Annotated in this window: 50 protein-coding genes, 15 tRNA genes, 2 rRNA genes, 3 pseudogenes and 1 riboswitch (1 of these 71 running past the window's edge); of the genes and pseudogenes, 4 read left to right on the top strand and 66 right to left on the bottom strand. The window is 39.5% G+C overall.

The annotated features are described in order from the left end of the window. Nucleotides 1-389: the final stretch of a PucR family transcriptional regulator gene (locus PZE06_RS11510; RefSeq protein ID WP_170943554.1), read on the top strand. It extends 1,243 nt beyond the left edge of the window; only the last 389 of its 1,632 coding nucleotides appear in the window; its start codon lies beyond the left edge, outside the window; the stop codon is at nucleotides 387-389. Between the two features lie 119 nt (nucleotides 390-508). Here PZE06_RS11510 and PZE06_RS11505 read toward each other — a convergent pair whose 3' ends face one another. From PZE06_RS11505 to PZE06_RS11300, 42 genes and pseudogenes are all read right to left on the bottom strand, one after another. After that, the gene (locus PZE06_RS11505) at nucleotides 509-2,011 is read right to left on the bottom strand and encodes an aldehyde dehydrogenase family protein (RefSeq protein ID WP_225310679.1); all 1,503 of its coding nucleotides are present in this window, start codon (nucleotides 2,009-2,011) and stop codon (nucleotides 509-511) included. Between the two features lie 6 nt (nucleotides 2,012-2,017). Continuing rightward, nucleotides 2,018-2,758, bottom strand: coding sequence for an SDR family NAD(P)-dependent oxidoreductase (locus PZE06_RS11500; protein WP_095309244.1), 741 nt, complete (start codon nucleotides 2,756-2,758; stop codon nucleotides 2,018-2,020). 60 nt (nucleotides 2,759-2,818) lie between these two features. After that, nucleotides 2,819-3,910 carry a tartrate dehydrogenase gene (locus PZE06_RS11495; RefSeq protein WP_150915779.1) on the bottom strand — a complete coding sequence of 364 codons (1,092 nt, stop codon included), beginning with the start codon at nucleotides 3,908-3,910 and terminating at the stop codon, nucleotides 2,819-2,821. 13 nt (nucleotides 3,911-3,923) lie between these two features. After that, on the bottom strand, nucleotides 3,924-5,159 hold the full coding sequence (locus PZE06_RS11490) for a M20 family metallopeptidase (RefSeq protein ID WP_150915778.1): 1,236 nt from the start codon (nucleotides 5,157-5,159) through the stop codon (nucleotides 3,924-3,926). A gap of 100 nt (nucleotides 5,160-5,259) precedes the next feature. Continuing rightward, entirely contained in the window at nucleotides 5,260-6,714 is a 1,455-nt protein-coding gene (gene panF / locus PZE06_RS11485) for a sodium/pantothenate symporter (protein WP_150915777.1), read from the bottom strand. Beyond that, a complete protein-coding gene (locus PZE06_RS11480) occupies nucleotides 6,711-6,995 on the bottom strand; it encodes a YhdT family protein (RefSeq protein WP_150915776.1) in 285 nt (94 codons plus the stop codon). Before PZE06_RS11480 ends, panF begins: the two co-directional genes overlap by 4 nt. 458 nt (nucleotides 6,996-7,453) lie before the next feature. Further along, nucleotides 7,454-7,561 (bottom strand): annotated as a pseudogene (locus PZE06_RS11475) (IS200/IS605 family transposase); the annotation flags it as partial. Nucleotides 7,562-7,805: 244 nt separating this feature from the next. Then, a complete protein-coding gene (locus PZE06_RS11470; RefSeq protein WP_150915775.1) occupies nucleotides 7,806-8,702 on the bottom strand; it encodes a class I SAM-dependent methyltransferase in 897 nt (298 codons plus the stop codon). A gap of 96 nt (nucleotides 8,703-8,798) precedes the next feature. Continuing rightward, entirely contained in the window at nucleotides 8,799-9,194 is a 396-nt protein-coding gene (locus PZE06_RS11465) for an Rrf2 family transcriptional regulator (protein WP_095309233.1), read from the bottom strand. A 494-nt stretch (nucleotides 9,195-9,688) separates the two neighbouring features. Then, entirely contained in the window at nucleotides 9,689-10,255 is a 567-nt protein-coding gene (gene lepB / locus PZE06_RS11460; RefSeq protein WP_150915774.1) for a signal peptidase I, read from the bottom strand. Nucleotides 10,256-10,570: 315 nt separating this feature from the next. Continuing rightward, nucleotides 10,571-11,956 (bottom strand): serine hydrolase domain-containing protein, encoded by a 1,386-nt coding sequence (locus PZE06_RS11455; RefSeq protein ID WP_137744623.1) that lies wholly within the window; start codon nucleotides 11,954-11,956, stop codon nucleotides 10,571-10,573. A 236-nt stretch (nucleotides 11,957-12,192) separates the two neighbouring features. After that, on the bottom strand, nucleotides 12,193-12,879 hold the full coding sequence (locus PZE06_RS11450; RefSeq protein WP_095309227.1) for a DUF6946 family protein: 687 nt from the start codon (nucleotides 12,877-12,879) through the stop codon (nucleotides 12,193-12,195). A 23-nt stretch (nucleotides 12,880-12,902) separates the two neighbouring features. Beyond that, nucleotides 12,903-14,081, bottom strand: coding sequence for an Nmad3 family putative nucleotide modification protein (locus tag PZE06_RS11445; protein WP_150915773.1), 1,179 nt, complete (start codon nucleotides 14,079-14,081; stop codon nucleotides 12,903-12,905). A gap of 245 nt (nucleotides 14,082-14,326) precedes the next feature. Then, nucleotides 14,327-14,785, bottom strand: coding sequence for a hypothetical protein (locus tag PZE06_RS11440; protein ID WP_150915772.1), 459 nt, complete (start codon nucleotides 14,783-14,785; stop codon nucleotides 14,327-14,329). A 481-nt stretch (nucleotides 14,786-15,266) separates the two neighbouring features. Continuing rightward, nucleotides 15,267-15,644 (bottom strand): VOC family protein, encoded by a 378-nt coding sequence (locus PZE06_RS11435; RefSeq protein ID WP_095309221.1) that lies wholly within the window; start codon nucleotides 15,642-15,644, stop codon nucleotides 15,267-15,269. Between the two features lie 131 nt (nucleotides 15,645-15,775). Beyond that, nucleotides 15,776-16,153, bottom strand: coding sequence for an iron chaperone (locus tag PZE06_RS11430; protein ID WP_150915771.1), 378 nt, complete (start codon nucleotides 16,151-16,153; stop codon nucleotides 15,776-15,778). Nucleotides 16,154-16,315: 162 nt separating this feature from the next. After that, nucleotides 16,316-16,759: a DUF488 domain-containing protein gene (locus PZE06_RS11425; protein ID WP_225310678.1), complete on the bottom strand. Its 444-nt coding sequence runs from the start codon at nucleotides 16,757-16,759 to the stop codon at nucleotides 16,316-16,318. Nucleotides 16,760-16,946: 187 nt separating this feature from the next. After that, nucleotides 16,947-17,747 (bottom strand): CPBP family intramembrane glutamic endopeptidase, encoded by an 801-nt coding sequence (locus PZE06_RS11420; protein WP_095309217.1) that lies wholly within the window; start codon nucleotides 17,745-17,747, stop codon nucleotides 16,947-16,949. A 933-nt stretch (nucleotides 17,748-18,680) separates the two neighbouring features. Continuing rightward, a complete protein-coding gene (locus PZE06_RS11415; RefSeq protein ID WP_095309212.1) occupies nucleotides 18,681-19,250 on the bottom strand; it encodes a YdeI/OmpD-associated family protein in 570 nt (189 codons plus the stop codon). A gap of 396 nt (nucleotides 19,251-19,646) precedes the next feature. After that, the gene (locus PZE06_RS11410; protein WP_150915770.1) at nucleotides 19,647-20,654 is read right to left on the bottom strand and encodes an NADP-dependent oxidoreductase; all 1,008 of its coding nucleotides are present in this window, start codon (nucleotides 20,652-20,654) and stop codon (nucleotides 19,647-19,649) included. A gap of 102 nt (nucleotides 20,655-20,756) precedes the next feature. Continuing rightward, complete coding sequence (locus PZE06_RS11405) at nucleotides 20,757-21,953, bottom strand: ABC transporter substrate-binding protein (protein WP_095309208.1); 1,197 nt, start codon at nucleotides 21,951-21,953, stop codon at nucleotides 20,757-20,759. 212 nt (nucleotides 21,954-22,165) lie between these two features. Then, nucleotides 22,166-22,873 (bottom strand): ABC transporter ATP-binding protein, encoded by a 708-nt coding sequence (locus tag PZE06_RS11400; protein WP_150915769.1) that lies wholly within the window; start codon nucleotides 22,871-22,873, stop codon nucleotides 22,166-22,168. Beyond that, nucleotides 22,866-23,633, bottom strand: a complete 768-nt coding sequence (locus PZE06_RS11395) for an ABC transporter ATP-binding protein (protein ID WP_095309204.1) — start codon at nucleotides 23,631-23,633, stop codon at nucleotides 22,866-22,868. Before PZE06_RS11395 ends, PZE06_RS11400 begins: the two co-directional genes overlap by 8 nt. A 2-nt stretch (nucleotides 23,634-23,635) precedes the next feature. Further along, nucleotides 23,636-24,625 (bottom strand): branched-chain amino acid ABC transporter permease, encoded by a 990-nt coding sequence (locus PZE06_RS11390; protein ID WP_150915768.1) that lies wholly within the window; start codon nucleotides 24,623-24,625, stop codon nucleotides 23,636-23,638. Then, the gene (locus tag PZE06_RS11385) at nucleotides 24,626-25,489 is read right to left on the bottom strand and encodes a branched-chain amino acid ABC transporter permease (protein WP_095309200.1); all 864 of its coding nucleotides are present in this window, start codon (nucleotides 25,487-25,489) and stop codon (nucleotides 24,626-24,628) included. Nucleotides 25,490-25,780: 291 nt separating this feature from the next. Then, nucleotides 25,781-26,569: an enoyl-CoA hydratase/isomerase family protein gene (locus tag PZE06_RS11380; protein WP_150915767.1), complete on the bottom strand. Its 789-nt coding sequence runs from the start codon at nucleotides 26,567-26,569 to the stop codon at nucleotides 25,781-25,783. Further along, nucleotides 26,566-27,315 (bottom strand): 2-phosphosulfolactate phosphatase, encoded by a 750-nt coding sequence (locus tag PZE06_RS11375; RefSeq protein WP_150915766.1) that lies wholly within the window; start codon nucleotides 27,313-27,315, stop codon nucleotides 26,566-26,568. The genes PZE06_RS11380 and PZE06_RS11375 overlap by 4 nt, the downstream gene beginning before the upstream one ends. A gap of 16 nt (nucleotides 27,316-27,331) precedes the next feature. Then, a complete protein-coding gene (locus PZE06_RS11370; RefSeq protein WP_150915765.1) occupies nucleotides 27,332-28,393 on the bottom strand; it encodes a phosphotransferase family protein in 1,062 nt (353 codons plus the stop codon). A gap of 64 nt (nucleotides 28,394-28,457) precedes the next feature. Next, the gene (locus PZE06_RS11365; RefSeq protein ID WP_150915800.1) at nucleotides 28,458-28,904 is read right to left on the bottom strand and encodes an acyl-CoA thioesterase; all 447 of its coding nucleotides are present in this window, start codon (nucleotides 28,902-28,904) and stop codon (nucleotides 28,458-28,460) included. Nucleotides 28,905-28,927: 23 nt separating this feature from the next. After that, the gene (locus PZE06_RS11360; RefSeq protein WP_095309192.1) at nucleotides 28,928-29,497 is read right to left on the bottom strand and encodes a TetR/AcrR family transcriptional regulator; all 570 of its coding nucleotides are present in this window, start codon (nucleotides 29,495-29,497) and stop codon (nucleotides 28,928-28,930) included. A gap of 143 nt (nucleotides 29,498-29,640) precedes the next feature. Then, nucleotides 29,641-30,810, bottom strand: coding sequence for a thiolase family protein (locus PZE06_RS11355; protein ID WP_150915764.1), 1,170 nt, complete (start codon nucleotides 30,808-30,810; stop codon nucleotides 29,641-29,643). A gap of 15 nt (nucleotides 30,811-30,825) precedes the next feature. Further along, the gene (locus tag PZE06_RS11350; RefSeq protein WP_137744636.1) at nucleotides 30,826-31,599 is read right to left on the bottom strand and encodes an SDR family oxidoreductase; all 774 of its coding nucleotides are present in this window, start codon (nucleotides 31,597-31,599) and stop codon (nucleotides 30,826-30,828) included. Beyond that, on the bottom strand, nucleotides 31,589-32,824 hold the full coding sequence (locus tag PZE06_RS11345) for an acyl-CoA dehydrogenase (protein WP_150915763.1): 1,236 nt from the start codon (nucleotides 32,822-32,824) through the stop codon (nucleotides 31,589-31,591). Before PZE06_RS11345 ends, PZE06_RS11350 begins: the two co-directional genes overlap by 11 nt. Before the next feature lie 18 nt (nucleotides 32,825-32,842). Continuing rightward, complete coding sequence (locus PZE06_RS11340; protein WP_095309185.1) at nucleotides 32,843-33,244, bottom strand: MaoC/PaaZ C-terminal domain-containing protein; 402 nt, start codon at nucleotides 33,242-33,244, stop codon at nucleotides 32,843-32,845. Beyond that, nucleotides 33,241-33,690 carry a MaoC family dehydratase N-terminal domain-containing protein gene (locus PZE06_RS11335; protein WP_095309184.1) on the bottom strand — a complete coding sequence of 150 codons (450 nt, stop codon included), beginning with the start codon at nucleotides 33,688-33,690 and terminating at the stop codon, nucleotides 33,241-33,243. The genes PZE06_RS11340 and PZE06_RS11335 overlap by 4 nt, the downstream gene beginning before the upstream one ends. A 90-nt stretch (nucleotides 33,691-33,780) precedes the next feature. After that, nucleotides 33,781-34,545 carry a beta-ketoacyl-ACP reductase gene (locus PZE06_RS11330; protein ID WP_095309182.1) on the bottom strand — a complete coding sequence of 255 codons (765 nt, stop codon included), beginning with the start codon at nucleotides 34,543-34,545 and terminating at the stop codon, nucleotides 33,781-33,783. A gap of 16 nt (nucleotides 34,546-34,561) precedes the next feature. Further along, nucleotides 34,562-35,741 (bottom strand): annotated as a pseudogene (locus PZE06_RS11325) (acyl-CoA dehydrogenase family protein). Nucleotides 35,742-36,009: 268 nt separating this feature from the next. Continuing rightward, nucleotides 36,010-37,593 (bottom strand): long-chain-fatty-acid--CoA ligase, encoded by a 1,584-nt coding sequence (locus tag PZE06_RS11320; protein ID WP_150915762.1) that lies wholly within the window; start codon nucleotides 37,591-37,593, stop codon nucleotides 36,010-36,012. A gap of 432 nt (nucleotides 37,594-38,025) precedes the next feature. After that, nucleotides 38,026-38,748, bottom strand: a complete 723-nt coding sequence (locus PZE06_RS11315) for a uracil-DNA glycosylase family protein (protein ID WP_191963220.1) — start codon at nucleotides 38,746-38,748, stop codon at nucleotides 38,026-38,028. 372 nt (nucleotides 38,749-39,120) lie between these two features. Further along, on the bottom strand, nucleotides 39,121-40,857 hold the full coding sequence (gene ade / locus PZE06_RS11310) for an adenine deaminase (protein WP_150915760.1): 1,737 nt from the start codon (nucleotides 40,855-40,857) through the stop codon (nucleotides 39,121-39,123). A 120-nt stretch (nucleotides 40,858-40,977) separates the two neighbouring features. Next, nucleotides 40,978-41,079, bottom strand: a riboswitch (purine riboswitch). A 249-nt stretch (nucleotides 41,080-41,328) separates the two neighbouring features. Continuing rightward, nucleotides 41,329-41,523 (bottom strand): hypothetical protein, encoded by a 195-nt coding sequence (locus PZE06_RS11305; protein WP_150915759.1) that lies wholly within the window; start codon nucleotides 41,521-41,523, stop codon nucleotides 41,329-41,331. Nucleotides 41,524-41,730: 207 nt separating this feature from the next. Beyond that, on the bottom strand, nucleotides 41,731-42,585 hold the full coding sequence (locus PZE06_RS11300) for an AAA family ATPase (RefSeq protein ID WP_150915758.1): 855 nt from the start codon (nucleotides 42,583-42,585) through the stop codon (nucleotides 41,731-41,733). Between the two features lie 808 nt (nucleotides 42,586-43,393). Here PZE06_RS11300 and PZE06_RS11295 point away from each other — a divergent pair. Continuing rightward, on the top strand, nucleotides 43,394-43,720 hold the full coding sequence (locus PZE06_RS11295) for an ArsR/SmtB family transcription factor (protein WP_150915757.1): 327 nt from the start codon (nucleotides 43,394-43,396) through the stop codon (nucleotides 43,718-43,720). 186 nt (nucleotides 43,721-43,906) lie between these two features. After that, a complete protein-coding gene (locus tag PZE06_RS11290; protein ID WP_306421183.1) occupies nucleotides 43,907-44,416 on the top strand; it encodes an SRPBCC domain-containing protein in 510 nt (169 codons plus the stop codon). A gap of 558 nt (nucleotides 44,417-44,974) precedes the next feature. Here the strand turns inward: PZE06_RS11290 and PZE06_RS11285 are convergent. Beyond that, nucleotides 44,975-45,478 (bottom strand): DNA topology modulation protein, encoded by a 504-nt coding sequence (locus PZE06_RS11285; protein WP_150915756.1) that lies wholly within the window; start codon nucleotides 45,476-45,478, stop codon nucleotides 44,975-44,977. 601 nt (nucleotides 45,479-46,079) lie between these two features. Between PZE06_RS11285 and PZE06_RS11280 the strand changes: the two genes are divergently transcribed. Continuing rightward, nucleotides 46,080-46,208, top strand: coding sequence for a hypothetical protein (locus PZE06_RS11280; RefSeq protein ID WP_263641559.1), 129 nt, complete (start codon nucleotides 46,080-46,082; stop codon nucleotides 46,206-46,208). 664 nt (nucleotides 46,209-46,872) lie between these two features. Here the strand turns inward: PZE06_RS11280 and PZE06_RS11275 are convergent. The 23 genes and pseudogenes from PZE06_RS11275 to PZE06_RS11165 form a co-directional block, all read right to left on the bottom strand. Continuing rightward, nucleotides 46,873-46,954: transfer RNA gene (locus PZE06_RS11275), tRNA-Leu, on the bottom strand. A gap of 380 nt (nucleotides 46,955-47,334) precedes the next feature. Continuing rightward, nucleotides 47,335-47,568 (bottom strand): hypothetical protein, encoded by a 234-nt coding sequence (locus PZE06_RS11270; RefSeq protein ID WP_150915755.1) that lies wholly within the window; start codon nucleotides 47,566-47,568, stop codon nucleotides 47,335-47,337. A 25-nt stretch (nucleotides 47,569-47,593) separates the two neighbouring features. After that, nucleotides 47,594-48,751, bottom strand: a complete 1,158-nt coding sequence (locus PZE06_RS11265; RefSeq protein WP_150915754.1) for a Ger(x)C family spore germination protein — start codon at nucleotides 48,749-48,751, stop codon at nucleotides 47,594-47,596. After that, nucleotides 48,748-49,863 carry a GerAB/ArcD/ProY family transporter gene (locus tag PZE06_RS11260; protein WP_150915753.1) on the bottom strand — a complete coding sequence of 372 codons (1,116 nt, stop codon included), beginning with the start codon at nucleotides 49,861-49,863 and terminating at the stop codon, nucleotides 48,748-48,750. Before PZE06_RS11260 ends, PZE06_RS11265 begins: the two co-directional genes overlap by 4 nt. Before the next feature lie 16 nt (nucleotides 49,864-49,879). Further along, nucleotides 49,880-51,443: pseudogene (locus PZE06_RS11255) on the bottom strand (spore germination protein). 415 nt (nucleotides 51,444-51,858) lie between these two features. Beyond that, nucleotides 51,859-52,416, bottom strand: a complete 558-nt coding sequence (locus PZE06_RS11250; RefSeq protein ID WP_150915752.1) for a GNAT family N-acetyltransferase — start codon at nucleotides 52,414-52,416, stop codon at nucleotides 51,859-51,861. Nucleotides 52,417-52,435: 19 nt separating this feature from the next. Beyond that, nucleotides 52,436-53,005 carry a GNAT family N-acetyltransferase gene (locus PZE06_RS11245; RefSeq protein ID WP_150915751.1) on the bottom strand — a complete coding sequence of 190 codons (570 nt, stop codon included), beginning with the start codon at nucleotides 53,003-53,005 and terminating at the stop codon, nucleotides 52,436-52,438. Nucleotides 53,006-53,150: 145 nt separating this feature from the next. Further along, a tRNA-Leu gene (locus PZE06_RS11240) sits at nucleotides 53,151-53,239 on the bottom strand. Between the two features lie 33 nt (nucleotides 53,240-53,272). Further along, nucleotides 53,273-53,347, bottom strand: a tRNA-Cys gene (locus PZE06_RS11235). A gap of 9 nt (nucleotides 53,348-53,356) precedes the next feature. Then, a tRNA-Gly gene (locus PZE06_RS11230) sits at nucleotides 53,357-53,431 on the bottom strand. A 3-nt stretch (nucleotides 53,432-53,434) separates the two neighbouring features. Next, a tRNA-Gln gene (locus PZE06_RS11225) sits at nucleotides 53,435-53,509 on the bottom strand. 34 nt (nucleotides 53,510-53,543) lie between these two features. Then, nucleotides 53,544-53,619 (bottom strand) — tRNA-His (locus tag PZE06_RS11220). 11 nt (nucleotides 53,620-53,630) lie between these two features. Further along, nucleotides 53,631-53,704: transfer RNA gene (locus tag PZE06_RS11215), tRNA-Trp, on the bottom strand. A 112-nt stretch (nucleotides 53,705-53,816) separates the two neighbouring features. After that, nucleotides 53,817-53,900 (bottom strand) — tRNA-Tyr (locus tag PZE06_RS11210). Nucleotides 53,901-53,960: 60 nt separating this feature from the next. Beyond that, nucleotides 53,961-54,036: transfer RNA gene (locus PZE06_RS11205), tRNA-Phe, on the bottom strand. 17 nt (nucleotides 54,037-54,053) lie between these two features. After that, a tRNA-Asp gene (locus PZE06_RS11200) sits at nucleotides 54,054-54,130 on the bottom strand. A gap of 172 nt (nucleotides 54,131-54,302) precedes the next feature. Then, nucleotides 54,303-54,376: transfer RNA gene (locus PZE06_RS11195), tRNA-Met, on the bottom strand. Nucleotides 54,377-54,596: 220 nt separating this feature from the next. Beyond that, nucleotides 54,597-54,672, bottom strand: a tRNA-Val gene (locus PZE06_RS11190). Nucleotides 54,673-54,701: 29 nt separating this feature from the next. After that, a tRNA-Glu gene (locus PZE06_RS11185) sits at nucleotides 54,702-54,773 on the bottom strand. 11 nt (nucleotides 54,774-54,784) lie between these two features. Then, a tRNA-Ser gene (locus PZE06_RS11180) sits at nucleotides 54,785-54,877 on the bottom strand. A gap of 3 nt (nucleotides 54,878-54,880) precedes the next feature. Next, nucleotides 54,881-54,955: transfer RNA gene (locus tag PZE06_RS11175), tRNA-Asn, on the bottom strand. 167 nt (nucleotides 54,956-55,122) lie between these two features. Continuing rightward, nucleotides 55,123-55,239 (bottom strand): 5S ribosomal RNA (gene rrf, locus PZE06_RS11170). A 195-nt stretch (nucleotides 55,240-55,434) separates the two neighbouring features. Beyond that, nucleotides 55,435-57,671: ribosomal RNA gene (locus PZE06_RS11165) — 23S ribosomal RNA — on the bottom strand; the annotation flags it as partial.

The following is a 57,671-nucleotide window of genomic DNA, read 5'->3' as shown; positions in this document are numbered from 1 at the left end:
CTTTTTCAGACGCAAAGAAAAGTATAAGGTTGCAAGAGGCCAACCTCATTTCTTCTCCATTTTATGAAGATATCGGCATTCATCATCTTTTCTTTCAGCTAAAGGATAAAGACGAATTAACAGCTTTTATAGACCAACATATTGGTCCTTTAATTAATTACGATAAAGAGAATGACAGTGATTTACTCCGCACTCTTTCAACTTATTTAGATTGCCTCGGTTCAAAAAAAGAAGCGGCCGAACAATTATTCATTGTTAGACAAACCCTTTACCATCGGTTAGAAAAAATTCAGCAATTACTTGGCAACGACCTATTGGAGCCAGCAAGTCGCTCAGCGATTGAAGTTGCCATAAAAGCGCATTACTTCCAACATAGTAAAGCGACTTAATCTACCAAATCTGACTCTAAACGCATGCCATTTATCCACAGGCATGCGTTCAATCATTTCTCACGTCTAAAACACGTTTATAAATGGTATACTGCCAGAATCTAAGACAGAACATCTGTTTATTTGTCATACCTTAAAGCAACATTTTTCAATTGTGTATAATTTCTTAATGCTTCAAGCCCTTTTTCTCTGCCAAAGCCACTCTTTTTGTATCCACCAAATGGCATTTGGATGCCACCGCCTGCACCATAATTATTGATAAAGACTTGGCCACTGCGGACTTTATTGGCTAGTCTATGGGCTCGCTTCACATCATTTGTCCAGATCCCCGTCACCAATCCGTATTCCGTATTATTGGCAAGCTCAAGCGCTTCTTCCTCTGTTTCAAAACTAAAAACAGATAATACAGGTCCGAAAATCTCTTCCTGAGCCAATTTACAGTCTGGATCGATCTGATCCAATACCGTTGGAGCGAAGTACCATCCGCCTTCACAACCTTCTATCTCCACTGCTGTTCCCCCTGTTAATATCGTAATTCCTTCGGCTTTTGCAGTTTCAATAAAAGATTCAATTCTCTCAAATTGCTTTTGTGATAAGATTGGACCGATATCTGGATCGGCCACACCTGGACCGACTTTTAGCTCTTTCATTCGACGAGCCACTTTAGCTACAAACTGATCTTTAACTGACGCTTCTACCAAAAGTCTTGAGCCAGCCGAACAAGTTTGGCCTGCATTTTGAATAATGGACTTAACTACCCATTCAATCGCGGCTTCTTCGTCACAGTCGCTAAAAACGATATTGGGCGATTTTCCGCCAAGTTCAAGCGTTACCGGAACGATGTTTTCTGCTGCAGCTTTCATCACAGTCATCCCTGTTGCTACAGAACCTGTAAAAGTAATATGATTGATGTCATGGTGTTTACACAATGCTGCTCCTGCCTCATATCCATAGCCTGTAATAATGTTCAAGATCCCTTTCGGCAGCTTCGTTTCTGAGAAAATTTCTGCTAGCTTTAGGGCCGTTAATGGTGTATCCTCTGCTGGCTTTACAACACAAGCATTGCCCGTTGCGATTGCTGCTGCAACACTTCTTGAAATAATCTGGATTGGATAATTCCACGGGATGATATGTGCCGTCACGCCTATTGGCTCCCGAACTGTATAATCGATGATCCCATATTCAATCGGGATCGTTTCTCCTAAAATTTTGTCTGCCATTCCCGAATAGTATTCAAAATACCTTGCAGCGGCCTCTACATCCGCATATGCTTGAGAAAGGGGTTTTCCCACATCAATCGCTTCCAACTGCGCCAATTCATCTTTAATTTCACGTATTTTAGCTGCCACCTCTAACAATACGTATCCTCTTTCATGTGGACGAAAGTTTTGCAGCCATCCTTCTGATTCAAAAGCCATCCGAGCCGAACGAACCGCATGATCAATATCCTCTTTGTTCCCCATTGGTACTTTAGCGATTTCATCACCAGTTGAAGGGTTTATAACCGTGATCGTCTTTCCAGAGATGCTGTCTACCCACTCCCCATTTACGTACATTTTTAACATTTTCACGTCTACATGCTCCCTTCCAAAAACACTTTGTCCAATCAGGCTTTGTTTCATGCAAGTTTAAAGACCCCTTCCACCATCTACATGCAAGACGGTTCCTGTGACCATCCTCGCTTCATCGGAGCATAAATATACTGCTGCATTAGCAATATCAACAGGTTCGATCAGCTTGCCTAAAGGAACACTTTGCTTAAATACATCATCTTTCATTCTTTCTATATCTGCTCCCACAGCAGCAAACTGTCCAAGCATTTGCGTATCACTTGGTCCTGGATGGATAACATTTACTCTCACATTTTTCGGTGCCAATTCAATCGCTAATGCTTGAGAAAATGCAACAGTTGCTCCTTTAGATGCTATGTAAGAACTTAAACCAGGTCGGGGCCGGACTGCTGAGATCGATGCTACATTTACGATAACTCCTTCACGTTCGGCAAATGCTCGAACCACTGCACGATTAATCAAAAAAACCGCCGTCGTGTTAATAGCCATTATGCGATTCCACTCATCAATTGTTACTTCCTCAACTGGTGTTGATTTTTGAGCAATCCCTGCCATATGTACGAGACCGTCCAATTTGCCAAATGTAGCAATGGTTTGAGCTGTAATATGGTCTACATCTTTCTCATTCGTCAGATCCCCTTCTACAGTCAAAAGTTGTTTGTTCTGCTTAAAAGGCTCAGAAAATGAAAGGTCACAAGCCACTATATTAGCTCCTTCTTCTAAAAAACGTGCAACCGTTACCTTCCCCATTCCTCCTGCTGCACCGGTAATCATAAATGTTTTTCCAGCAAGTCTCATTATCTATCACCCTTTCATTCTATTGTTCAAAGATCATGGAAGTTTCATATTCATTCCACTTCACAGACTCCTTTCCTTAGAACGCCTATGTTTATTTGCTGAAATCCTCTCTATAATCGCTTGACCCATCTCAGCAGTTGTAGCTGTTCCTCCTAAATCTGGAGTCAATACTTCTCCATTCCTTATCACTTGTTCGATAGCATTCATAATCGTGTCTGAAAGATCCTTACGCCCTAGATGTTCCAACATCATTGCTGTCGACCAAATTTGAGCGATTGGATTCGCTTTACCTGTACCAGCAATATCAGGAGCCGAACCATGTACTGGTTCAAACATTGATGGGAAATCCCCGTTTGGATTTAAATTTGCAGATGGTGATATCCCTAACCCACCAACGAGTGCCGCTCCTAAATCAGATAAAATATCTCCAAATAAGTTGGAGGCGACCACGACTTCAAATGTATGAGGACGCTGAATAAAGTATGCGGCAAGAGCGTCAATATAATTTTCTTCAAGTTTAATTGCAGGAAACTCCCGTGCTACCTCTTGGACTGCTTCATCCCATAATTTCATTGTGTGAATAACAGCGTTTGATTTCGTTCCACTTGTTACCTTTTTCTTTCCTTGTTTAACAGCATATTCAAAGGCAAACTGAGCAGCTAATTTTGTCCCTTTCCGAGTTATAACCGTGTTTTGAATCGCCATTTCTTGGTCCATTCTTTGATAAAGGCTTCCACCGCTGTTCGAATATTCCCCTTCAGCATTTTCGCGAACAATGACAAAATCTATATTCACATCATCGTATCTTGTTTGGATACCAGCTAGTTTTTTTACTGGACGAAGATTAATATATTGCTGGAATTGTTTACGAATCGGCATAATTAAATCCCAAATGGTAATTTCATCGGGAACACGTTCATCACCAATGGCACCAAACAGTATGGCATCATAGTTTTTCAACGTTTCAATGCCATCCTTCGGCATCATCCTGCCATGCTGTAAATAATAATCGGAATTCCATTGATAAATATCAGTGTGACATGTAAATGTGGAATCTTGCTTTTCTAGCACTTCCAGCACTTTCAAAGCTTCCTCCATCACCTCGGGTCCAATTCCGTCTCCTGGAATAACCGCAATTTTGTAATCCTTCATATCCATATTCTCCTCACTTGCTTACTTCTCGATTTAAAAACAGCAATGCGGCTGTCCGATAGATTTCAGTGGTTTCTACCAGTTCATCTATATCCACATTTTCATCAATTTGATGTGGAACTTCCCGATCTCCAGCACCGGTTGTCACAATTGGGACTCCGGCCAAATGCAGGAAAGTTCCATCTGTTGCACCAGGGACTCCATTGTAAATTGGCTTTTTCCCTGTTACGGTTTCATAAGCTTTTGCAACAGCCTGAACTACAGGTTCGTCCTTACTCGTTTCCGTCCAAGGGCGATCCTCAATGACCTCGAACTCTGCCTTAAAGTCCTCGTCTCTCTTGGCAATCCGGTCCAATATACTTTGAATTTCTTTCTTGATGGTTTCATGTTCCTGCCCTGGAACAGTTCTGACATCAAGTGTTGTCATACACTGATCAGGAACTACATTGATTTGCGCTTCTCCTCTAACTGGTGCTTGGAGAATAGTAGGGGTAATGCTCGGCCAGCCAAGTTGCGGATGACAGCCTAATCTCTCTTTTTCACGTTGTTCAAACTCATCCAATGCACAAATGATCTTAGCCATTCGCGTATTCGGATTAATTCCACTGAGTGGGATAGCACCATGAGCCATTTTTCCAAAGACACGGATAATGATGCGCATCGCACCTTTCTGAGTCACGCATACTTGATTTTCTTCCGGTTCACAAATGATCGCTCCATCTACATTTTCCGCCCAACCTCGCCTAATAAAATGCTTGATGCCAATCATCATTCCCTCTTCATCACATGGAATACAAAGAATGATTTTCCCTGACCATTCCTCTTGATCTCTTAAAAGGGAATGAGTTGCTGTGATCATACATGCCAGATTTCCTTTCGTATCATTCGTTCCCCTGCCATACATGCGCCCGTTCTCTATAACTGCTCCAAACGGATCATATGACCATGCCTTCCGATCTCCCTCGGTAACTACATCTGTATGACCTTCAAATAACAACGTCGGACCTGGCTTACCCGAATCAACGATTCCAATGACATTTGGTCGTCCTGGCTCAACCTCTTCAACATGAACTTCAATGCCTAATTCTCTTAAATATTGGGCAACGAAATTTGCAACTTTTTCTTCGTTTCCTCCTTCAATACCAGGTCGATACACACTCGAAATTTGCACTAGTTTTTTCGTTAATTCAATCACTTCCTCTCGATCTCTAACACTTCTATTTACATAAGATTGTTTAATTGACGGCATGTTATGCTCCTTTCTTTATAAAAAATTCGAAAGGTGGATACACGCTATTAGATGATGCTTTTTTTCACACATCTCTTTTAAATTCTCCACCTCTATATTTTTAAGCATGTAATTTATTCGTACTGCTAAATGAGGAATTTTTAGTCAAGAAACTAACAAGGACAAATGCAATGAGTGAAAATAATATTGGAAATACAACAGAATGAACACCCATCATATTCGGCGCAAAATTATGAATAATAATATAGGAGGAAGCACCAACAATCATTGAAGCAAGTGCACCATGTTCATTTCCACGTTGCCAATAGAGCCCCATTATGACCGGCCATATAAATGCAGACTGTAAGCCCCCAAATGCGAATAGGTTCAACCAAATTAATAAATCCGGTGGACTTAATGCGATCGCAAACACTAAGATTCCTAATACCGTGGTCACACTGAAACTAACTTGTTTTATTTGTTTATTCGTTGCTTCCGGTTTGATGAAATTTAAATACACATCCTTTACTACTGCGGAGCTTACTAATAACAAAAGGGAGTCCACCGTGGACATGATCGCTGCTAGTGGTGCTGCAAGTACAACGCCAGCAAGCCATGGTGGTAGTACTTCCATCGTAATCATAGGCATAACGGTATCCCCAACTTCGATGCCAGGAAGAATCGGTCTTGCAAATACCCCGATTAAATGCATCCCAAGCATGATAAAACCAACAACAATCGTTCCAGTAACAAGTGCACGATGCATAGCTTTTGAGCTTTTGTACGACATTGCCCGAACCGTAACCTGCGGCAACGCAACAACCCCAACACCGACTAAAATCCAGAAGGAAGATACATAAGCTGGAGTGAGACCACCATCATGTCCGAACGGAGTTACGAGATTTGGATTTTCCGAAACAAGTTCTGCCATAATATTCGAAATACCACCACCCGCTATAATAGTGCCAATTAAAATAATAAATGTACCTACAAGCATTACGATCCCTTGGATTGTATCGGTTACAGCGACAGCACGAAAGCCACCGATAATGACATAGATAATGACACAGATTGCAAAAATAAACAGAGCAGAGGTATACGAGAGACCTGTTATCGATTCAATTAATCTAGCCCCGCCAACCCATTGGGCTGCCATTGCAGAAAAGATAAAGATAATAATGCTAAATGCAGCTAAAATTGAAACAGATTTATTGTTGTTATAGCGACTTCTTAAAAAATCAATAAGCGTGATCGCCTTATATTTACGAGCATATATGGCAAATTTTTTCCCAAGAATTAATAACGTAAAATAACCTGTCGCTACTTGGGCCATAGCGAGCAAAACCCAGCCCAATCCTTGAGTATACGCAGTACCCGGACCACCGATAAAACTACTCGCACTACCATATGTAGCCACCATCGTCATCGCTAAAATAAAACCACCTAACTCCCTGCTTCCAAGGAAATATTCCTGCAAAAAATTAGTAGAATTCTTGAGATAACGGGAGGACCAAAAACCGACAACAAATATTGAAATCACAAAAATAACTAATGGAAACATTACTTGCCAGTTCATCTATTCTCCTCCTCTTCCTCAAAACTTACTTCCGTCAAAAACCCTTTTACAACAATGATTACAAGGACAATCATTAACAGCGTCCCCACAACACAACTGTAAAAGAACCATGCCGGCAACCCGAAGACATATGTATATTCTTCAGGAGGAACAGAACCTAACCCGTATGCGAAGCCATACCACCATATAAAATTGATGACAACGAGAGCAACCCCTATTAATGCTTCTTTGTTAGCTATTTTAAACCTTGGATCATTTTGATCAATCTGGCTATGCTTCATTCCCGTTTCTCCCCCTTCAATTCAATAGATCAAACTAATTAGTTTTCCTCCACAACCTTCTGTGCTTATTAAAACTACACAACCTCCTTTGCCAGCAACTGAACTCAAATAAAAGAACTTTCAATTTTTAATATACAGAATATTTTAAATTTATCGTATAATGATACCACTTACATAACATTAGACAAATCATCAAATAATCCTTTAAAATGTTGTGCAATTTGTCCACGTAGCCCGAATTCTTTAATATAATTGCATCTCACTTAAATATGGAAAAGCGGCATAAATTGGGGCTGGTCTAGTTTGCTAGCTTTATGATGAACTCTTATAGAACAATTAAAAAAAGAACCACAATTAAAAGCGGTTCTTAAAATTTTTTCTCAAATTAGGATTTTACCACATTCTAATTATCCCATTTTTGAGGAAACCATTCATACTCATATTATTGTATTTCTGTTACTCTTTCTGTATTTTCCATAGATCATTTGCCTTCTGTATTTTGGTGCAAATACTATGTGATGCTTACAATTCCATGTTGTGTGTGCTAAACTATTCATGTCCTTCATCAGGGCATACCTCCTTCATGCGTGAGATAAAGTGGTCGAGAAACCAACTTTATCCTACCATGAAGTGAGGTTTTTTGTTACCACGCTTTAAGCTCTCTGGAACCCCCGGCATAGCCAGGTGTTTTCTAAGCATTTCATTTCTTGTCTTGGCCCAAAATGCGATTAAATGTATAACGATTAGATTTAGAAGATGATTTATAATGTACTCAAAAACTCCTCGCTAAAAAAAACATGTTTTTTCTTCTCAATCTTTTTTTGCGAATTTCATGCTTTGATCTTGCAATTTAATAAGTACCTTACCGAATCGTCCTCCCTGGTGAATCGTTATTTTGTTACTTGAATCATATTGATCCAAATAATCTTCAATGATACGATGTGTTTCTTCATTTATAGGAAGTTTATAAATTTTTAACCAGTTCAAAACCTCTTGAATAGCGGCATCTCGAGACAACTCAGTGACTTTCATTTCTCGAGTGACAAGCGAATGAAATGCATACCCTTTCAGTAAAAGCAGCTGCATCAAATACATCATCTCAGCACTATTGGGTTTGTTGTAAGGACTTTTTAGAAGCGGTAATAATTCATCGATAAGACTATGCTCCTTTGGACCTGCTGACAGACTAATATAACAATACTTCCTGGCGCAACTCAATACTTTCTCTACGCTCTCCCAATCCACTATCGCTGGACACATAGACACGAATACTACATCAAAGGCCCCTTCCCATCCCTGCTGTTTTATATCAATATTTTCAAAAGCACCCTCAACTATCTCTACATTATCCTTAGCCCACTTTTTGCTGTTTTCCTCTAACAGTTTCACAAATGGGAGACAAGGTTCAACGGCTGTCACTTGCGCTCCCCTTTCCGCAAAGGGAATGGAAAATCCGCCGGACGCTGCGCCGATGTCCAATACAGAGGCTCCATTAAAATCTACTCCTTGGTCTTCCAGCCAACCGATAATTCGCTCTGTTCGCATTTTACCCTCTTCGCTAAATGATTGCTCATTGTACCTTTGAGCAATTGAATCAAAAGCGCGTGTCGGCTCTATCCCCCCTTCTTTCATCGTATTTACACTTGTCGATCGATCCTCTCTCCAAGCTTTTTCCCAAGCGAATTCATTATAAATATCTTTTAACATTGCTACACACCTCTTCCTTTTATTTCAAACAATCTAACTAATCCATTCAAAGAGTTTAAAGACTCCTTTTGTCCTTAATGATAGTAAAAAAATTTATCAGCATTGAGCTTCTTTTGCAAGAGCTGCTATCGTCATACTTTTTAAGTAATCCTCCATCTTCTTTTCTGCTTGCTCAACTACCCTTTGAATTGGGCATTGCGGACCATGGTCGAAACTGCAATCAAACAAAGAAGCAGAACCTTCAATAGCATGAATCACATCTAGAAACGAAATGTTCTCCCAATTGCTTTTCAATTTATAGCCACCATTCACCCCTGGCAAGGACTCAATCATTCCTGCCTTAACAAGTTTCGTTAATATTTTCGAAAGATAGGTAGGAGAAACATTTTGTCGCTCCGCTAATTTATGAACACTAATCGTTTCTCTCGGAGTAGCCTGAGCGAGGAAAAGCATAGTATGTAACGCATAATCTGTAGCCCGAGAATATTTCATTGTTCCACCACCTTTTAAAAAGAGACTTTACTTGTCTATAATATCCTCATTTAGTTTCGCTGTCAACAAATCCGCTGTCCTTCTCCACATACGCAATGAAATCAAGATAACCGATAAGTCCTAAGATAATAATGCATTTGAACCCACCCTTACCTATTCCTCAAATTCAGGATTTAATGCGCTATCGGGTTAAATTGAATCAATTTTAACTTTACTCTTCCTTACCATCTCCAACATAAGGAAGAGTGGAAACAGAAATTTTCTAAGAAATTTCGGGCGCTTGAAGGATCAATTGTATTCAGGAAGATTCCAATATCAAATTAAAAACACCGTGTGAGTAAGGAGTCGTTACATTCCTTACTTACACGGCTCATAATACTCGCAAAAATGCAGTCAAAAAACATCGATTTTTTTATAATCGATTTCATTATGTACATCCACAAAATACGAACAAAAGTAGACAATAACAACATTGCCTCACTCATAGCACTTTATTATTTTATGATTTTTAAATTATCTAGGGGAAAGAAAACGACTTTTGCAGTTCCCAATATTTTATCCTTTGATACAAATCCTACACTTGGATCTCGACTATCAGTACTATTCCGGCGATTATCTCCTAGGACAAAAAAGTATCCATCTGGCACTACTTCTTCACCTAAATACTCTTCTAATGTAAAGTCTTCAGTAAAAGTACCGCTGTCCTTTAATCTATCTTTATATTCTTCTAAATAAGGTTCTTCATATTTCTCACCATTAATAAAAAGCTCATCATTTTCATAAACAATGCGGTCCCCAGGGATACCAATAATACGTTTAATATAATTAGTATCTTTTTTTGCTTCAAATACAACGACATCAAATCTCTCATAATCCGTTAATTGGGGGCCTATTTTATCGACCACAACTCTATCTCCATTTTCAAATGTAGGCATCATTGAGGCACCATTAACTTCAATCGGTTCAAATAGAAAAAAGTGAATGCCCCATGCGGAAACAAACACAATCCCTATTGTTTTTATCCATTCGAATAGTTCATTTTTTTCTTTCTTTTTCTCCACATAAACACCTCATTCTCTTTTAAACTGCTATTATCGTTACTAACACTTCCTCTATCATACTAGCATTATAAAGTCTCACAGTGCAACGACTGCAAAATTAAAAGAGAATTTGTGTGTGGAAATCTTCTCTCTAAGTCTATTGAATCCATTGTTGCAATCCCTGTACAACAGAAAGGATTGGTAAGTACACCTATTACCCTTATTACATCCATGGTAGGAGAATTCTCTTTCATAGACTCACCGAATCTAATAAATTAAGAAAAAGACAGAACCTCTCATTTAAGAGTTTCTGCCTATAAGAGAACTTTTTTTACCTTAATCCATAACTACCCGCTCCGCTATCTCCGGCTCAGCATTTGAATGCCAAATTAGTCGCATCCCCTCGTCACCCTCATCGCTATGAAACTCAAGTTCTGTCGCCGTTTGTTCCTCATAGTAGCGTGTTGATGATAATGGTAACAACTTTAGCACCATTCCATTTCCCATCTTCAAATATAACTTATCCTGCTCTACAAATACATCTACATCAAAAATATCTCCCTGTTCATTTGAAAATCTGTATTTTCCAAGCAATGTCCCAGCCTTCTTCAGATCTAGTGGAATGATTTTCTTATTCTCTAAAGGCTTTGGTACCGTGTAAGCCTCCCCACTTAAAATCTGTTCGATGCTATTCACCAACTGCTGTGTGTAAGCATGATCCCGCTCGCCATTTTGCAGCATAATTAATGTGAGATCACGGTCAATGTAACGTTTAAGTAATGTAGAGTATCCTGGCCAACCTCCACTGTGGTAGACGCTTTTCCCAAGTCGCTCATCATCCTCAAGCAGCCAGCCCATTCCATAATCAAATGTCTCACCATTATTCATTGTAACTGGAGAAAAAATCAACTGGCGCACACTCGAATTAAAGAAATCATCAGCATACAGGCCCCTATCCAGTCGCAATAAATCATCAGCGGTACTATTGACCATCCCATCCCCTTGTAACCCATCTAAATATTTTACATAATTCAGTTCCGGAATTTCATCAGGCAAAACATACCCATGTTCAATCCTATAAACATACCCAAAAGCGTAATCATCTGGAACATTCCTTGGATCGACTCGGCGATTATAGACCTGCGTTCGCTTCATCCCGAGAGGTTGAAAGATTTGTTCGTCCAAAAAGTCGCCGTAACTCTGACCACTAATCCGCTCGATGAGGATGGCTAACAAAATATAACCCGTGTTGCTGTACAGCCAACTCTCATTAGGAGCAAACAACGGCTCAGGCTGATGCTCAATCAGCATACGCAGCACATCCTCATTGTAAGCATAACGCATAGGATCCCACTTGTTTGCAAATAACTCCATATAATCAGGTAAACCCGATGTATGACTGAGTAAATGTCGTACTGTAATTCCTGGATACGGCAGTTCAGGAATCCAGTTAGCAATGGGATCATCCCAATTCAACTTCCCTTGTTGTTGCAAACGGACAATACCTAAAGCCGTAATTGGTTTGGATACAGAAGCCAGTTCGAACATGGAACCCCTCGTCAAATGGCGCCCGTTCCCATCATTGTATTCCGCTCTCCCTATCGCTTCACATAACACTGTTTTCCCTTCAACAGCTACAAGTACCACACCATTGAAAAATCCTTGATTTTTAATCTCTGTAAATAATGATGTGAATTGCGGCTCCAACTCTTCTTTTCTCATTATTTTCCACCTCGATTTATCGTCACTTTCATAACCGTTTACTTCTCGGAAGAATTGAACAGTTATAATAGCTCTCCGATTTGCTGTATCAATTCTCCATTATTTCTTGAAATGCCTCCTTTGATTCCCATTGTAGTACCTAACGTAACTGTAGCTGCAAGTGATAAAATCAAATTCACCAAAACGATTTGCTTCGTTAATCTTTTCTCTGCCATAAATAAAGTAGTTTTTTCAAATCAATCAATAGTACTTATTTTTCTTCCAGTAACCCAACCAAAATAAAGATTTATACCTTGAATTTGTACTTGGCCCACTATGCTATCTTTCGTAGGAGATAGATGAAATAGTTTAACAAACTCTGCATAGTCTGAATACCATTTTCCAGTTTCACTAAATGAATGAACAAGCATTAGTGTATGCTTGGCAGTCATATTAGCGGCCTCCATCATCGCAGATGCTGCTCTATGTAATAATTGGTACCTTATTTTAAGCACTTGTTTTTCTTGCAAACCTAATATTTCGAGTATTGAATCTAGTCTATTTCTCTTCCCTTTACTAGGATGATTCCCCAGCCAAGTTTCCACAGTTACTCCAAAAGGCTCTGAAACCTTTCCTTCGACCATAATCGTTAATAGTTCAGCATTTGACTTGGCAAGAATAAAAAGATCGTTTTGAGAGCTTGCCCTCCCACCAGGTAAAGGCACTTTGTACTCTGGAAATCCAAATAATACTTCTACATTTTTGAATATTGGTAACTCACTTTGTTTGAATACTCTTTCAACACAAGCTGGTAGTTTCGTGGCTCCTTCCCAGCAATAAGCCAATTCGTAAGCCGAATATCCACTTTTCCACTGCTTATCAGGATTAGCAAGGCATTTTCTCCATGACTCTGGACCATCAGTTCGCACAAAGTAATCTCCCATTAACCTGCCTCCTATATATTTTTTCATTGATTAATAGTTTTATAATTTATGTAATGCTCCACCGTTTTCAAATATGTTTTCCAATCCTTATAATGTTCTTGAATCTTCCTAACCAAGATATCATCAATCAGATCCTCTTCGTTATATATGCCGTGTCGACGCATGCTTTCTAGCCTATTGAAGTACTGTTGTACAGAAACAGATTTTAACTGCCTCTCTCCTTTTTTAAGAATATGTTTTTGCATTAAATAATCTTGAAAGTCCATTTCTTTCTCCCCACTTTCTGCATGAATTTTATGACGGTAAATATTATTTTGATTTTTCAAGAATAGCTCTCTCACCCATTCCTCTCCCTTTTTGGACAGATGTGTTACAAACTCCTGACCAATACCTGTCTTCACTGTACAAAATTTTTCCTGTTCAATTTGCCAGGTCTTTTGGTGGACCTGTGTAAGATTCTTATAAAAAAAGATTGGCAATTTCCAAGTAGCTTTATTAGATTCCTTACTGCATGAGAGTAATAAATCATCATTTAAGGTAATAAAATAACCGCAGCCTGGAATATTTAAGTCTTCAAATAACCATTGATCGGGTAAAAAAATATAATTCTTCTGGTTTCTTTTAAAAGCGGCTTCTGTGATGTGAGGATGATGTTCGAGGTTGTATGGTTCGATGATTTCTTTACATTCCATATAAGTCTCTATTCTTTTCTTTATCTTTAACCACCCGTAAATATAATGGCCAGATACTATTTTATTGGATGTTGACTGAAACCCACCAAAGAATAGAAAAATGGATCCATCTTTTACATTGTGATTCTCCAGATGAGGCGCAGCATTAAATTGTCCAAACCCCTTACCAATTATAAAATTCTTATTTTCCACTAACCAAGGAGGCTTTCCTAACATCGGATCGAAATGAGTAAATAAATTAGGATCATCAATAGAAGCATACTCGTTTTTTCGTAACTTTACCTGGTCTTTCCCCTTGAAGCTTTTATATACTTCGCTTAAATTAGAACCTTTTAGGTTACAAAGATATTCATTTTTTACAAGTATATCTGTATATCGAATCTGATTTGAGTAACTATTTACTTTCTCAGGTATTGGAAACCATATATAATGCCCTGAGTCATGGTCATATGGGGACAAACATCCTCCACTCCCAGAGTCAAATCCTTTTCTGCTAAGAACTAATTTCATAAAATCGCCCTCTTTAATTTTATTTAAAAAAATTTTATAAACACTGTCCATTTATAATACAGGGCTTTATAAAAAAAAATTACCATTCCGATTCCATAAAGCTCCTTTACAACTCTTTCTTTGCATTGATCCATTTTTAAATATCAAAAGCCAAAAACTTAATTCAAGGTACTGCTTAAGAAATAGTCAAAAACCATTGTTTTCGTCTTTCTAGCCTCAGTATTTAAATAAACAATCAAACATCATCAATGAATAGTTTTTGTTTCTCTTAAAATATTGAAATCCTGATCTATTAAAATGACATTATCAACCAGATACTTAGGATCGGTTGTTTTTGCATTAAAAAAACCAAGTACTGCACTATAAAATTTTTCTGCCTCTTGCTCATATTCTTTTCCTTTAGATTGAATAATAAAAGTTTTGCCATATTCATTTATAACAGCATCTGTACCGGAAACAGAATCAAACCAAGTTGTTTTATGATATCGATAGAAGTTTTCACTCATGTACATATCAAGTGCTTTTTTAATCGCCTCTTCTTGTTGCACATGTTGGTTATCACTATTTAACTTTTCATAGTTTTTATTTTCTAAAGTATCTGAAGTAGTTGAAGATATCTTTGATGGATTATTAGCATTTACACCTATTATTACTCCAGCGACAATTACAATAAGAAGCATCCATATATTAATTTCGCGTTTCATTTTATCCTCCTATTCAATTTTGAAGAACATATTAGTTATTATTTTTCTTTTTTCAATATGTATTTATCAATCTATTCTATCAATAGTTTCCCTTTTACCATTATTAGTTAAAGGTTCCCTCCATTTTCAAACACTATATATAAATATTCAACAACTGTAAAAAAAAACCTGTTTTTAATGTAAAAAGACTCATTTCAAAATCGAATGAGTCTTAACTAAAATTCATTATTAAAAATTTTGCAAAAGAAGATACATAGTCTAACCGGTTGATTCTTTTTATCTGATTAGACTAACCTATTTTATTAAAATTGTTATTTCTATTTAATTAACACTAAATCAAGTGTATTTCCAAAAAAGCCCTACAATCTCAAAGAATGTCAAAGACGATTGGTCAACGAGTTGGGCGAAAGATAAATTTACTAATAGGTGAGTTCCACAATTCCATCATACATCAGCAGATTAGGGGAACTGATACTTATGATTATTTATCTTCCCTTAACATATACTCGTTTCCATCTTGATCATAAAAAACGAACATACTTCCATACGGCATTTTTAATAATTCCTCCACCTTTACGCCCTTTTGCTTCATATCCTCATAAGCCGCTTCAATATCAGTAGTACTAAAGAGAACAGATGGATGAGCAACTTTAGATGGCTGTTGATTCTCCATTAATGATTTAGAATAAAGAATTAACGTGGTAAACTCATCCTCATTAGGGCCTACTTCAATCCAAGTCGCATTAGATCCCATTGGTTGTTCTAGCTTTAATACAAAGCCAAGTTTTTCTAACCAGAACGCTTTTGCTTGTTCTTGGTCTTCTACATAGATAGTAATTTTCCCAATTTTATTAATCATTTAAGTTCCCCCACTTACTTAAATTCTGAATCTTATATCTTTTTTTCCAGGTATTGCATGATTACACCACTTATCGTCTCACTGGCAGTATTGTTTTATACTGCTGAACTCAAAAAACCCCAGCCTTTAGGCTAACAAGCTGTATCTTCACCGGCACGCCACATATCAACGGTTTTGTGAATAAATTGTTCCAATCCCGTATCTTCCATCATTATTGATTTTTTAATGCGAATACAGCCTTTCCCATAACTATAGCCCGCTAGTAGGGTTTCTGCATTTTCGATTTTTTCTATTGTACCCACATAGAGACTGACATAATGTTTTTGCGCATTTAAAGCAAAAATATAGTTGTCGTCTTTACCATAATTCAACATTTTATAGCGGATAACTTCTTCTAGTTCAGATGCGTATGTAAATATCATTTGTCGAATTGCGAGCAGTTTCTCTTTTCTCCAATCGTCTTCAAGCATTTCCAAATATTCTTCAGCATTCTTTGCATCATATTGCATGTTGAAGTTTCACTCCTACATTTTCAGTTTTACCGTAAACAAATTCAGGTTTTTTAATAATCTTTAGGAGACTTTAAATTCTTTGGAACACGAGAGTCGTACATTTACTAATAAGGTTGTGCTGTACCATTAACTCTTCTTCATTTAGCAATGGTCATTAATCTACATCAAATGAATGATATTAACATCTTTACGATATTTTTTAATGTATTCAGCAAGCACTCTCCGATGGCAATGATGAGGCTTATGCTCACTGCAAAGTAAACATACTGTCTTGTTGCCTATTATCTCATCTATTTTTTCTTTTATATTGCGTTCAATTAGCAATTCTAAATATCTTTTTTCAAACGTATCTGAAGAAATCTCCTTTTTTCTAAACGCCTTTACTAGATCATCCGTTGGTGCAAGAAGAAGTTCATGAACATACTCAATCTTTCTTAATTCCATAATATATTGTAAATCATCTTTTTTTGAATAACCCGATAACTGTGAAGTATTATTTAGTCTGATATCTATTAACTTAGCTACATGATTACGTTCTAATAACTCTACGAAAGTCCGTAAATTTTTTTGTGAAAAACCAATTGTACATAAATCCATTGTCATCGTAACTCTCCGAAAATTTTGTTAAGTATCTATCGTCCTGAATAAGCTGACACTCTTATTACAAATAATGCTTGACTTAATTGGCATACAGCTAAGGGCAGTATTGGACATTGTCAAATCATTATAAAAGGTGGGTAAACCAGCGGTATTACGACCATGCGAAAGCTTTCAAACTTGTATATTATCGCTATACTATTCGCTTTGTCTTTTTTTCGTATATCACAACGGTCAAAATTGAAACAAGAACAATCGCAGCGTTTGCAGCAATAGTTCCCGGCCATGTCATCGTCATGGTGCCAAAAATAGGGGATGCTGCATTGAACATGGTATGGAATAATACGGACATAAAGACAAAGCCTTTTCCTGAAATTTTGTAGATTGCTCCGTGGAAAAACCGAAAAGCCATGAGTTGAACTACAAACATCCAAAAGTTAATGAGCCCTTCACCGTGATTCGTCCCCGCAATGAAGAAAAGAGGGATATGCCATACAGTCCAAATAATCCCAGTATAAACAGAAGATACAACAAATCCGTATTTTTTGGCGAGTTTAGACTGCAATATGTACATCCAGCCAGCTTCCTCTAAGCCGCCAATAATGAGATTACCAGGCAGCGAAAGAAAAAACGTATAAAATGGAAGCACCATTTCCGTGTGGTCTGAAACTGCAATATGGATCAAGAAGTACAGTGCAAGCCCTGCAAAAACAAAGAAATAGACAAATATATTGTTTTTGACGTAGAAAACCGTTTTCAACCATTCCTTAAAACCTGCTATTTGTTTATTTTTCTTCAAAATGACATAAGAAGCAATAGCAGGCGACAAAATATAGATTGCAAAAGGAATATTCATCAAGAATTGCTGGAATGTGTAAACCCAATTGTGAACCGAATATCCAAATGGTCCAAGAGCAATCAAAGCACCTGACACAAGATAGGCGATACAAAAGGTCAGCAGCGTAAATTGTACTGTAATTTTTTTGTCTGTCACAATATCCTCACCTCACATTTTAAAGCATCCTTTTAACGGAACACACCTCATCTACCATCAATGTGACTCAGCTTTTTTATATTAACAAGTTCTGAATTTGCCCTTGAATCCAAAAGATGCCTCTAATGTCGTAAATTTAAGTCATCTAAATTCCGGATCAGCAATCCCCTTACTAAAAAACCGACGATCTGATTCTGACCATAACCTTTCTTTCAATGCTGCATCCTCGACAAATTTGACCTCTCCAATTAAAGTTACACTATCTGTGTCTTTAAAGTAACAGACTGAAGCTTTGGAATTATGTTCAAACTGTGTTGCCCTGCCATGAAGATGTGAACGCTTGGATATCAAAGAATATTTTTTTAAACCCATAATCGCAAACTTTAGCCATTAAACATGTTTTAAAGTAACCCTGCTCATTAATTTAGAAAGCGGGAGAAAATAACGGCATCTACTAAAATATCTATCATATCCTGATTGCTCACAAAGTTCATTAACAAATTAATATAACATGGAGTAAATCGTTAACCATGAGTCCTTTTGAAAATATATTGTGAATGTTCTTGTTAAAGACAATTATAGCATTACTTACTTTTCTATTTTTAGAAGTTTCGTCGAACATCTGTCATCATTACTGACAAGAGAAATGGCTTTATAGTCACTCTGATCAGGTTTGTCAGACCCCTCTCCTACTGCATTAAAATGAGCGAATTTTTTAACTTCATCAATAAGTGGAAACATAAAAAAGAGCTTGGACTTATCAAGCTCTTACTTGTTACTTCCATTTTCAATTATCCTGTACCATTACAGGAAGCAAAAGAAAAACAAGAAATATCATGTTATGATGATTCTGTTGGTTACATTAGAAAGCTCCATTTTTATAGTATCGCTTGTTAAAATAAAGGATACAATGAATATCGCATATTCGCTTTTCTAATCATTGAGCAAGCGACCATTATCATTCCACTGGCCATACATTTTATTTTCTCTTGTATTTACAATAAACTTTTCTAACCTTTTATTAAAAATACTAGGTTCGTTTCTATAGCTTTGAATCGTATCAATTCTAATTCTTCTATATAGTTCCGGAAAGTTAATAAAATTCTCGTATAATTGTTCGTCTTCTTTCAGAAGCGCTTCAATATCCTTATCTATAGTAAAAGATTCCGGTCTCATATCAGGGAGAATTTTCAGCCCTTCCTCTTTCATTAGACCTAATTTATCTAATCTCCTTACTCTTTCTTTATTTAATTCTGTCCAATTACTTGTTTTCTTTCTTGGGGAAAGCCTTTGAGCTAATTCAGTATCTGATATTTTTTTCTTTATTCCATCAATCCAACCAAAGCATAACGCTTCCTCAACTGCATCTAGATACTGGATCACTCCTGATTGTTCACTCATGCTTACGATTACCCAACAAAATCTTTCAGTATTTGAATTCGCCTCAAGCCAATCTCTCAATTCCTGCCTTGTCTTAGCTCTAATTAAATTCTTAACTTCCATTTCAAACATATCCTCTCTAATTCAATATGAGCGGTTTTACACTTAGAAAAATGAACGATTGAAACTGGACGACTTATACTCCAACAAGCAGGTAGCCTTGCCATCCCTCAACTGTTCTTCATAATAAACGACTTCCCTTCCACTCATTAACATAATGTTTTCATTGACAACTGAAATCTATAGTCTAAATATATTCTAAAACAAACAGTGCGTTTCCGCATGCATGTCACTATTACTTAGAATACCTTCCATTTCTTCAAAAAACGAAACCTGCTTGCGACAAACCCTTCTTAAAAACTTCTATCTTTATGCTCAGACTTAGGATATTCAATCACACTTAAAGGACCAATATGGCTAGTACTCATCTAAATTTTTGGACACCTACAATAACGTTAATTAAATTACCTTTACCAACTGTTTTCCTATATTCACCCCTTTAAATAAGCCGATGAAGGCATTGGGGGCATTTTCTAATCCTTCTATAACTGTCTCTTTATACGTTAATTTTCCTTCCTTTACCCACGAAATGAGCTGTGCGCTTGCTTCTCTAAATTGACTGCGATAGTCGCTGACAATAAAGCCCTGCATTAATGCACTCTTTGTGACAAGCTGACCCCCGACTCTTGGACCCATTGGCAGCGATTCTGCATTATACATCGATATTTGACCGCATAACGGAATTCTAGCTTTATAATTAATCCTTCTCATCACAGCGTCGGATACTTCTCCTCCGACGTTGTCAAAATATATATCGACTCCGTTCGGACAGGCTTCTTTTAAATTTTGATAGAATGATTCCTCTTTATAATTGAGAGCAGCATCAAAGCCTAATTCCTCTTTTAGCCACCTACACTTTTCTTCTGAACCTGCGATTCCTACCACTTTTAATCCCTTTAGTTTTGCAATCTGACCTACTATAGAGCCTACAGCTCCAGCGGCACCGGAGATCACAATGGTTTCTCCTTCTTGCGGTTTCCCTATATTCATCAAGCCACAATAAGCAGTTAACCCAGGCATACCAGTGATGCCTAGAGCAGTAGTCAATGATACTTCTCCATAGTTTTCAAGTTTACGTATCCCTTTCCCACTTGATATCGAATAATCTGCCCAATCGAGACTACCTTCAATCATATCTCCAATCAAGAAGCGCTCATTTTTTGAGTCAATAACCTCACCGATTACTCCGCCTGTCAATGGTTCATTCAATTCAAACGGATCGACGTAAGTCTTTACCCCGTTCATTCTTCCTCTCATATATGGATCGACTGATAAATAATTGGTTTTGATAAGGATTTCACCGTCTTCAATCGATCGTAGCTTTCTAGTTTCTAATAAAAAATCCTCTTGTACAGGCATTCCTTTCGGACGTCTTGCTAATAAGTAAACACGATTTACATTACTCATTTGAATCCCTCCTCTATTTAACTATATTCTTTCTTTCACCGCTTTTTCCTTTAATAGAAATGAAAGTCGATCAGGAAATCTTGACCGACTTTCACCTCGTATTTACTCAACAGGAGCAACCGCACCATCTTCAATGGCACCGTATTGTGTTGCTAAATTAAAGCCTCCATTTTCATCAATCTCTTCAACGACATAGACTTTCTTATCTTCTGGTAAGGAATCGATACCATCTTGCATATGCTCGTGAATCAGTTTTGCATCCTCTACACTACCGGCTGCCTTCATTGCTTCCACAAAGATAAAAAGAGATAAATAGTGGAATCCAGCTTCTGAACCTGGATCTTTGTTGAACTTTGCTTGATAGCTGTCAATAAACGGCTTTGTTCCAGGATAGTCTGAGAATATGAGCGGCATCGTTCCAATAGCTCCTTCAAAGGTTTCATACGTTCCTGAAATCGCTTTCATTTCATCCAGCTTCGCCTGATCCATCACGATAAAGCCACCTTCAAAGCCAAGCTCTCTAGCTTGAATCGCAAGTTTTGCCGTTGGCTCTGATGCTCCACCAATAAAGAGTACATCCGGATCATCCTTTAAAGCATTGGTTAAGATTGTAAAAAAGTCTGTTTCTTTAGAGAAATCGATCGCAGTATTATAAACAACTTCTCCACCTTGACTTTCCCAATAAGGCAATAAAGCTTCTGACCAATCTTTTCCATATTGTGTTGCCGTTGGTAGTGAAGCTATTTTCGGACCAAAACGTTCCAGCGCATATTTTGTGAAAGGCTCAATATACCCATCGTACGTTGGTGGAATTCGTACCGTCAAACTGTTTCCGACTTGAGTAATATCCGGTTCACTGGAATAAGCTGCGACGATAAATTGGTCCTGTTCATTGAACACTTGCATCGCTGCAATACCGCCACTATGCGGATTGTAAATGATTGGTGTTTTATTTTCTTGTACAAGTCGCTTGGCATTTGCTGCCGCTTCATTTGGCATATACTTATCATCTAATGATACGATTTGAATATTATATTTTTTCCCATTTACTTCAAAGCCCTCTTTATTAATTTCTTCTTCCGCTAATTGCAAACCACTTAATGTATTTTCTCCGTAATAGGCAGCAGGACCACTTAAAGGTCCACTATAGCCAATATAAACAATCTCCGCATCTTCATTTGTTTCTTTCCCTTCGTTTTCAACTGAAGGAGCTGGTGCGGTTGTATCGTTACTACAAGCAGCAAGAAACAACATGATTGTCAAAATAAATAATGAAACGATTGTCTTCCCCTTTTTCATAAACCTCTCCTCATTTCATTGTATGATTGGGCTCTTTTCGCAAAGATTGTTGCTTTTGAGCCGTAGTATGGATTAAAAAGCACCATTTATCTTGCAAACAATAGGCTAGTGACGTGCAAAAATAATGTGTGCTACTGAACCTCATTGGAGGTGTAAATGTTGGATTTTGGACATATATGGAAAAAACGCAATCATAGCGAAAATCGGTATGATTAAGCACCGATATAAGCTTTTCGAACCTCATCATTAGAAAAGAGCTCTTCTGAAGTACCTTCGATCACAATCCTGCCATTTTCAAACACATATCCTTTATCAGCAATGGATAACGCAGCGTTTGCATTTTGTTCAGCGAGGAGGATTGTTGTCCCGTCTTTGTTTATATGCTGTATGCTTGCAAACATTTGCTCTACGACCAAAGGTGCCAAACCAATCGATGGCTCATCTAAAAGCATTAATTTAGGCTTAGCCATTAATGCCCTCCCAATCGCAAGCATTTGTTGTTGTCCTCCACTTAATAAACGGGCTGGTTCATCACGTTTATCGTAAAGGATTGGAAAAAGCTCATACACTTCCTTTAAACTTTCTTTAAACTGCATTTTTTTGCTTCGATGTATATATCCGCCCATCATTAAATTTTGCTGTACAGACATTTGCGGAAATAGTTTGCGATCCTCGGCACATTGCACAATCCCTGCTTGCACGATGCGATCTGGTGATTTACCATTGATAGGTGTCCCCTCAAAGTTTACAGTTCCACTAGAAGGTTTTAGCAATCCGCTAATGGTTTTAAATGTTGTCGTTTTGCCTGCCCCGTTTGCACCAAGTAAAACCACAATTTCCCCTTCACTGACCTCAATATCAATTTGTCTTACAGCTGCATACTTTCCATAGTTGACCGTTACACCTTTTAATTTAAGCACTCGCACCGCTCCCCCCTAAGTAGGCTCGGATGACTTCCTCATTCTTATTGATTTCACTTGGTGTTCCTTCCGCAATCTTTTCGCCATAGTTTAGTACCATAATATGGTCAGCTAAATCCATAATCATGCGCATCTTATGTTCAATTAAACAAACGGTAATACCTTGGTTGACCATTTTTTTGATTAAATAGGCCAATGATTCTGTCTCATCTGGGTTCACTCCAGCAGTTGGCTCGTCAAGGAAAACAATCTCTGGTTCAGTAGCCAATGCTAAGGCAAATGCGACACGTTTCTTTTCCTCTTGGGAAATATTGGCGACAAGCTGATGGCCAATATGTGAAAGCTCAGTGAATTCCAATACCTCCAATGCCTTTTGTTTACACCTTTCCTCTTCCTCCTTTAACCGTTTTGTCCTAAATATGGCATCGAATAAATTCGATTTCGTCCTTAATCGATGACCGACCACGACATTATCAAATACTGTTGCCATTTCAAATAAATTCGTCGTTTGGAAAGTCCTCGCCAAACCTAACTCAGCAACTTTGTTCGCTGGCACATGAGTAATATCCTCACCCTTATAGAAAATTTGTCCGCTTGAGGGGCGATGAACACCGGTTATAAGGTTGAAAAATGTTGATTTCCCCGCACCATTCGGACCAATGATGGCATTGACCTTCCTTTCCTCAATATTGAAGTCAACATTTTTAACAGCAACTAATCCACCAAATCGCTTGGTCAGTTGTTTCGTTTGTAAGATCAAGTCTAGCCCTCCTTTGCTCTTGCATCTTTTAAAACCGCAGATATTTTTCGTTGGCGTTGGTGGTATTTTGTTATCACAAACCCAACAATTCCACGTGGTGAAAAAATAATGAGAAGGGTGAGCAATGGGCCAAAAATAAGCATTCGATAATCCTGTAAAAATTGAAGATTTTGCGATAATAACACGATTAAAAAGGTGCCAACAATTGGGCCAGATAATGTACCAATTCCTCCTACAATTAAATATGTTAAAAAGTCAAACATGAACGTTGTATAAGAGATTTCTGGTCCGATAAAGCGGATAAAGCTTCCGTATAGAGCGCCTGCAATTCCTGCAAAAAAAGTCGAGAGGACAAAAGACAACAACTTATTTTTCGTTGTAGAAATGCCAAGTGATAAGGCAAGCTCCTCGCTGTTGCGAATCGCAATGAATGTACGACCAGTTAAAGAATGAACGATTCTATAGACCATTAGGATACAAAGAAGCGTGACCACGAGGACAAAATAATACTGTGATAGTGGTGTAGTAAATGAAATTGGTCCGATATTGGCTGGAGCTGGAATACCGATTAAACCACGTACGCCGCCAGTTAACGAATCCCACTTATCGATGACTAAATAAATAATATAGCCAACACATAACGTATAGATGGCGAAAAAATGTTCTTTCGTTCTAAGAGCAATAAGTCCAATAAATGAACCGATAATCATTGTGATAATAGGAGAAATTAGAAAGGCCGACCAAAAGCTTAATTCTGCCTTGACGGTCAATAACCCTAAAGAATAGGCTCCAATCGCGAAAAAGCCTGCATGTGCCAATGAAAGATAGCCCGTAAAGCCTGCTAGTAAATTCAACCCATACACAGCAATTGACCAAATACAGGCAAGGGTTAATACATGCAAGTAATATTGGTTTTGCAGGACGAATGGGATAACAAACGCTAAAACAATCAAGGCGATGACTGTATTCTTTTTTGTAAAGATGGACGACATCTACACGCCCCCTTTGGCAAAAATACCATTTGGTTTAATCGTTAAGATCAACACAAGTAACAGAAATGCAATGATGTCCTTGTAATCGTTTGCTAAATACGTCGCACCTAAGCTCTCCGTAAATCCTAGAATGTATCCGCCAAGGATGGCACCTGGTACACTTCCCATGCCACCAATGATAATGATGACGAACGCTTTTAAGATGACGAGATGCCCCATACCTGGGAATACGAGATTAATAGGAGAGGTTAACGATGCACCAATAGCAGCTAGCGCTCCGGCAATGAAAAACGTCAGCATTGCCACCTTGTTCGTATTAATTCCAACCAGATTTGCCCCTTCACGATTTTGCGCCATAGCAATAATCGTTGCACCGATAAATGTTTTCTTTAAGAAAGCATATAGAGCGATCATCACAGCAATAGCGGTGATGACAATGATAATTCTCTGCATCGTCAGCGTCAAACCAAAAAGATTCACAACCTGCCCATACGGTGTTGGCATGGTTCGATAGTCCGCCCCCCATAAAAGTTGAGCCAACGCCTCAAGAAATAATAAGATGCCAATTGCTGCAACCTTATCTTGAATAGGTGGTGAATGCCGTAACGGATAGAAGATAAATCGTTCCATTAGTACACTTAATACCCCAACTACTGCCATTGAGACAAGAATGGCAAGGAGATAATGAACGCCAAAATTGGTCATCATCAGAAGCGTTACATAACCACCAACCATATAGAGTGCACCATGGGCAAAATTCGGGATATGCAATATGCCATAGACAAGTGTTAACCCTAAAGCCACTAAGGCATACACGCTCCCAATCGTTAAGCCATTAAACAATTGTTGAATCAATAATTCCATTATCGCACTCCTTTCTTATTTACAAATTTTCTTGAACGGGCTCCTCTTCTTGAAGCTTTATCCAGATTCTTCCCATTCATCGACATTGGCTCCTTAAACTCTACGATTCTTTTAAGCAGCTACCTCCTAATAAAAGCGTTTTCATTTTCTTCTTTTCAGTTACTTTGAACAAGCACGGCTTGATTTCCCGAGATTAGATTCCTCAAGCGTTGAATGACTTTATCATTAGCTCTCGATGTAAAGTAGCGCTTCTTAAGATGGCCGATTGGATGTATCTGCCTCAATTCACTTTTACTTTCCGGAAAACTGTGGTCCTCGCTTCTCCTTATATGCACGAACACCTTCTTTATGGTCATTTGTCGTCACAACCGTAGCTTGAGTAATTCTTTCTAGCTCTAACACATCTTCCAATGTTGCGGTTAACGATTGATTGGCAATTTTCTTTATAAACCCGTAGGCAACTGTTGGACCCTGTGCTAATTCAGTAGCGTAAGCAGTCACCTCTTCTCGGAATCTCTCTTTTGTGAAGATTTGGTTTACAATCCCAAGGTTTTTCGCTTCTTCTGCAGTAATGGGCTTTGCTGTGAACAAGAGCTCCTTGGCACGATGGATACCGATTAAACGAGGAAGAAAGTATAAACCACCACCATCTGAAATTAATCCAACTTTTGCAAAGCTTAATATGAACTTTGTATCTTCTTCTGCAACAATTAAATCCGATGCCAATGCTAAATTGAATCCTGCACCTGCTGCATAGCCATGCACGGCGCAGATAATGGGCTTTTCCAATGCCTGCATTTGAATAATTAATTCATTTAATCTTCCAATATGCGCGTATGTTTGTGTTGGTGAACCAGCACCCATCCCTTTTACATCACCACCTGCGCTAAACGCTCGACCCTCTCCACGTAATACGATGACACGGATTTGCTCGTCATCTTTTGCTAACGAAATTTCAGCTTTTAATGTAGAAATCATCTCCGCACTAAATGCATTTAAACGATCTGGACGGTTTAGTGTTAACGTAAGAACACCATTATTCTTTTCAACCTTCACATGATCGGTAGAAGTGATCGTCATTTTTTCAACTCCTCATTCATTTTATTCAAAACTGTACATTTCCCGTTTGTAAACTTAACAATTTGATGGTAGACGCTCTTTTGGGAGGCAAATTTCAATTCGTCTCCATACCCAGCCGAATGTATTTTTCTTCCTACTCTACTCGTCAACAGTACTTTTTCACCATTGTCTTTATTTCCTTCATAAAAAAGATGTGCTGCTATTGCTGAATCTGTTAATGCCCATTGATTACTGCACTGGAACAAGCAATCGATAAAATACCCTGCTCCATAAAAATCCTCTAAATTAAAAGCCCCATGTGAACCTGAACAAACCAACCACACCGTCTCGCTAGAATTTGTGGAGAAGATATGCTTTGCAATAGCCATACTGTTCAGCATAGAAGCAGCATACATCTCTTTCGCTTCTTGAGCATGACGCATCGCAACGGTTCCATTCGTAGTGGAAAGAATGACCGATTTATCCTTAACATGTCTCTTTAAAGCTTGAGGATAAGGGTCTAAAAACCCATTAATCGTTCTCCCTAAATATTCACCTGCTAAACAATAATTCTGATGAACAAAATTCTTCGCAACCTCATGAGCTTCTTCACTATCTTTAACAGGTATAACTTCCTCCGCTCCATTTTCCAATATCATTGCGATCGTCGTTGTCGCCAATAAAATATCAAAAACAACGACCACTTTATCCTTTAATTTCTCTTCTTGTAATTCTTCTTTTTTCATTAATACATGTAGCTTTCGCATCTCGCACACCTTCTCTTTATTTCAAACTTTTTGTAGAGGATTCGCTTGCATATAAAATAAGATTTGTGACAAATTCATTCATATTGGCAAAGCGAGCGTCCTCTGTTTGCCCTTTTCTCCAACGGTAAAAAATCTGCTGACAAATTACTGCTAGTTTGAAATAAGCAAAGGTTAAGTAAAAATGGAAATCTGTTATATCGCGATTGCTATATTTTGCGTATGCTTGTATGAACTGATCTCGCGAATAAAACCCTTTTACAGTTGTAATCGGAGTGTCACCTAAACCTTTTTTGAGCATATCTGAATCATCAGCTTGAATCCAATAACTCATGGCTACACCTAAATCAGCTAATGGATCGCCTACTGTCGTCATTTCCCAATCAAAGACTCCGACAAGGTTTTGAAACGTTTCATCGAACATGGCGTTATTTAATTTAAAATCATAATGAATGATTGCAGGTGCTGAAGATTTTGGGATCGATGCTATCATCCATTTTTTCAATGCTTCAACTTCAGGGATATCTTCTGTTTTTACCCGTTCATAGCGACCAATCCATCCATGAACTTGTCGTTCCATAAAACCTTCCGGCTTCGTAATGGTTGGAAGCTTTGTTTTTTCATATGGAATCTCATGTAAACGTGCAAGATTTTTTGCCATCAAATCAGAAATCCGTGTGCATAATGCTTCGGATACCTCAATATGCTCAGGAAAATCCTGATCGAGTACAATCCCCTTCTTTCTTTCCATAATGAAAAATGGAGCACCTAATAATGTGTCATTACTAAATAATAACGGCTTTGGTGCCGGAGAGTAGGAGGAGTACAGTTCATTTAATATAAAGTACTCTCTTTGCATATCATGTGCTTTAGGAGCAACGGGGCCAAGTGGCGGCCTTCTTAATACCGCTTCCCAATTCCCCTTTTGTAATAAATAGGTCAAGTTTGAGCGGCCTGCTTGAAACTGCCGTATTTGCAGAGGTTCCTCTGGGAGTCCTTCCATATGTTGACTTAAATAGTGTTCCAGTTTATTTAAGTCAAGCTCCTCTCCTTTTCTAACTTGAATGGTCTCTTGTACCATACCCCACACCCTTTTTATCGGAATATTCTGAACTAATAATGTGTATAAACCCTTGTTCCTCCCATCAGCCGCTACATGGATTGCTGATGGGATCCGTTTGGTTGGCAAAACTCATTTGATTAGCATGAAGCCGCTGTTTCAATTCCTCTGGGATTGGAACTGATTGCTGTGTTTCATAATCGAAACAAACAGAGACACATTCCGCATAAGCAATTGGTACTCGAGCTAATTTGTTCACAAGCTCATGGCTTAACTTAAAGCTTTTCGTCCCCACATCGATTACTTTTGTCCTAACAATTAATGATTCACTTGCATATGCTTGGTGTAAATAATCGCATTTAATAGAAGCTAGTATCATATTAAACTTTTGATTTCTTTCTTTAAAAATCTCTTGAAAAAACTTAGTCCTTGCTTCTTCGAAGTAAAGAAAATAACTTGTATTGTTTACATGTCCAACAGCATCTGTTTCACAGAAGCGTACAAACACTTCTATTTCATGCTGATTTCCCAATGACCTCACAACCTTTTCCTCTGTTAACTTCTCTGATCGATCCCTTCGAGTATTAGTTTTAGATAAAGGTCTGATAGCTCCTCTGCCGATATTTCACCATCTGGATTAAACCAATAATAGGACCGGTTTACCATACCTAGAATCGCGAAAGAAAGGATATCCGTTCGAATCGTTTCATTGAATTCTCCTTGTTGCACTCCTTCCTCAAGGATTTGTTGAAAATTCAACCTAAATTCCTTTCGCTTCATCTTGATCTGATTTAAATTATCTTCATTTAAATGGCGCATTTCACGAAAGACGATGCGTGCCATCTTCCCTTCATCTTTAATTTTGCTAACCGTTAAGTGAATGATCGCTAGCAGCTTTTCTTTATAATTTTTCGATTCATCCTGAAGGATTTCTTTTTGCTCCATTAACAGTCTTTCTAAGTAGCTTAGATGTATATCACGAAGAAGCTCTTGTTTACTCTTAAAATAATAGTAGAATGTCCCCTTTGTAACTCCTATTAAGTCGACAATATCTTGAATAGAGGTGTCACTGAATCCCTTCTTATCAAACAAATCAATGCTCTCTTTCATTATTTTTTCCTTCATCATATTCCTCCAAAAACTAGTTGTTGTATGAATCTTTATTTTTCAAAGATTCAATTTATTATAGCATTTCTCTTACTGTCGACTTAATAGTTTTCGAGCTTACGATAGCGGGACAACTCGTTTCGACTTAAGAAAAAACAACATTAAGCCTTCTCTATTAATACAGCAATTCCTTGACCTCCACCAATACAAGCTGTAATGATGGCAAAGCGACCCTTTCTTCTCATCAGCTCGTAAACGGCTTTCGTCACTAAAATTGCACCAGTCGCACCTAGCGGATGTCCATGTGCAATGGCGCCACCATTTACGTTTAATTTCTCAATGGGAATGTTTAATTCTCGATTCACGGCAATCACTTGTGCTGCAAATGCTTCATTTAACTCAACGAAGTCGATACCATCTAGTGATAATCCCGTTTTTTCAAGCAGTTTTTTCGTTGCGGGAACTGGGCCAATCCCCATAATATTGGGATCCACTCCGGCAACAGTAGATTCTCTTACATACGCTAGCGGCTTTAATTGAAGTTCATCAGCCTTTTCTTTCGACATGACCACTAATGCACTTGCTCCATCATTTAAGCCCGAACTGCTCCCTGCTGTTACTGTACCACCCTCTAAGAAGGCAGGCTTCAACTTTGCTAACCCTTCTAACGTTGTTTCAGGTCTTGGGTGTTCATCCTGAGCGAATAGAACCGGCTTCCCTTTTCGTACAGGTATGGTGATTGGGACGATTTGTTCTTTAAATCTATCTTCCTTTACAGCTTCAGCCATTCTTTTTTGACTTAAATAGGCGTATTCATCTTGTTCTTCTCGGGAGATCCTGTATTGCTTTGCTAAATTTTCTGCTGTTATTCCCATAGGGGGATCGCCAATTTCCTCTGGTGAATGTTGAGATTTCCTGAACTTCGGTGGAGAGGCACTATATGGCTTTTCCGCTCGTTCCAGTAAATAAGGAGCACGGCTCATGCTTTCAATTCCTCCAGCTACATAAATGTCTCCTGCCCCTGCCTTAATCGCTTGTGCTGCAAGTGCAACGGCATTCATGCCTGAACCGCACTGACGATCGACCGTGAGCCCAGGAATATTGATCGAAAGCCCTGTTTGTAAAGCGGATAAACGTGCGATGTTTCCGCCACCACTTAACACATTTCCCATGATCACGTCATCGACACTGTCTGCAGATACATCGACACGATGCAACGCTTCCTTAATAACCTCCGCTCCAAAGACATGTGCTGGGACAGTGGCTAAGCTGCCACCTTGACGTCCAATCGCTGTTCGTACAGCAGAAACAATGACCGCTTCTCTACTCATTTCTTCCCTTCCTTTCTACATGGCACTTGTTCCACCATCAACGGCAATCGTCTCTCCTGTAACAAAATCTGACGCCGCTGACGCTAAAAATAGGGCAACCCCTTTCAAATCATGATCAGACCCGAATTTTCGTAACGGAGTTGCTTCAAAGATTTGGTCTCCACCTTTTTCAATAATGACGCGTGACATTTTCGTAGGAAAGAAACCAGGAGCAATTGCATTAACATAAATTCCTTTAGGTCCCCATTTAACGGCCAAATCTCTCGTAAAGGAAATGACTCCACCTTTGCTTGTGTTATAGCCAATAGCATCCATCACTTCAGGTCTTGAGCCTTTTAGCCCTGCCACTGAAGCGATATTAATGATTTTCCCATAGTTTTGCTGAATCATAACTTTACCAGCAGCTTGTGACATTAGGAATGTGCCAACGACATTCACATTGATGACTTTATAAAAGGCTTCTAATGGCATTTCCTCTGCTGGTGCTCCCCACGATGCACCACTGTTATTGACTAAAATATCAATCCGTCCAAATTTTTTTAACGTTTCCTCTATGACATGATCGACCTCTTCTTTATTCGTAATGTCACATTTTAAAGCGAGTGTTTCAACCCCTAACCCTTTTAATTTCTCACTAACTTCAAGACAATTTTCCAGTTTACGAGAGCAAAGGACGATATTGGCTCCAGCTTCAGCATAAGCTGTGGCAATTTGTTCCCCTAAGCCACGTCCACCACCTGTGACAATGGCTGTTTTCCCTTGCAAACTAAATAACTCCTTAACGTGCATGCTCCTTTTCCCTCCCTTGTTTGCGATACTTTTGCAACTCATATTTGGCAATCGCACGTCGATGCACTTCATCAGGGCCATCAGCAAGACGTAGTGTTCGAATATTTGCCCAGCTTGACGCTAGAGGAAAATCATCGCTCACTCCTGCAGCTCCTAAAGCTTGAATGGCATGATCAATGATCTTCAACGCCATATTCGGAGCGACAACCTTGATCATGGCAATCTCGGCTTTTGCTGCTTTGTTTCCGACGGTATCCATCATATAAGCAGCTTTAAGCGTCAACAGCCTCGCTTGCTCAATTTCAATACGAGCATCGGCAATCCATTCTTGAATCACCCCTTGCTCAGCTAACTTTTTTCCGAATGCTTCTCGATTTGTAACCCGTTCACAGAGGATTTGTAATGCACGTTCAGCAGCCCCAATCGTTCTCATACAATGATGAATTCTCCCTGGACCAAGGCGTCCTTGAGCAATTTCAAACCCCCTCCCTTCGCCAAGTAACATATTGCTAGCAGGCACTCGCACGTTGTCATAGACAATTTCCCCATGCCCATGTGGAGCATGATCATAGCCAAATACGGGAAGCATCCTTTTAATCGTTACTCCTGGGGTATCTAAAGGGACGAGAATCATGGATTGCTGCTTATGCTTTTCTGCATGCTCATCATTTTTCCCCATCACAATCGCTATTTTGCAACGGGGATCTCCAGCACCAGAAGACCACCACTTCGTTCCATTGATGACGTACTCATCCCCGTCTCTTTTGATGCTTGCACGAATATTGGTAGCGTCCGACGAAGCTACATCTGGCTCTGTCATCGAAAAGCATGAGCGAATTTCCCCGTGTAAAAGTGGTTCCAGCCACAATTGTTTTTGCTCTTCAGTTCCGTAACGAACAAGCACTTCCATATTGCCTGTGTCAGGTGCCGCGCAATTAAACACTTCTGGTGCCATGCCTGAACGCCCCATAATTTCACAGAGTGGTGCATACTCTAAATTCGTCAGTCCCGCCCCATATTCACTCTCTGGCAGGAACAGATTCCATAATCCTGCCTCTTTTGCTTTTTGTTTCAACTCTTCCATAATCGGAGGGGTTTCTGAAAAAGGATTTTCTTTATTGATTTCGTTTACGTATGTTTGTTCATTTGGATAAATGTAATCCTCCATGAACTTGGTTAACTTTTTTTGATAGTGTTTCACTTTGTCTGAATATTCGAAGTGCATTCCATCACTTCCTTTCAATCAATGTTTTGCAAACACTACTTTTCCTTTAATGACATCCTTTTCTTTTTGATTCACAGCACGCACACTAAATATAAAAGCATTCTCTGTCTCTTCTGATAAAACAGCCTTTAATGTGATGACATCACCTAAAAACACCATCCCTGAAAAGCGAATTTGGTAGTCTTTCATAAACCCGATCTCATGATAGGGTGTGAATAATTTTGCTAAATTCCCCATTGTCCACATCCCATGAGCGATTACACCAGGTAGCCCAGCTTTTGATGCTTCTTCATCAATTGTATGGATCGGGTTAAAATCAAGTGATGCTCCAGCATATTTTATTAAATCCAAGCGAGAGACAGGCGGCAAAGTCACTTCTGACAATGATTCCCCAACTTTTATTTGCGTTAAGCTATTCATACCTTCATCGCCTTCCTTACAGCTTCCGTAATAATGGCCGTCATTTCTTCTGTAAAAATCAAGTTTCCTTCTGGGTCTTCGCCGTATCGTTTAATCACAACAAATCCCATCAAGCCATTGCCGCCTGTCTTTTCATAGTAATTTTGTAATTCGGTATAGCAGTACACTTCTTCTCCCACAAATAATGGCCGCTTAAAAATATAACGTTGCTCTCCATGAATTAATCCTTTACTTGGAAGTTTTACTTGTTCAAGAACGCCGAAGTCGAACACCCTTGGATAAGTTGGCGGAGCAATGTTACGGCCATACTTCGATTTTCTTCCATACTCCTCATCGACATAAATAGGATGAAGATCACCAATACTTTCTGCGAACTGTTTCACACGACCATGTTCAACGAAATTTTTTACTTTGTTTGATTTACTTCCGATTAAATCATGAAACATCGATATCCCACCTTTTTTTATCCTTCGGTCTGAATGTCGTTTAATAGCGCAATATCATAACAAGTGTCCGAATGCTTACCGGATAGCCTTTTAAGCCTTTGGACCACCTGCTACATAAATGACCTGCCCATTCACAAAGGATGACTTCTCATCTGCAAAAAAGGTAACGGCATTGGCAATGTCCTCTGGTTTTCCACTTCTTCCAACTGGAATCTGCGAAACACTTGCTTTAACCAATTCCTCAAATGGAATACCAATTCTTGCCGCAGTGGCTTGTGTCATCTCCGTTTCAATGAAGCCTGGTGCAACCGCATTGCAAGTTACCCCGAATTTCCCGAGTTCGATCGCTAATGTTTTCGTGAAGCCCTGTAGACCTGCTTTAGCCGTTGCATAATTTGCCTGCCCACGATTTCCTAAAGCCGATGTAGAGGATATATTGATGATTCTTCCGTATTTTTGTTCAATCATATATTTTTGTGCTGCCCTTGTTGCCAAAAATGCTCCTTTTAAATGGACATCCATGACTTGTTCCCAATCATTATCTGTCATTTTAAATAGGAGATTATCACGAATAATTCCAGCATTATTCACGAGAATATCGAGCGAACCGAACGCTTGAACAGCACCATCAATCGCTGCTTCTACTTCATCTGCATTTGTAACATTTGCCTTTGTTGCACGCAACTTGTATCCTTTTGCAGCAAATTCATCCTTCATTTGTGCTAATGCCTCTTCATTAATATCGATTATGGCAACATCTGCACCTTCCTCGGCAAATGCAAGGGCAATTCCTTTGCCAATCCCTCTACTGCCACCCGTAATAAATGCTGTTCTCCCTGTAAATCTACCTCGCATTTTCGCTCCTCCTCTTCTAAAATGTTTGCCCAATTTTGATGTGACCTTTTAATAGATTACGAGATATGATAAGACGTTGAATTTCATCTGTACCGTCATAAATTCTCCATAGCCTTGCTTCTCTGTACCAGCGTTCAATAGGCAACTCCCTCGTATACCCCATACCGCCATGAATTTGCAGAACCCGGTCGATAACACGGTTGCCCATATTGGATCCATATAGCTTTGCAATCGATGCGTAATGGCGATTATCTTCGCCTTGATCCAAGGTAAATGCAGCATTTAACACAAGCCATTTGGCAGCTTCAATTTCAACTGCTGAGTCGGCAATCATCCATTGAATCGCCTGTCTCTCGGCGATCGGTTTACCAAACGTTTCACGCTCCTTCGCATAATCAATCGCCATTTGTAGCAGTCTTTCAGCGGCACCCACAGCGCGGGCACCGACAATCCACCTTGCAAAACCGATCCATTCTAAACCGAGGTTATATCCTTTATGCAATTCTCCTAAGATATTTTCTTCTGGAACACGGACTTGATCGAAAACTAAACTTGCTGGCCCCCCATTCGCCCATCGTATGAATGTATTCAGATTTCCACCCCATCTCCCGGTCTACGATAAAGCATGTCACTCCTTCTCTTCCTCTAGAAGATTGATGCAGTTCTTTGTCCGTAATCGCTATCGCCATCACAAAATCTGCTTCATTACCACCCGTAATGAATGTCTTCTCCCCATTTAACACCCACTCATTTCCATCTTTTACGGCGGTCATTCGAATTCTTTGTGTATCCGAGCCTGCGGCAGGCTCTGTCATGGCAAAGCATGATTTCTTCGTTCCCTCAATCGTCGGAATGAGATATTTCTGCTTTTGCTCCTCATTTGCGTAGTACAGAATGTTATCGGCAGATCCACCAAATTGGAATGGAACAAATGATTTTGATGTTTCCATGATGACGATCGCCTGCATCATTTGCCCCAAATTTGCTCCACCATACTCCTCTGGAGTGTTAATCCCCCAGAAGCCTGCAGCTTTCGCCTTGTTTACTAACTCTTTTAATTTTTCTTTTGATAATGACGGCTTGCCTTGAATTTCATTTCGTAAAACCTCTGGCTCTAGTGGGATAAGCTCTTTTTCAACAAATTTCCGAATCGTTTCTTGGACCATTTTTTGTTCCTCTGTTAAACGTAAATGCATGTCTCTCTCTCCTTTTGATACTAACTAGTCAGTATGTTTTATTTTTTATAAAGGCGCCTTTCGCAAAACTTGTGGCTTTTTAAAGCATAAATTGGAGAACAATCCAATTCTGATTCAAAAAACGATAACAGTCCGGCGAAAAGGGCCATAGAGTGCCTCTGAACTCGCTTTAGAGATGTAAATGCCGTAGAAAAATATGGGCATTTGCGAACAAACCACAAACGTTTTGAAAACAGCGTTTATAACAGGATGGACGAATGGCGTCAGGCTAAGCTCTTAATTGTTCCTTTAAAGTGCGCTTAAGAATTTTCCCGACTGCGGTTTTCGGGAACTCAGCCATAAATTCAACGAATCGCGGACATTTATACGCGGCTAATTTTTCACGACAGTAGGCGATGATCTCCTCTTCAGTTGCTTGCTCTCCTTCTTTTAAAACGATAAAAGCTTTGATCGTTTCGCCACGATATTCGTCTGGAATGCCAACTACTGCTGCCTCCATTACTTTTGGGTGCTTGTATAGTACATCTTCTATTTCAATCGGGTACACATTATAACCGCTCGCAATAATTAGCTCTTTTTTACGACCAACAATGTAAAAGAATCCATCTTCGTCCATTTTGGCAAGGTCCCCCGTATAAAGCCAACCATCACGAATCGTTTCATCCGTTTCCATTGGCATTTTCCAGTATCCCTTCATCACTTGGGGACCTTTTACAATTAATTCTCCAACTTCACCGATTGGCAACTCCTCTTTACCTGTTGCGATATCGACAATTTTTGAATCGGTATTGGGAATCGGTATCCCGATGCTCCCATGCTTTTGCAACCCGCTTACCGGGTTTCGATGTGTCACTGGAGCTGCTTCGGATAGCCCGTATCCTTCTGCTACAGATGTACCGCTTAACTCGTTAAATGTTTCAATTACTTTGACTGGGAGTGGCGCCGAACCACTCGTACACGTTTTAAGAAAGCTTAAATCGAATTTTTTCACTTGATAATAGTTCAATAAGGCAATATACATCGTTGGGACAGCAGGAAAAACAGTAGGCTTTGTCTTTTCAATAATAGAAACGGTTTCTTCCACATCAAACTTTGGAAGAAGGATCATGTTCCCCCCTATGTAAAACGTTAAGTTCATACAACTAGTCATTCCATATACATGGAATAATGGAGAAATCGTTAAAAATCGCTCTTTGCCAAGCTCCGTCGATGTTTCCGAGGTCGAGTAGGATTGAAGGGTGTTTGCTACGAGATTGTAATGGGTAAGCATCGCACCTTTCGAACGACCTGTAGTACCACCTGTATATTGAAGGACAGCAACATCATTTTTTGCATCAATCTCAACTTTAGGGACTGGGTAGCCACGAGTCTTGAGCATTTCGTTAAATTTAGTTTCTTTTTCAAATGAGACTGGGATGATATTAATGAGGGAAGTTTTGTCTTTGATAGCGGTAACTAATGGTAATAATGGTTCGAATACAATGATCGTTTCGGCTTCTGAATCGTTTAATACATGTAACAGTTCCTCCGCCTTATACATCGGATTGATTTGCACAACTATCGCCCCACACACAAGAGTGGCATAGTAGCTAATTGGGTATTGCGGACTGTTCGGCAGCATCAAAGCAACGCGATCACCTTTTCCTACACCTAGATGATGAAGTGCTGCAGCTGCATTTTGAATGAGTTGATATAATCCTTGATACGTCATCGTTTTATCGTAGAATGTAACCGCAACATGATCGGGGTATGTTTTCACAGATTGATAGAACAAATCTTGAAGTGCGATTTCAGGGATGTCAATCGTTGTTGGATTTCCTTCTGGAACATGCTTGAACCAAGTTTTTTCCATGTAAATCCCTACTTTCCATATTATCCTTCTAAAAGATACTGAGCGGTCAGTATTTTCAGAGTATTCAATTAACATTATAAATCAACCGAAAGCGAAGTCAATATTTTTTTGTAAGCGAATACAAAAAATCTCGGTCATGAAATTTTCTGCAAATGCTCGCCACGATTCTTTTCAGCCCTTTCTCGTGCATTCAGCCATTTTCATATCTTCTTAACCTTATTGCAGCTGCCATTGATGCAAAGTGAAACTTACTTTCAAGTGTTATCGTAATTGCAATAATCAATGGAATATAAAAAAACTCGTGCTTCTTGTTAAAGTACGAGTTTTAAATGCATTGTGTACAATGATATTTTTGCATTATACACAGCGGCTTTCTCCCATATTCCCCATATTCACGGTTGATTGTCGTTACCGTTAGACTGCTTGAACGTTTTAGAGTGAACTTTCTAACTCTGCTATCTGTACTAACAATTCATTCAATGGGGAGTGAGAATGAAAAGATAGACTACGATCCTGTAATCGATTTAAATATCCTGGATGATAGGTGCGGAAAGATAGGGCTGGCAAATAGGTGCTTGAACAATTCAACCACTGCTTCTTTTTGAAGGATTTATGTAATTTAAACTCAATATTAGGAATATATCTTTTTAGATGCTTATCATACGAATGTCCTGTCCAGAACACCACTATATGGGGTTTAAGAATTTTTAGTTCTTCATGAAAGACATCAAAAGATTCTTTATTTATCTGCAAAATCTGTTCGTTTGGTTCCCCTATTTCCTTTGCTTTACCGATTTTCAGTATATTGTTCCAAACAAGCGAAACTTTTTTGTTAGGATATTCCTCCTCTATTGCTTGCTGCCATTTACGAATATATTGCCAAAAAGGACTCTTGCTACTCCCTTGCTTGTTTAAAAAAGCACGATACGTTTTCAGTAATTGGTCGATATTACGTGTTCCAAATGCTCCTTCCCAATCATTCGTTTCTTTTCCGACAAACATGACTCGCAAATCCGATTTTAAATATTCATCCTCATCTGGCAAGGAAATCAACAATGGATGGGTAGGGGCATATTCGCTCTCATCTTTCAATCTTTGAGTTAAGTTATCCCATTTAGAAACATATACCTCTTTTAAACTATTATTTATAGACATAACCGAATCCTCTTTCATAGATTTTCTGCAGCTTGAAATGTATGCTTTACTTTTTAAAGATAAAACAAAACTGCACCCCATCACAATAATGACATAAGAGTACAGTTATTTACAGATAATTAAAATATCTTTTTCAACTGCTAAAAGTTGATTGCTCTCAAAGTCTATAGATTGGAGAAATAGAGATGAAAGAATATCTTAGTCAATATAAAATCTGTAGCAAAGAAATTGGGTGTGAAAATGGTTAGTTTTTTTAATCGGATACTCATTATTTTTGCTTTGAGTGTGATAAGAGAGTAACAGGTATCGGAAAAAAGCGAGGACGGATCTACTGTTTCGCGGTGAAACACTAGATCCGTCCCTCTCTTTTTATTAGTGAACTGATACTGGGACAAATTCGAACTTTGTCACATCAACTAGTCCTAAATCGGTGATTTTCAACTTTGGAATCACAGCTAAGGACATGAAACCTAAGGTCATGATTGGATCGACATTCTCTGCAATTCCCAATACTTCACGGGCGACTTTATTAACCTTGATTTGTTGTTCAACAACTTCTTCTCCAGATAGATTACTCATCAACCCACCTACCGGCAAGGCCATGCTACAAATAACTTCACCATTGTTCACTAAGACGACTCCACCGTCTTGTTTTTTCAGACTCTCAACGGCCAATGCCATGTCCTCATCGTTCGTTCCTGTCACAATCAAATTATGGGAATCATGGGCAATGGATATCCCAATGGCCCCTGTTTTGATTCCATAATCCTTCAATAAACCAACGAATACATTTCCCGTGTTTTTGTGCCTCTCGATAACGGCAATTTTTGAAATTTCCTTCTCTGGATTGTACACAAATTCGCCTGACTTATCGCGATCCACATCAACGATCGCTTCGTTCGTCAATGCTTCCGTTTGAATTACTTCAATCGCTCTTGCTTTATTGCTTTCTAGTTTTAAACGAAGCTTCTCTTTTGTAAAATCACCGATATGAACACTGGATTGAACAGCAGAAATATCTGCTCTTGTAATCGGAGAAATATACTTTCCTTCTTCAGCAACTAGTTTCCCATCAATATAGGTTTGTTCAACAACAAGCTTGTCCAAATCACTGAAAATAACCAAGTCAGCTTTTAATCCAGGGGCTACAGCTCCTCGATCATCAAGTTGACAGCATTGTGCTGTATTAAGGGTGGCCATCTGAATGGCTTGGATCGGGTCCACCTTTTCTTCTACACAAATACGAATGGCATTGTCCAAATGTCCTTTTTCTAAAATCGTTTTGGCTTGGACATCATCCCCGCATAATACGCAGCGACGAGCGTTTTGAGGCGTAACCCCTTTTAGCAACGTACGTAAATTCTGGGTAACAGACCCTTCTCGTAGAAAAACATACATCCCGCGTGAAACACGAGCCTGCAGTTCTTCAACAGTCGAACATTCGTGATCGTTTTCCACTCCAGCCGCAATGTAGGCGTTAAGCTCTTTTCCACTTACCATCGGACTGTGCCCATCGATTCGTTTCTTTAGATTTTTCGCTACAAGAAGCTTGTCTAAGACACTGTCCTCGGCCCCGATCACACCGGGGAAATCCATAAATTCAGCCAGTCCCTCGACCATTCCTTCCTCTAATGGAGCCACCATATCTGAAGCCGTTAATATAGCCCCTGCATTCTCCATATTCGTTGCCGGCACACAGGAAGGGAGCATGTATTGAATGTCTAACGCCGTATGCTTTGCCGCTTCAATCATATATTCCAGCCCTTTTAGCCCTGCGACATTGACGATCTCGTGCGGGTCGGCCATGACCGTCGTCGTTCCATGGGGGACAAGTAAACGGCCAAATTCTTCCGGAGTCACATAAGATGACTCGACATGAATATGGGGGTCAATAAATCCAGGAGCGATATATTTCCCCTTTACATCAACAACCTCTTTCCCTTCATATTCTTCCCCAATCCCAGCAATTTTCCCTGCTACGATCGCCACATCACCTGTCATGATCGTTCCTTGATACACATCAACAATGTTCCCATTTTTCAAAACTAAATCTGCTGGTTTTCGCCCTGCAGCTACATCAATGAGGTGTGCCAATTCGCTTTTTTTCATCTTGTTTTCCCCCTATATCCGAAAATAAAAAAAACCGAAGACCTTAACTCCCTATCATCTTGAGGAGCAAGTTCTTCGATCTATATGCCGAAAAAGAACAGGTTGCAGACTATCAATCTCTTCCTATTCATTGCACCTCATAGTCAGTTCATTTACGGTGAACTGGTAGAAACTTGCAGGCCATATTCCTGCTATTATATGAGTGAACTTTATGCAGTTTTTGATTAAGTTGTATTATAGCATGGATTTATTGGAATTCAACAGGATAGCAAATAATCAAATAATTCGTATAATCGCTTTTTGAAGAGGATTGTAGATTAAAGGAACAGTCTCATTACTTATCAGATAGATGCCCTAGCAATATCCATTTTTACGACCATTCATTTTTTTTCGTCTCTTCCAATTTCTTTAACAAACTTTTTTGCTTCTCAAGGCGAAGCTACCTCTTCAAAAAAAGGGACAACTGAATTTTCATTGTTTCAGTGTCTTTACCATATAGTCATAAGTATGACCATTAATCTGTATCTCTTTATCTTTAAACTTCAATTCTTTCGGGATTATTTCTTCCCGACGTAGTCCAGATGTGGCACCGCCATCCGTGTGGCCATCTATAAAATAAACTTCATCATTTCTATTATCTTCAAAATGATAATTCTTCTTTTTCATGATTACACTCCGCTATCATATTTGATTCTATTATAATCGCAAAATCGAAATAAGTAGGTGGATTTGTAGTTTTTCAAACTTTCCATTTCCTATTTTAGTTTCTATGTCCTTTTCTATGACTAAATTATTCCCAGTGGAGTACACGCAGCGCTGGTTTTTTAATTGGTAAATGACTATTTTTCTAGAAGTATTTGGTCGTGCTCAATCTCAAAATTGGCTTTCATGACTTTTGAAAAATTCAAAGTATGTACGGACGTTTTCTAATTCCGTCCAGCGTCTCACCTTAACAGGGTTTTCATCAAGATTATAAATTTTTGCTCCCCTCATGGATAACAGAAATGGAGAATGTGTTGATATGATAAACTGGCATCCAAAAAATCGAGCAGAGTCTTCAATAAATTTCATCAATTCCATCTGACGTTTGGGAGAAAGACTATTTTCCGGCTCATCCAAAATATAAAGTCCATTTTCGCCAATTTTTTCTGTGAAATACTTGAATGCACTTTCCCCATTCGAATACTCTCTCACATTATCCATCAATTCATTTCTAACAAAACGAGACTGTGTTTTACTTCTGGCTGAGTTTACTTTTACGAGCTGCTCATAATCTGCCATAGACTTCATCTGAAAATGGGAATATTTCGCATCCAAATACTCCTCAAAGAGCTCTTCCCGTTTTTGGTCAATTCCCTCATTGAGATTTCGGATATTCAACATATAATCAAATACATCATCACTAGTAATAATCCTGCTATTTTCAGGAATGTCTGCTTTCAACTGCATATGACACATATTGATATAATCAGGGTAGAAGTTAGATTTATTATAGATAGAATCACGTTTGATTCCCGCTTTTTCTGCTATCACATTTAATGCAGTTGACTTTCCTGAACCATTGCCACCATATATGATCGTCACTGGCTCAAAAACAATCGATTCAAAGCATTTTTTCGATAAAATCTTAAATGGATAAAACGAGTCATAGCACGTTCTTTTTATATTCATGAAAAAGTCGAATTCCATATCCTCATTCGGAAATGAAAAAGCATATAAATAAACCATACTTTCCTCCTTAACTACTGAATCTCTTTTACTCCATTATAATAAGATTCAGACTGACTTTGCGAATTCTGAGTAAATTTAGTCTAATACAAATATCAAAATGACTGATATGAAATGTATGGCTATCTCTGAATTTTCCTTGTTATAACCATCAATTCAAGCTGGGGTAGGTATGAGTCTCTCTTACCTACCTCGACCTAAAAAGCCCATTGAAATGGCTTCCCTTCTGCAACACATTCTCTAACCAATTTTAAAGACCTTCTTTTTTTCAAATTTTCCCCTTCCGTGAATGATCCATTTCTTTGAACAATGTTGCTGCTGCCTTTCTTCCTTTGCTAGATCGACAGAGATAGGGGCAACTGCCAAGTCACTCATCTCGACATTAAATATTTTACAAGTTAGGTGACACACTAGTTGAAAAAAAGAGATGGCTACCTAATTACGAAAAAAAGAGGAGCATGTTCAGCTATTCATCCATAATTATCACCATTATAAATCACAAGCACTTTTACATCATAAAAGATATTTAACAGCCCGTCTGAATAAGTACACGACTGTTCCAAAGATTACTACTGGTTCCTGTAACTAGTCAGCTTAACTTTACCTGACACAACGAATGGTTAATAGAAGCCTGTGGCACAATCTATTATAGCTCGTTAAATTATTTTCTGAATATTCCTTGTATGGAATAATAAATCCAACAACAAGTTATGACATCATTATTTAGAAATTCGGAGGTGATATTCTTAATATAATCACAAGCGATTATAAAAATTAGAAACATATACATGTTGGGAGATGATTCTATATGAACGTACAAACCTTCAGTGCACTAGCTGAATCCAACCGACTTGATATTGTTGACCTTCTTCTTGACGGACCACTTTCAGTAGGAGAGATTGCCCAAAAGTTAGAACTAAACCAGCCGCAAACCTCTAAACATCTTCGAGTATTGAGTAATGCTGGACTTGTTGAGGTTCATCAGGTCGCTAACCGTCGCATTTATAATCTAAGACCAGAACCGCTGCAAGAGTTGGATAAATGGCTTGATTCCTACCGTCGAATATGGGAAGCGCGGATGGATCGTTTGGACGATTATCTCAACGTATTACAGGGAAAAAAAACATTGAATTAAACTAAGGTTAAAAAATCAGCAAAAATGATTTATCAAGTTGGTCATGGACTCGCTTTGAGCGATTATAAAGCAAGCTCTAAAAGAACAGCAAAAGCGGAGGCATCCTAGTAATCATTACATTGCCATATTGGAAAAAGTTAATAAAACGGAGAAAAAGATATTTATTAAGTGGATGGAGGAATTAAGATGAATGAAATCATTTCAAGAGTTGAGAATGAGCGGGTACTGGTGTTGGAGCGCATTTTCGATGCACCACGGGACCTCGTGTTCAACATGTTCAAAGAACCTGAGCATCTCAAGCATTGGTGGGGACCTACTGGTTGGGAACTTCCGGTTTGCCACATCGATTTCCGACCAGGTGGAATTTGGCACTTCTGTATGAAATGCACGGATAAAAATCAAGGTGATTTTTACGGCATGGAATCTTGGGGGAAAGTTATTTACAAAGATATTATCGAGCCGGAGACCATTATTTACACCGATTACTTCTCAGATGCCGAGGGAAACATCGACGAAAATATGCCATCAACCGAGGTCACGTTGGAGTTCATTGATCTGAACGGCAAAACGAAACTTGTAAACCGTGCTGAGTATGCGTCTGCAGAAGCTCTCAAAAACGTCATGGATATGGGTATGCTCCAAGGAATTACCGAGACTTGGAACCGTCTGGAAGAGCATTTGAACGAGAGCAAATAAAATAATTTATACTTACAAGATGGGGAAATGATTGATAGTAGTACCAAAGATTGTCCCCTACCTTTGCTTCCTAATAGAATCGAAGATGGGGGACATTTTTAAACTTTTTTCTTAATTCAAAAGTCACCAATCCCGCAATACTTTGATCCAACACAAGACAAAATTTAGATTAGCTTTGGCAAAAGGTCATCACAAGACGGCACTTCACATATGCCACTTCAAAAAAAGGAAACGATGTAACCTGACATGGCCGCTAATCCTCACGAATAGAAAGGGGAGGAACGGCTATTTATCGCACTTTCTATGTAGTATGTTCGTGATTTAGACGATGTGTCAAATAAAACCCGTTACCGTATTCTAAAAAACTCGCAAACATTGATTTATCAACAAGCTAAGTGGATTTAATAAAATTTACGTAAATTATTTAGATGATCCTAGTGGTCTTCTTTTTTGCGGCCTATAACAGTCCATTAAACTTTAAGAAAATCTTGCAAAAATTTTCTATAAGAAATGATTGTATTTACTTAATCGCAAGGGCATTTTTTGGGGAATAAGGACTTAAAGTTTTTCTAAAAACCGTTGCACTTCCTTTGGTGTTCTTAATATAATTACTTCTTTATCTTTAGACAACCGTATGAGCCTTTTCAAAATTCCTGGCCTTTTTGTTTTTGGATATTTCCATATCCACATTAAAAAATCTAAATCAAATCTTTCTTTGCAGCCTTCTCCCATATCGGGCCTTGTTTTATTTCGGTACCTCAACATTCTTTTAAATGCACGATAGACACAAATTATTCTATGAAAATCAAGGAAAATTATTGTATCAGCAGCATTTAGCCTTATCTCCATTGTTCCACCATAGTTTCCATCAATAATCCATTCTTCTTTTTTCACTAAATCATTTTGAACTTTTCTTTGTTCCTCTTTAGGAATGGCTACCCAATTTGGCTTCCAAAATAAAACGTCAAGATGATAAACATTTATTTTTAGCTTATCACTTAATTGTCTTGCTAGTGTAGATTTCCCTGATCCACCTGAACCAATAAGTACAACCTTCTTCATAAGAACCCCTTAATAAACAATTCTATATCGTTTATTTAATAATAACTTAACCTTCGAAAATATGTAAAAGTTTCTTCTAGAATATCCCTCAGCACTCACCTATTTGGCAAATAGCTATTAATTATGGCGCCTGTCAAAAGATTTTGCCCATTTAAAATGGTATCCAAATTTTTGGGCACTAGGCAATAGCACTGCACATCCCTTCAAGTGTCTACCCTATCCTAAACTGTTGTCTCATTCGTTCCTTTATTTAGACAGTTCATTGAACTCTTATATTTTTCAGCAAATTCTTTTATTCGACATAAATTGCAAAAATGTTAACATTTTTTTAGTTTATTAAAAATCTATATTTAAACCTTAAAGTAAACATTAGTTTTCAGCACTACATTCTTTGAAATTAGTTTTTCCTTCATCTCTTATATCTGAAAAGCTTCCTTTGCATAGAGAGTCATGAGATTACATTTTACCTACCATATATAATATATTGTGTTTGAGTATAGTAATAAATTACCAATTTTCTGATAATAAACAAAATTCTATTTATTAACTTTGATTTTCTTGTTAATCTATTTACAGATTTACACAAGAAGGAGGTGTTATGATGAAAAAATGGATTATCCGCCTTGGCTTAGTGGCTATCATTACAGTAACAATCACTGCCCCAGCCTCTGCCGCTGGTCAAGAGAAACCTAATTTATGCAGGGATGCGCTATGTTGGATTCAGTACTAATGCCTTTTGAAATTAAAATTAATGGTGAATAAGGCGAGGATCTCATTAAAAATCTTGCAGCTTCGCCTTGTTCTTTTAATAGGATTTTTTATTAGCAAGCATAAAACACAAGTAAAACATACATACCACTCGCCAACGCAAAAAATTAATCTTATTTCAAAGACTCTTTGTAACAATGGCTATCACCATTAATGATTATCATTAGAATTTAATAAGAATGATATATTATTGCCATTACCAATTCTAATCCGATTTTATGTGATTTCCTCATTGAAAAAATTGGTGAGTACTAATGAACAGATTATCATACTTATCTTCAGTATGGTCAAATGATAAGAAAACTTAACTTAGAAGTGCCTATAGAACTATACTAGTAGCATATTACTAAAATGTATTATTTAAATCTCGTTCCTCAATAAATAGCGCCAGCGCATTATCGAAAGCAAGAAAAAAATGAACGTAGCGAACCTAGTAATTTCATGAGTACTTCTGTTTGTAATGCGTTAGTGCGTCTTTTCCGTGTCAATTTTCGCAACTCATTTCGCTAAATTTCCGACGGTTCGTACTACCACCGAGTATGACTTTTCGGTCAAAATCGTGTTCGCATACGAAAAAACGGCGACTCATCATTACGATAGTTCGCCGTCAAATCAATGTCTTATGATACCGGTGGTCGGGGTCGAACCGACACTCCAGAAGGAACACGATTTTGAGTCGTGCGCGTCTGCCAATTCCGCCACACCGGCATATTTTGATTGTCAAAAGATAAATAACATTATCTCAAGACAAAGAATATCATATCACGATAATATTAGTTTGTCAAACTAAATTTATGTTCGGATTGAAGTCAAATATTTTTGAGCAAAAAATTGTCACACCTTATTTCCAAACATGCGTTCACTGTTTTTTGTGATTCTGTCGGTGCTTGATTATCACCCCTGCTAGTGTTGCCTTTAACGCTTATTAATGGAGAATGCTGCTGTTCCATTTAAATATGTTGCCTCTTGCGAAGCAGACAAGTTCGACAGAGAGGTCTGCATCCTTATCTTGAATCGCAAGGGCGAGGTTATCCTCTCTCATCGGCCATGTTGTCGTTGTAGTGTGCGAATGGGAGACACGACAGAGCTTACCATAGAGTACGAAAGATATTACTTATTTGCATTAGAGTGAAATCAACGATTTTTGCTGGCGAAGGCATAGATGGAAAAATCACATAAAAAATCGCGATTGCCCAACCTAGTACAGTTAAAGTTATGAAAGCAATCTTTTCATTTTTTTCGACTGTTTTGATTTTCGGCCATTGGAAAATGAACATCAAAATAACGAGTGCCGTTATACTGACAATATATACCCATTTCATCCTCTTCACCTCTATTTTAGAAGCCTCAAGTTTCGCTTCCTTTTCCTGCTCTCAAAACACGGGCATCGATGTCAAAATCCACTTGAACAGTCGGAAATTTCTCATCCCAATCTCCTTTTATATTTTTCCATTTTTTAGGATGGTGTCGGCGAAATTCTTCCCCAAAACCGATGATATCAATCTTCATTTCTTTTTGAACCGTGTCTAGAGTGTCTGTTAGACGCTTTTCAATCTTTTGGACCAACTCGTTTTCCAGTGCTTTAAGTTTGTCTAATCTCTTCAAATCCCAACTCGTTTGGTTTTGGATGACATCATCTATCGTTACAATTTTAACCGTCATTTTTAATGATTGGCCGTCTATTTCCGGAACTAAATCCGTTCTTCCTTTAATTAAATTCATCGATATGATCTCGTCTGCTTCGTCAGGTTCGACAGTGACAATCGATTCATTGATCTCATTTCTAAACCAGAGCACTCCTCTTGATATCTGATCATTAATGACTCCGATCATCTTCCCTTGTTTTAAAACTGCCGAACGATGAATGTATGCAATAGATTCCGAGGGAAGCTGCCCTTCTTCCGGAGACAATTTATCAATCATCGGAAGAACGATCGCGCCTTGCTCTCCCTTCAGCATTTCCATTAAATCGAATAATGTCGCCTTCATTAATACTTCGGATTCCGCTAACTTTATCAGCGCTTCGGAAACACTTCGTTCCAATGACGGACGTAAGGCCATATTTTCCTTTGCCTTCCCGTCACTAATAAAGACATAACTTCTCAAACGGGGCTCAGGATGGCGGACAAAAAAATCCAATTCATCGCTTATTCCATTCTCAGCAAACGCTTTGCTGATCACGATCGCCTCTGCATGGCTCCACAGAATTTCCCGGGGAAGCTTTTCATTAAGGTTCTCGATCGCTTCTGGTATGGAGCTTCCTTTACCGATTTGGAGAACTGTGCTTTGCACGCCCCCTTGGTTATTGTCTTCTCCTCCACCACTCCCATTACCGCTCCCGCCAGGAGAATGTATTTCTGCTGTAAGTTCGATCTGCCCTTCTTTATTTTTATCGAGAGCGACTCCGGTAATAATCGCAAGATCATTGGTTTCCCTTCGATCCCAACAGCCCGTAAGCAGCACAAAAGCCATAAAAATAACGCCAATCATGATTGCACGTCTCAATTTGTCCGCCTCACTTTATGCTTAAAAATCGTTTTGCGTATGTACGCTCCTAAAAAAAGAAATATAGGGATCAACAGTCCGTACACTAAAGTATCCATTATTTCATGGGAGACTATTCGAAAATGTTCAGCTGCTTCTGCTGAATTAAGAAATGCCTGCATGGCAAATACTCCGATTAAAAAGCCCATTGGCAAAACGAGCGAGCGATAGTCTGAAAGGTTAAGCCATTCAGCAGTTCCGATCACCACGACATAATAGAACACGCAGAGCTTAATAAATGTCCCCGCAATCCAAATCGCCATTACGATTGATTCAAGATGTGACAGAAATTCGGCTAGGCTAATATATCTGGACGCGCTCATGAATGGAGCGTTAAAGTTCTCGGTCACATTCCCGAATAACCAAATAACGATAATATTGGTCACCACCAACGTTAACGTAACGACGAGTACCGAAAGCATTCCAAACTTCAGCCCCTTTTCACGGTCTGTTAAAAAAGGGAGAAAAAAATAGATGATGCCAAATTGAGCGAACCACGTGCATAACACCCAAGCCCCTTTTAGTGAAGGCATCAACCCGTTTTCCATCACAGGAAGCATTCTTTTTACCTCTACATCGGGTAGGACAAGAATGATAATGACTAAAAACAACAAGAAAAAAACTGGAAAGACCATTCCTGCCAGCCTTCCCAAAACTTCCAGTCCCCCATGTACCGCAAACGCACACAATATCACCATCATTCCAATAATCACGGATTTTGGCGTGTGCGGGAGAAATTCACTAACGACATATTCACCGTACTGCCAGAACATCACACTCAATGAAGTGATTAACAATAGCAGCAGGAGCAGCCCAAGCATTTTCCCCCAAAAGGTTCCAAGAATATGTTTGCTGTATTGCATAATCGTATCTTTGGGATAATACTTGTTTAACTTGTATGCGATATATACACTTAAAAACCCTAGAGGAGAAGCCAAAATAGGAGAGATCCAAATATCCTGTTTTGCAACATTAAAGACGGTAGCCGGAATAAAAAGAATCCCCGTTGCCAAAATAGCATGATACATCAATAATCCCATTTGCAATGCTGATATTTTTCCTTTTTCAATCACTGCTCTCACCTCATCATTACTCGCCGCCTTTATCGGAATGCGGCTTCTGATTGGAGCCTTGTCGGTGTTTATTATATTCTCCCGTTAAATGAGGACGCGTATTTAATTTCCATAATGGAGCTCGCATGAGTGCATCCTTCATATCTCTTCCTTTCATCGGTGCCACTGGTGAAAGGTACGGAACTCCAAAGGAACGTAATGTGCTCAGATGTGTCATGATTGCAAGAAGCCCTATCATGACCCCTACCAATCCAAACGTTCCAGCAAGCAACATGATAGGAAAACGCAACAATCTTATCGGAATAGCAAGATTGTAACGGGGAATGGTAAAGGAAGCGATACCAGTAATCGCCACGACCATAACCATATGATCTGAAACTAAGCCGGCATCCACAGCCGCTTGACCGATAACCAATGCACCTACAATGCTGACAGCTGCTCCTACTTGTTTTGGAAGTCTAAGACCCGCTTCCCGCAATCCTTCAAACGTAATCTCCATAAGCAGCGCTTCCACCAAGGCAGGAAATGGGACAACCTCCCGTGAGTCCACCATTGTAAGCAGCAAGGTAGTAGGCACCATCTCCTGATGGTATGTAATAACCGCAACGTATAGAGACGGTAACAGTAGAGAAATAAAGCAGAATAAATAACGGAGCCAGCGAGTTGCTGAAGATATTAAAAAATGATGATAATAATCTTCCCCTGATTGGAATAAGGAAAAGAACGTTGTCGGGGCAATCAACACAAAAGGCGTACCATCAACAATGATAACTACACGTCCCTCTAACAAACTCGAAACGGCAGTATCAGGCCGTTCCGAAATAAGCACTTGTGGAAAAGGGGTGTATGAATTGTCTTGAATTAATTCTTCAATATAACCGGATTCCAATATTCCATCGATGTCAATTCGTTCCAACCGTTGATTAATTTCTTCAATTAATGTTTCATCCGCAAGATCTTCGATATAAGCGAGGGCAATTGTAGTCTGCGTATAACGCCCCAGCTTTAATGTTTTTATTTTTAATTGAGGGCTTTTAATCTTTCTTCTTAGCAAAAGAGGTATTGACCTCCAATGTCTCAGTAAACCCTTCGCGCGGCCCTCTAACAACCAATTCACCCGTCGGCTCTTCAACAGCTCGTCTTTCCCACTTAGCCAATCCCAAGGCAAAGCCCTTTTCATCGCCTTCTAATAACAATATTGGATTCCCAACGGATAACTGTTCGATACAGGCCTCAAAAGAGGAGATCTTCACTACCTCTGCAACAGACAATGTCTCCTCAATCAAGGTTTTGGGATTAACAGTCCGCTTTTCGGATTTTTTCATAAGCGGGGTTAACACATTGTTATCCATTTCTTCAACATTGGAAAGACCTTTTATGTAAATTAACTGAGCTTTTGTATGACCAGCAATTAAAAATGAACGAAAAACGACATCCGAACATTCTTTATAAAGCTCACGCAGGATGTCCAAGTTTTTGTCCAAATCAGAAAATAGTGGCTTTGGAATTTGTTTATCACCTTGCTGTGTTTTATTAATGTTCTTATTGAAATTAATCTTTTTTCGAAAAAACACCCGCATCCCACTTTCTCGATGGTATCCATTATATTCCTATATACGTAGTATCACACTTACCAAGCAAAATATACCATTTCCGTACTTGCCTGTTTCTTTAGTTCAACCCGTAAAAGAGGATGCGTTTGGACTTGAAACTACTTTCGGACCAAGCTCATAAATATTGAGCTACTCTATTTCTGCGTAAAATCTCGTGTTTCTCGTATATGATGCTAACTAATTTATTTGAATTAAGTAGTTATAAACAGAATACCCATATAAGAAAGCGTTTTCATTTTTTAAGAATTCTTTTTAGTAATTAAATTAGCGTATTTCATACCATACAATCGAGTTTCCCTTTTTTTATGAATGCTTTCATGAACTACTTTCCTTGATGAATTTATGTACACCCCTTAAACAAATAAGGGAGCGTTCGTTTTATTCATACTTCTTCGTGAAAAATATGATTATTCTCCCATTCCTCTCGAAGCAGTCCCATACGGACGGAATCATAATATTTGCCATTATAATAACGAACCTTCCTGAGCCTCGCTTCCTCTTTCATGCCAAGACCTTCGCCAACTTTAATCATTCTCATATTCCCTGACCAGGTTGTATAACCAACACGAACTAATGGCAAAGTATGAAATAAATGATTAATCCAAAGTTTAATCACTTTCTTTCCATAGCCTCCATTCCAATAATGCGGATCATAGATCACAATCCCCATTTCAAGCCAAAGCGAGGGCTTATGCTCCCAATAATAACCGACCGTTCCGATAACCAATCCATTCACTTCAATCGCCCAACGCCGTTCATTATCGACATAATCATCCTTCTGACGTAAAAATTCCTCATATGAAATACTTTTATGCTCATAGTACGGAGCATCCCATTTTTTCCACTCGGGAGAATCCTCTTTATAGATTAATTCCCACAACCTACTTAAATCATCATTTGTAATTGGTCTAATTATTAAATCATTATCCTGATAACTCACTTCATCACCTAGCTCCCCATTAATAAAACAAATCAAACTCTTCTTTTAAAATGGCATATACCTTTAAATCCCAATATTGCCCTTTTATATACATGCTTTTTCTATTAATCCCTTCAAAAGTCATTCCTGCCTTCTCCATCACTCTTTGCGATGCTATATTATCCACAAAGCATCTTGCTTGAATGCGCATGAGCTCCATCTGTTCAAAGCCAAATCTAATGATTGCTCTCGCTGCTTCTGTCGTAATTCCTTTCCCCCAATACTCTGGTGCAATCACATAGCCAATTTCTGCATTGTGATGATTCGTACTCCAAGAAACAAAATCAACGGTGCCGATAAAAGAACCCGTTTCTTTATCTTCTATTCCCCACGGAGCAATCTCCTCATTATTATATCGATTAAGGACAAAAATAATAAATCTCTCAGTATCAGACATACTTCTATGTACATCCCAGGTTACATACTTTGCAACGTCTTCATTACTCGCATATGAAAACATCGCTGCCGTATCTGCTAATGTAACTTTACGAAGAAGTAGTCGTTCTGTTTCAAGCGTCGGCAAATTTTTATAAATATCCCCAATAACCATTCCATTCACTTCTCTCTGTAAAAATTTAAAATTATAATCTTACAATTTAACAGAGAAATATGAATTTTTCAATAGCCATTTTCTAGATCAAAAAAAGATTTAATCAAAAGATTAAATCTTTAAATATCGTATGTATTGGATTAAATGGTGCCGAGGACCGGAATCGAACCGGTACGGTAGTCACCTACCGCAGGATTTTAAGTCCTGTGCGTCTGCCAGTTCCGCCACCCCGGCTAGTTCAAAACTAGCATCTTTATTTTATAAAAATGGAGGCGGCAACCGGATTCGAACCGGTGAATAAAGGTTTTGCAGACCTTGGCCTTACCACTTGGCTATGCCGCCATATTAAATTGGAGCGGAAGACGGGATTCGAACCCGCGACCCCCACCTTGGCAAGGTGGTGTTCTACCACTGAACTACTTCCGCAAATGGCTGGGCTAGCAGGATTCGAACCTACGAATGACGGAGTCAAAGTCCGTTGCCTTACCACTTGGCTATAGCCCATTGATTAAGCAGTGTTTAATAAATCAAATTTAAATGGGGCGATCGATGGGAATCGAACCCACGAGTGTCGGAGCCACAATCCGATGCGTTAACCACTTCGCCACGACCGCCATTATAAAATTGGCAGGGGTAGTAGGAATCGAACCCACACCAAAGGTTTTGGAGACCTTCGTTCTACCTTTAAACTATACCCCTATATTATATATATGTTCAGAGTGTTTCTTTAAGAAGAAAATTATGAATAGCTATTTTGCTTCTTTTTACTACAAAAAGTAGTGGTTCCTTATTTTCACTATTGAGAAAAGGTTGGTGGAGGGGGACGGATTCGAACCGCCGAACCCGAAGGAGCGGATTTACAGTCCGCCGCGTTTAGCCACTTCGCTACCCCTCCAAGGTATATATATTTTATACATTAAAGTTCATTAAATTATAACATATTTTGATATAAAAATGGTGGCTCAGGACGGAATCGAACCGCCGACACAAGGATTTTCAGTCCTTTGCTCTACCGACTGAGCTACTGAGCCATCATATGTAAAGTAAGTGGCGGTCCGGACGGGACTCGAACCCGCGACCTCCTGCGTGACAGGCAGGCATTCTAACCAACTGAACTACCGGACCAATGATTTTTTGCGTAAGCAAAAATATCTTTCCTTTGTCTTTTTCGACGTAGGAGAAAATAGCTTTCCTCTGTCTTTTTCAACGTTAGGAGAAAATAACATTCCTTGATTTTTTGCGTAAGCAAAAAAATCTTTCTTTACTTCTTCAAGTCTTACTTAATTGAAAAAGTCGATTGCGGAGGCAGGATTTGAACCTGCGACCTTCGGGTTATGAGCCCGACGAGCTACCAGACTGCTCCACCCCGCGATAATAGTATATATCTAGTTTAGCTCATGCTTCAAGATAGTTTAAGGACTGTCCCGATTTCAGTTAGTAACTCAAGGAGCGACTCAATCGGTACAACTCGCAGTTTATTCAATGAAGTAACGCTTGTTGCTCCACCCCGCGATAATAATATACTCAAAATCTCCACGTTTGTGAATATTAGAGGTGTGTTATTTTACTGCGCTACGCTTCGTAAAAAACATGGTGGAGGATGACGGGATCGAACCGCCGACCCCCTGCTTGTAAGGCAGGTGCTCTCCCAGCTGAGCTAATCCTCCGGAACTGTTGCAACAAGTGCAACTTTAAATGACCCCTACGGGATTCGAACCCGTGTTACCGCCGTGAAAGGGCGGTGTCTTAACCGCTTGACCAAGGGGCCAGATATAATAATGGCGGAGAGCAAGGGATTTGAACCCTTGAGACAGGTTTTGCCCGCCTACACGATTTCCAATCGTGCTCCTTCGGCCACTCGGACAGCTCTCCTAATGGCTCCGCGGGTAGGATTCGAACCTACGACCGATCGGTTAACAGCCGATTGCTCTACCACTGAGCTACCGCGGAAAATTATTAACTCATTCCTCTAGCTTGATTGCTTCCCGATTGTCCTCATCTCAGAAAGTTGATTCAAGTAGCAGCTCGATGAGTACAACTCGCAGGACATTCAGGATGCTTTGCTCGTTGCTCTACCACTGAGCTACCGCGGAATAAAAAATATATATAGAATATTCGCCCGGCAACGTCCTACTCTCACAAGGGGACAGCCCCTAACTACCATCGGCGCTGAGAAGCTTAACTTCCGTGTTCGGCATGGGAACGGGTGTGACCTTCTCGCCATTGTCACCGGACCAATTATTTATCAAGACATATTCTATTATACCGATTTACAGTATTTTTTCAAGAGAAAATTTAGTTTGACTCTGAAAAATACGATTGATAGATATCATTGCATTACAAAATCGCTTTGTACCTTCAAAACTAGATAATGGATGAAGAAGAGAAATTACAGAGAATCTTATCAAGCGGATTTTTTCCACTTTTATTTGGTTAAGTCCTCGAACGATTAGTATCAGTCAGCTCCACATGTCACCATGCTTCCACCTCTGACCTATCAACCTGATCATCTTTCAGGGTTCTTACTAGCTTGCGCTATGGGAAATCTCATCTTGAGGGGGGCTTCATGCTTAGATGCTTTCAGCACTTATCCCTTCCGCACATAGCTACCCAGCGATGCTCTTGGCAGAACAACTGGTACACCAGCGGTGCGTCCATCCCGGTCCTCTCGTACTAAGGACAGCTCCTCTCAAATTTCCTACGCCCACGACGGATAGGGACCGAACTGTCTCACGACGTTCTGAACCCAGCTCGCGTACCGCTTTAATGGGCGAACAGCCCAACCCTTGGGACCGACTACAGCCCCAGGATGCGATGAGCCGACATCGAGGTGCCAAACCTCCCCGTCGATGTGGACTCTTGGGGGAGATAAGCCTGTTATCCCCGGGGTAGCTTTTATCCGTTGAGCGATGGCCCTTCCATGCGGAACCACCGGATCACTAAGCCCGACTTTCGTCCCTGCTCGACTTGTAGGTCTCGCAGTCAAGCTCCCTTGTGCCTTTACACTCTACGAATGATTTCCAACCATTCTGAGGGAACCTTTGGGCGCCTCCGTTACTCTTTAGGAGGCGACCGCCCCAGTCAAACTGCCCACCTGACACTGTCTCCCACCCGGTTTACGGGTGCGGGTTAGAATGTCAATACAGCCAGAGTAGTATCCCACCGACGCCTCCACCGAAGCTAGCGCTCCGGCTTCCACGGCTCCTACCTATCCTGTACAAGCTGTACCAAAATTCAATATCAGGCTACAGTAAAGCTCCACGGGGTCTTTCCGTCCTGTCGCGGGTAACCTGCATCTTCACAGGTACTATAATTTCACCGAGTCTCTCGTTGAGACAGTGCCCAGATCGTTACGCCTTTCGTGCGGGTCGGAACTTACCCGACAAGGAATTTCGCTACCTTAGGACCGTTATAGTTACGGCCGCCGTTTACTGGGGCTTCAATTCAGAGCTTCGCGTAAGCTAACCCCTCCTCTTAACCTTCCAGCACCGGGCAGGCGTCAGCCCCTATACTTCGCCTTGCGGCTTCGCAGAGACCTGTGTTTTTGCTAAACAGTCGCCTGGGCCTATTCACTGCGGCTCTTCAGGGCTATTCACCCTAAAAAGCACCCCTTCTCCCGAAGTTACGGGGTCATTTTGCCGAGTTCCTTAACGAGAGTTCTCTCGCTCACCTTAGGATTCTCTCCTCGCCTACCTGTGTCGGTTTGCGGTACGGGCACCTGTTTTCTCACTAGAGGCTTTTCTTGGCAGTGTGGAATCAGGAACTTCGGTACTTGATTTCCCTCGCTATCACAGCTCAGCCTTCATGGTAAACGGATTTGCCTGTTTACCAGCCTAACTGCTTAGACGCACATATCCAGCAGTGCGCTTACCCTATCCTCCTGCGTCCCCCCATCGCTCAAACAAAAACGAGGTGGTACAGGAATATCAACCTGTTGTCCATCGCCTACGCCTTTCGGCCTCGGCTTAGGTCCCGACTAACCCTGAGCGGACGAGCCTTCCTCAGGAAACCTTAGGCATTCGGTGGATGGGATTCTCACCCATCTTTCGCTACTCATACCGGCATTCTCACTTCTAAGCGCTCCACCAGTCCTTCCGGTCTAGCTTCAACGCCCTTAGAACGCTCTCCTACCGCGTACACCTACGGTGTACACCCACAGCTTCGGTGATACGTTTAGCCCCGGTACATTTTCGGCGCGGGGTCACTCGACCAGTGAGCTATTACGCACTCTTTAAATGATGGCTGCTTCTAAGCCAACATCCTGGTTGTCTAAGCAACCCCACATCCTTTTCCACTTAACGTATACTTTGGGACCTTAGCTGGTGGTCTGGGCTGTTTCCCTTTTGACTACGGATCTTATCACTCGCAGTCTGACTCCCACGTTTAAGTACTTGGCATTCGGAGTTTGTCTGAATTCGGTAACCCGATGAGGGCCCCTAGTCCAAACAGTGCTCTACCTCCAAGACTCGTTCTTCGTGAGGCTAGCCCTAAAGCTATTTCGGAGAGAACCAGCTATCTCCAAGTTCGATTGGAATTTCTCCGCTACCCACACCTCATCCCCGCACTTTTCAACGTGCGTGGGTTCGGTCCTCCATTCAGTGTTACCTGAACTTCAACCTGGACATGGGTAGATCACCTGGTTTCGGGTCTACGACTACATACTCAA

Source organism: Robertmurraya sp. DFI.2.37, assembly GCF_029211245.1.
Lineage (GTDB): Bacteria > Bacillota > Bacilli > Bacillales > Cytobacillaceae > Robertmurraya > Robertmurraya methanolica_A.
This window is presented reverse-complemented; position numbering and strand designations above follow the sequence as displayed.

Coding starts and splice junctions, on each gene's coding strand:
- PZE06_RS11505 (WP_225310679.1), bottom strand. CDS start 2,011: ATGAAACAAAGCCTGATTGGACAAAGTGTTTTTGGAAGGGAGCATGTA.
- PZE06_RS11500 (WP_095309244.1), bottom strand. CDS start 2,758: ATGAGACTTGCTGGAAAAACATTTATGATTACCGGTGCAGCAGGAGGA.
- PZE06_RS11495 (WP_150915779.1), bottom strand. CDS start 3,910: ATGAAGGATTACAAAATTGCGGTTATTCCAGGAGACGGAATTGGACCC.
- PZE06_RS11490 (WP_150915778.1), bottom strand. CDS start 5,159: ATGCCGTCAATTAAACAATCTTATGTAAATAGAAGTGTTAGAGATCGA.
- panF (WP_150915777.1), bottom strand. CDS start 6,714: ATGAACTGGCAAGTAATGTTTCCATTAGTTATTTTTGTGATTTCAATA.
- PZE06_RS11480 (WP_150915776.1), bottom strand. CDS start 6,995: ATGAAGCATAGCCAGATTGATCAAAATGATCCAAGGTTTAAAATAGCT.
- PZE06_RS11470 (WP_150915775.1), bottom strand. CDS start 8,702: ATGTTAAAAGATATTTATAATGAATTCGCTTGGGAAAAAGCTTGGAGA.
- PZE06_RS11465 (WP_095309233.1), bottom strand. CDS start 9,194: ATGAAATATTCTCGGGCTACAGATTATGCGTTACATACTATGCTTTTC.
- PZE06_RS11455 (WP_137744623.1), bottom strand. CDS start 11,956: ATGAGAAAAGAAGAGTTGGAGCCGCAATTCACATCATTATTTACAGAG.
- PZE06_RS11450 (WP_095309227.1), bottom strand. CDS start 12,879: ATGGGAGATTACTTTGTGCGAACTGATGGTCCAGAGTCATGGAGAAAA.
- PZE06_RS11445 (WP_150915773.1), bottom strand. CDS start 14,081: ATGAAATTAGTTCTTAGCAGAAAAGGATTTGACTCTGGGAGTGGAGGA.
- PZE06_RS11440 (WP_150915772.1), bottom strand. CDS start 14,785: ATGAAACGCGAAATTAATATATGGATGCTTCTTATTGTAATTGTCGCT.
- PZE06_RS11435 (WP_095309221.1), bottom strand. CDS start 15,644: ATGATTAATAAAATTGGGAAAATTACTATCTATGTAGAAGACCAAGAA.
- PZE06_RS11430 (WP_150915771.1), bottom strand. CDS start 16,153: ATGCAATATGATGCAAAGAATGCTGAAGAATATTTGGAAATGCTTGAA.
- PZE06_RS11425 (WP_225310678.1), bottom strand. CDS start 16,759: ATGACAATGGATTTATGTACAATTGGTTTTTCACAAAAAAATTTACGG.
- PZE06_RS11415 (WP_095309212.1), bottom strand. CDS start 19,250: ATGGAAGTTAAGAATTTAATTAGAGCTAAGACAAGGCAGGAATTGAGA.
- PZE06_RS11410 (WP_150915770.1), bottom strand. CDS start 20,654: ATGAGTAATGTAAATCGTGTTTACTTATTAGCAAGACGTCCGAAAGGA.
- PZE06_RS11405 (WP_095309208.1), bottom strand. CDS start 21,953: ATGAAAAAGGGGAAGACAATCGTTTCATTATTTATTTTGACAATCATG.
- PZE06_RS11390 (WP_150915768.1), bottom strand. CDS start 24,625: ATGTCGTCCATCTTTACAAAAAAGAATACAGTCATCGCCTTGATTGTT.
- PZE06_RS11385 (WP_095309200.1), bottom strand. CDS start 25,489: ATGGAATTATTGATTCAACAATTGTTTAATGGCTTAACGATTGGGAGC.
- PZE06_RS11380 (WP_150915767.1), bottom strand. CDS start 26,569: ATGACGATCACTTCTACCGATCATGTGAAGGTTGAAAAGAATAATGGT.
- PZE06_RS11375 (WP_150915766.1), bottom strand. CDS start 27,315: ATGCGAAAGCTACATGTATTAATGAAAAAAGAAGAATTACAAGAAGAG.
- PZE06_RS11370 (WP_150915765.1), bottom strand. CDS start 28,393: ATGGTACAAGAGACCATTCAAGTTAGAAAAGGAGAGGAGCTTGACTTA.
- PZE06_RS11360 (WP_095309192.1), bottom strand. CDS start 29,497: ATGAAGGAAAAAATAATGAAAGAGAGCATTGATTTGTTTGATAAGAAG.
- PZE06_RS11355 (WP_150915764.1), bottom strand. CDS start 30,810: ATGAGTAGAGAAGCGGTCATTGTTTCTGCTGTACGAACAGCGATTGGA.
- PZE06_RS11350 (WP_137744636.1), bottom strand. CDS start 31,599: ATGCACGTTAAGGAGTTATTTAGTTTGCAAGGGAAAACAGCCATTGTC.
- PZE06_RS11345 (WP_150915763.1), bottom strand. CDS start 32,824: ATGCACTTCGAATATTCAGACAAAGTGAAACACTATCAAAAAAAGTTA.
- PZE06_RS11340 (WP_095309185.1), bottom strand. CDS start 33,244: ATGAATAGCTTAACGCAAATAAAAGTTGGGGAATCATTGTCAGAAGTG.
- PZE06_RS11335 (WP_095309184.1), bottom strand. CDS start 33,690: ATGTTTCATGATTTAATCGGAAGTAAATCAAACAAAGTAAAAAATTTC.
- PZE06_RS11330 (WP_095309182.1), bottom strand. CDS start 34,545: ATGCGAGGTAGATTTACAGGGAGAACAGCATTTATTACGGGTGGCAGT.
- PZE06_RS11320 (WP_150915762.1), bottom strand. CDS start 37,593: ATGGAAAAAACTTGGTTCAAGCATGTTCCAGAAGGAAATCCAACAACG.
- PZE06_RS11315 (WP_191963220.1), bottom strand. CDS start 38,748: ATGTCTATAAATAATAGTTTAAAAGAGGTATATGTTTCTAAATGGGAT.
- ade (WP_150915760.1), bottom strand. CDS start 40,857: ATGAAAAAAAGCGAATTGGCACACCTCATTGATGTAGCTGCAGGGCGA.
- PZE06_RS11305 (WP_150915759.1), bottom strand. CDS start 41,523: ATGAAAAAGAAGAATTATCATTTTGAAGATAATAGAAATGATGAAGTT.
- PZE06_RS11300 (WP_150915758.1), bottom strand. CDS start 42,585: ATGGTTTATTTATATGCTTTTTCATTTCCGAATGAGGATATGGAATTC.
- PZE06_RS11295 (WP_150915757.1), top strand. CDS start 43,394: ATGAACGTACAAACCTTCAGTGCACTAGCTGAATCCAACCGACTTGAT.
- PZE06_RS11290 (WP_306421183.1), top strand. CDS start 43,907: ATGAATGAAATCATTTCAAGAGTTGAGAATGAGCGGGTACTGGTGTTG.
- PZE06_RS11285 (WP_150915756.1), bottom strand. CDS start 45,478: ATGAAGAAGGTTGTACTTATTGGTTCAGGTGGATCAGGGAAATCTACA.
- PZE06_RS11280 (WP_263641559.1), top strand. CDS start 46,080: ATGAAAAAATGGATTATCCGCCTTGGCTTAGTGGCTATCATTACAGTA.
- PZE06_RS11270 (WP_150915755.1), bottom strand. CDS start 47,568: ATGAAATGGGTATATATTGTCAGTATAACGGCACTCGTTATTTTGATG.
- PZE06_RS11245 (WP_150915751.1), bottom strand. CDS start 53,005: ATGGTTATTGGGGATATTTATAAAAATTTGCCGACGCTTGAAACAGAA.